Annotated in this window: 48 protein-coding genes and 1 pseudogene (2 of these 49 only partly in view); 15 read left to right on the top strand and 34 right to left on the bottom strand. The window is 70.6% G+C overall.

Annotation, left to right across the window (positions count from 1 at the left end; all coding sequences use genetic code 11):
* The 4 genes from ACFKCF_RS33945 to ACFKCF_RS33930 all read right to left on the bottom strand — a co-directional run.
* Positions 1-4,738, bottom strand: partial view of an NAD-glutamate dehydrogenase gene (locus tag ACFKCF_RS33945; RefSeq protein ID WP_394499366.1) — the 5' portion only. The gene continues 137 nt to the left of window position 1, outside the view; 4,738 of the gene's 4,875 nt are visible here — the first part of the coding sequence; it begins with the start codon at positions 4,736-4,738; the stop codon falls past the left edge of the window.
* A gap of 38 nt (positions 4,739-4,776) precedes the next feature.
* Positions 4,777-5,580 (bottom strand): tryptophan 2,3-dioxygenase, encoded by an 804-nt coding sequence (locus ACFKCF_RS33940; RefSeq protein WP_394499365.1) that lies wholly within the window; start codon positions 5,578-5,580, stop codon positions 4,777-4,779.
* An 85-nt stretch (positions 5,581-5,665) separates the two neighbouring features.
* The gene (locus tag ACFKCF_RS33935) at positions 5,666-5,878 is read right to left on the bottom strand and encodes an anti-sigma factor family protein (RefSeq protein ID WP_394499364.1); all 213 of its coding nucleotides are present in this window, start codon (positions 5,876-5,878) and stop codon (positions 5,666-5,668) included.
* Entirely contained in the window at positions 5,878-6,432 is a 555-nt protein-coding gene (locus ACFKCF_RS33930) for a sigma-70 family RNA polymerase sigma factor (RefSeq protein WP_394499363.1), read from the bottom strand. The genes ACFKCF_RS33935 and ACFKCF_RS33930 overlap by 1 nt, the downstream gene beginning before the upstream one ends.
* A 109-nt stretch (positions 6,433-6,541) precedes the next feature.
* On the opposite strand from ACFKCF_RS33930, the gene ACFKCF_RS33925 reads away from it, so the two are divergent.
* The 5 genes from ACFKCF_RS33925 (at position 6,542) to ACFKCF_RS33905 (ending at position 12,860) form a co-directional block, all read left to right on the top strand.
* The gene (locus tag ACFKCF_RS33925) at positions 6,542-7,189 is read left to right on the top strand and encodes a DUF4142 domain-containing protein (RefSeq protein WP_394499362.1); all 648 of its coding nucleotides are present in this window, start codon (positions 6,542-6,544) and stop codon (positions 7,187-7,189) included.
* Positions 7,186-8,724 carry a DUF1996 domain-containing protein gene (locus tag ACFKCF_RS33920; protein ID WP_394499361.1) on the top strand — a complete coding sequence of 513 codons (1,539 nt, stop codon included), beginning with the start codon at positions 7,186-7,188 and terminating at the stop codon, positions 8,722-8,724. Before ACFKCF_RS33925 ends, ACFKCF_RS33920 begins: the two co-directional genes overlap by 4 nt.
* Before the next feature lie 108 nt (positions 8,725-8,832).
* Positions 8,833-9,660, top strand: coding sequence for a hypothetical protein (locus ACFKCF_RS33915; RefSeq protein ID WP_394499360.1), 828 nt, complete (start codon positions 8,833-8,835; stop codon positions 9,658-9,660).
* A gap of 49 nt (positions 9,661-9,709) precedes the next feature.
* On the top strand, positions 9,710-11,353 hold the full coding sequence (locus tag ACFKCF_RS33910) for an NADH-ubiquinone oxidoreductase-F iron-sulfur binding region domain-containing protein (protein ID WP_394499359.1): 1,644 nt from the start codon (positions 9,710-9,712) through the stop codon (positions 11,351-11,353).
* A gap of 88 nt (positions 11,354-11,441) precedes the next feature.
* A complete protein-coding gene (locus ACFKCF_RS33905; protein WP_394499358.1) occupies positions 11,442-12,860 on the top strand; it encodes an FAD-binding oxidoreductase in 1,419 nt (472 codons plus the stop codon).
* Here ACFKCF_RS33905 and ACFKCF_RS33900 read toward each other — a convergent pair.
* From ACFKCF_RS33900 to ACFKCF_RS33885, 4 genes are all read right to left on the bottom strand, one after another.
* The gene (locus tag ACFKCF_RS33900) at positions 12,857-13,684 is read right to left on the bottom strand and encodes a L,D-transpeptidase family protein (protein ID WP_394499357.1); all 828 of its coding nucleotides are present in this window, start codon (positions 13,682-13,684) and stop codon (positions 12,857-12,859) included. The two genes, ACFKCF_RS33905 and ACFKCF_RS33900, sit on opposite strands and share 4 nt — an antisense overlap.
* A gap of 134 nt (positions 13,685-13,818) precedes the next feature.
* Entirely contained in the window at positions 13,819-14,595 is a 777-nt protein-coding gene (locus tag ACFKCF_RS33895) for an ABC transporter permease (RefSeq protein ID WP_394499356.1), read from the bottom strand.
* Positions 14,592-16,145, bottom strand: coding sequence for an ABC transporter permease subunit (locus ACFKCF_RS33890; RefSeq protein ID WP_394499355.1), 1,554 nt, complete (start codon positions 16,143-16,145; stop codon positions 14,592-14,594). Before ACFKCF_RS33890 ends, ACFKCF_RS33895 begins: the two co-directional genes overlap by 4 nt.
* On the bottom strand, positions 16,142-17,059 hold the full coding sequence (locus ACFKCF_RS33885; RefSeq protein WP_394499354.1) for an ATP-binding cassette domain-containing protein: 918 nt from the start codon (positions 17,057-17,059) through the stop codon (positions 16,142-16,144). Before ACFKCF_RS33885 ends, ACFKCF_RS33890 begins: the two co-directional genes overlap by 4 nt.
* 133 nt (positions 17,060-17,192) lie before the next feature.
* On the opposite strand from ACFKCF_RS33885, the gene ACFKCF_RS33880 reads away from it, so the two are divergent.
* Both ACFKCF_RS33880 and ACFKCF_RS33875 read left to right on the top strand, forming a co-directional pair.
* A complete protein-coding gene (locus ACFKCF_RS33880) occupies positions 17,193-18,515 on the top strand; it encodes a sensor histidine kinase (protein ID WP_394499353.1) in 1,323 nt (440 codons plus the stop codon).
* Positions 18,512-19,180 carry a response regulator gene (locus ACFKCF_RS33875; RefSeq protein WP_394499352.1) on the top strand — a complete coding sequence of 223 codons (669 nt, stop codon included), beginning with the start codon at positions 18,512-18,514 and terminating at the stop codon, positions 19,178-19,180. Before ACFKCF_RS33880 ends, ACFKCF_RS33875 begins: the two co-directional genes overlap by 4 nt.
* A gap of 3 nt (positions 19,181-19,183) precedes the next feature.
* Here the strand turns inward: ACFKCF_RS33875 and rhaS are convergent, their stop codons facing one another.
* The 5 genes from rhaS to ACFKCF_RS33850 all read right to left on the bottom strand — a co-directional run bounded on the left by rhaS (position 19,184) and on the right by ACFKCF_RS33850 (position 24,980).
* Positions 19,184-20,269: a rhamnose ABC transporter substrate-binding protein gene (rhaS, locus tag ACFKCF_RS33870; RefSeq protein ID WP_394499351.1), complete on the bottom strand. Its 1,086-nt coding sequence runs from the start codon at positions 20,267-20,269 to the stop codon at positions 19,184-19,186.
* Complete coding sequence (locus ACFKCF_RS33865) at positions 20,266-21,249, bottom strand: ABC transporter permease (RefSeq protein ID WP_394499350.1); 984 nt, start codon at positions 21,247-21,249, stop codon at positions 20,266-20,268. Before ACFKCF_RS33865 ends, rhaS begins: the two co-directional genes overlap by 4 nt.
* Positions 21,239-22,393, bottom strand: coding sequence for an ABC transporter permease (locus ACFKCF_RS33860; RefSeq protein ID WP_394499349.1), 1,155 nt, complete (start codon positions 22,391-22,393; stop codon positions 21,239-21,241). Before ACFKCF_RS33860 ends, ACFKCF_RS33865 begins: the two co-directional genes overlap by 11 nt.
* Positions 22,390-23,886, bottom strand: a complete 1,497-nt coding sequence (locus ACFKCF_RS33855) for a sugar ABC transporter ATP-binding protein (RefSeq protein WP_394499348.1) — start codon at positions 23,884-23,886, stop codon at positions 22,390-22,392. Before ACFKCF_RS33855 ends, ACFKCF_RS33860 begins: the two co-directional genes overlap by 4 nt.
* A gap of 125 nt (positions 23,887-24,011) precedes the next feature.
* Complete coding sequence (locus ACFKCF_RS33850; RefSeq protein ID WP_394499347.1) at positions 24,012-24,980, bottom strand: AraC family transcriptional regulator; 969 nt, start codon at positions 24,978-24,980, stop codon at positions 24,012-24,014.
* Positions 24,981-25,068: 88 nt separating this feature from the next.
* Between ACFKCF_RS33850 and ACFKCF_RS33845 the strand changes: the two genes are divergently transcribed.
* A complete protein-coding gene (locus ACFKCF_RS33845; protein ID WP_394499346.1) occupies positions 25,069-26,733 on the top strand; it encodes an alcohol dehydrogenase catalytic domain-containing protein in 1,665 nt (554 codons plus the stop codon).
* Here ACFKCF_RS33845 and ACFKCF_RS33840 read toward each other — a convergent pair.
* The 3 genes from ACFKCF_RS33840 to ACFKCF_RS33830 are packed head-to-tail and all read right to left on the bottom strand — an operon-like array spanning position 26,714 to position 30,526.
* Entirely contained in the window at positions 26,714-28,681 is a 1,968-nt protein-coding gene (locus ACFKCF_RS33840; RefSeq protein WP_394499345.1) for an acetoacetate--CoA ligase, read from the bottom strand. The two genes, ACFKCF_RS33845 and ACFKCF_RS33840, sit on opposite strands and share 20 nt — an antisense overlap.
* Positions 28,682-28,739: 58 nt before the next feature.
* Positions 28,740-29,597: a serine hydrolase gene (locus tag ACFKCF_RS33835; RefSeq protein ID WP_394499344.1), complete on the bottom strand. Its 858-nt coding sequence runs from the start codon at positions 29,595-29,597 to the stop codon at positions 28,740-28,742.
* A complete protein-coding gene (locus ACFKCF_RS33830) occupies positions 29,594-30,526 on the bottom strand; it encodes a LysR family transcriptional regulator (protein WP_394499343.1) in 933 nt (310 codons plus the stop codon). Before ACFKCF_RS33830 ends, ACFKCF_RS33835 begins: the two co-directional genes overlap by 4 nt.
* An 87-nt stretch (positions 30,527-30,613) precedes the next feature.
* Here ACFKCF_RS33830 and ACFKCF_RS33825 point away from each other — a divergent pair, with 87 nt between their 5' ends.
* Entirely contained in the window at positions 30,614-32,200 is a 1,587-nt protein-coding gene (locus ACFKCF_RS33825) for a penicillin-binding transpeptidase domain-containing protein (RefSeq protein WP_394499342.1), read from the top strand.
* 2 nt (positions 32,201-32,202) lie between these two features.
* Here ACFKCF_RS33825 and ACFKCF_RS33820 read toward each other — a convergent pair whose 3' ends face one another.
* The 5 genes from ACFKCF_RS33820 to ACFKCF_RS33800 form a co-directional block, all read right to left on the bottom strand.
* Positions 32,203-32,907, bottom strand: a complete 705-nt coding sequence (locus ACFKCF_RS33820) for an HAD family hydrolase (protein ID WP_394499341.1) — start codon at positions 32,905-32,907, stop codon at positions 32,203-32,205.
* Positions 32,908-33,039: 132 nt separating this feature from the next.
* Positions 33,040-33,666, bottom strand: a complete 627-nt coding sequence (locus ACFKCF_RS33815; RefSeq protein WP_394499340.1) for an HAD family hydrolase — start codon at positions 33,664-33,666, stop codon at positions 33,040-33,042.
* Between the two features lie 89 nt (positions 33,667-33,755).
* A complete protein-coding gene (locus ACFKCF_RS33810) occupies positions 33,756-34,202 on the bottom strand; it encodes a DUF2690 domain-containing protein (RefSeq protein WP_394499339.1) in 447 nt (148 codons plus the stop codon).
* A gap of 100 nt (positions 34,203-34,302) precedes the next feature.
* The gene (locus ACFKCF_RS33805; protein WP_394499338.1) at positions 34,303-34,812 is read right to left on the bottom strand and encodes a DUF6912 family protein; all 510 of its coding nucleotides are present in this window, start codon (positions 34,810-34,812) and stop codon (positions 34,303-34,305) included.
* A gap of 100 nt (positions 34,813-34,912) precedes the next feature.
* On the bottom strand, positions 34,913-35,548 hold the full coding sequence (locus ACFKCF_RS33800; protein WP_394499337.1) for an HAD family hydrolase: 636 nt from the start codon (positions 35,546-35,548) through the stop codon (positions 34,913-34,915).
* Between the two features lie 130 nt (positions 35,549-35,678).
* On the opposite strand from ACFKCF_RS33800, the gene ACFKCF_RS33795 reads away from it, so the two are divergent.
* Positions 35,679-36,473, top strand: coding sequence for a F0F1 ATP synthase subunit A (locus ACFKCF_RS33795; RefSeq protein ID WP_394499336.1), 795 nt, complete (start codon positions 35,679-35,681; stop codon positions 36,471-36,473).
* On the opposite strand, the gene nagZ is transcribed toward ACFKCF_RS33795, so the two are convergent.
* The 6 genes and pseudogenes from nagZ to ACFKCF_RS33765 form a co-directional block, all read right to left on the bottom strand.
* A complete protein-coding gene (gene nagZ, locus ACFKCF_RS33790; protein WP_394499335.1) occupies positions 36,474-37,796 on the bottom strand; it encodes a beta-N-acetylhexosaminidase in 1,323 nt (440 codons plus the stop codon).
* 72 nt (positions 37,797-37,868) lie between these two features.
* Positions 37,869-39,536 carry a phosphoenolpyruvate--protein phosphotransferase gene (ptsP, locus tag ACFKCF_RS33785; protein WP_394499334.1) on the bottom strand — a complete coding sequence of 556 codons (1,668 nt, stop codon included), beginning with the start codon at positions 39,534-39,536 and terminating at the stop codon, positions 37,869-37,871.
* Positions 39,533-39,793: an HPr family phosphocarrier protein gene (locus ACFKCF_RS33780; protein ID WP_394499333.1), complete on the bottom strand. Its 261-nt coding sequence runs from the start codon at positions 39,791-39,793 to the stop codon at positions 39,533-39,535. Before ACFKCF_RS33780 ends, ptsP begins: the two co-directional genes overlap by 4 nt.
* Positions 39,794-39,886: 93 nt before the next feature.
* A complete protein-coding gene (locus ACFKCF_RS33775; RefSeq protein ID WP_364835556.1) occupies positions 39,887-40,333 on the bottom strand; it encodes a PTS glucose transporter subunit IIA in 447 nt (148 codons plus the stop codon).
* Between the two features lie 10 nt (positions 40,334-40,343).
* Positions 40,344-40,583 (bottom strand): annotated as a pseudogene (locus tag ACFKCF_RS33770) (glucose PTS transporter subunit EIIB); the annotation flags it as partial.
* A gap of 32 nt (positions 40,584-40,615) precedes the next feature.
* Complete coding sequence (locus ACFKCF_RS33765; RefSeq protein WP_394499332.1) at positions 40,616-41,650, bottom strand: SIS domain-containing protein; 1,035 nt, start codon at positions 41,648-41,650, stop codon at positions 40,616-40,618.
* Positions 41,651-41,775: 125 nt separating this feature from the next.
* On the opposite strand from ACFKCF_RS33765, the gene ACFKCF_RS33760 reads away from it, so the two are divergent.
* Entirely contained in the window at positions 41,776-42,516 is a 741-nt protein-coding gene (locus ACFKCF_RS33760; RefSeq protein ID WP_394499331.1) for a GntR family transcriptional regulator, read from the top strand.
* 28 nt (positions 42,517-42,544) lie between these two features.
* Positions 42,545-43,858: a PTS transporter subunit EIIC gene (locus ACFKCF_RS33755; protein ID WP_394499330.1), complete on the top strand. Its 1,314-nt coding sequence runs from the start codon at positions 42,545-42,547 to the stop codon at positions 43,856-43,858.
* On the opposite strand, the gene ACFKCF_RS33750 is transcribed toward ACFKCF_RS33755, so the two are convergent.
* Complete coding sequence (locus tag ACFKCF_RS33750) at positions 43,855-43,986, bottom strand: hypothetical protein (RefSeq protein WP_394499329.1); 132 nt, start codon at positions 43,984-43,986, stop codon at positions 43,855-43,857. The genes ACFKCF_RS33755 and ACFKCF_RS33750 overlap by 4 nt on opposite strands.
* Positions 43,987-44,601: 615 nt before the next feature.
* Between ACFKCF_RS33750 and ACFKCF_RS33745 the strand changes: the two genes are divergently transcribed.
* On the top strand, positions 44,602-45,054 hold the full coding sequence (locus tag ACFKCF_RS33745) for an Rv3235 family protein (protein WP_394499328.1): 453 nt from the start codon (positions 44,602-44,604) through the stop codon (positions 45,052-45,054).
* 90 nt (positions 45,055-45,144) lie between these two features.
* On the opposite strand, the gene secA is transcribed toward ACFKCF_RS33745, so the two are convergent.
* Entirely contained in the window at positions 45,145-47,934 is a 2,790-nt protein-coding gene (secA, locus tag ACFKCF_RS33740; protein ID WP_394499327.1) for a preprotein translocase subunit SecA, read from the bottom strand.
* 223 nt (positions 47,935-48,157) lie between these two features.
* On the opposite strand from secA, the gene ACFKCF_RS33735 reads away from it, so the two are divergent.
* Entirely contained in the window at positions 48,158-48,418 is a 261-nt protein-coding gene (locus ACFKCF_RS33735) for an HGxxPAAW family protein (protein WP_394499326.1), read from the top strand.
* A gap of 742 nt (positions 48,419-49,160) precedes the next feature.
* On the top strand, positions 49,161-50,360 hold the full coding sequence (locus ACFKCF_RS33730; RefSeq protein WP_394499325.1) for a winged helix-turn-helix domain-containing protein: 1,200 nt from the start codon (positions 49,161-49,163) through the stop codon (positions 50,358-50,360).
* An 845-nt stretch (positions 50,361-51,205) separates the two neighbouring features.
* On the opposite strand, the gene ACFKCF_RS33725 is transcribed toward ACFKCF_RS33730, so the two are convergent.
* The 5 genes from ACFKCF_RS33725 to mtrB all read right to left on the bottom strand — a co-directional run.
* Positions 51,206-51,904 carry a response regulator gene (locus ACFKCF_RS33725; RefSeq protein WP_192790224.1) on the bottom strand — a complete coding sequence of 233 codons (699 nt, stop codon included), beginning with the start codon at positions 51,902-51,904 and terminating at the stop codon, positions 51,206-51,208.
* A 172-nt stretch (positions 51,905-52,076) separates the two neighbouring features.
* Positions 52,077-52,733 carry a ribosome hibernation-promoting factor, HPF/YfiA family gene (hpf, locus tag ACFKCF_RS33720; protein ID WP_394499324.1) on the bottom strand — a complete coding sequence of 219 codons (657 nt, stop codon included), beginning with the start codon at positions 52,731-52,733 and terminating at the stop codon, positions 52,077-52,079.
* Between the two features lie 628 nt (positions 52,734-53,361).
* Positions 53,362-54,045: a ComF family protein gene (locus ACFKCF_RS33715; RefSeq protein ID WP_394499323.1), complete on the bottom strand. Its 684-nt coding sequence runs from the start codon at positions 54,043-54,045 to the stop codon at positions 53,362-53,364.
* A 210-nt stretch (positions 54,046-54,255) separates the two neighbouring features.
* On the bottom strand, positions 54,256-55,998 hold the full coding sequence (locus ACFKCF_RS33710; RefSeq protein ID WP_394499322.1) for an LpqB family beta-propeller domain-containing protein: 1,743 nt from the start codon (positions 55,996-55,998) through the stop codon (positions 54,256-54,258).
* Positions 55,985-56,607, bottom strand: the 3' end of a protein-coding gene (gene mtrB, locus ACFKCF_RS33705) for an MtrAB system histidine kinase MtrB (protein WP_394499321.1). The gene runs 1,099 nt beyond the window's last position; 623 of the gene's 1,722 nt are visible here — the last part of the coding sequence; its start codon lies beyond the right edge, outside the window; the stop codon is at positions 55,985-55,987. Before mtrB ends, ACFKCF_RS33710 begins: the two co-directional genes overlap by 14 nt.

Genomic DNA, 56,607 nt, shown 5'->3' with positions numbered 1-56,607 from the left:
CCGAGTTGGCCTCCGACCACCGGGCCAGCCGCTCCTCCGGCGGCAGCCCCGGCGTGCTGTGGGCCAGCACGTCGCGGGTCAGCGAGGCGTGCGCGGCGTAGAGGTCGTCGCGCAGGGCGGAGCGGGCCATCGAGTTCCAGCGGTTGTCCCGGGGCAGCGCGATGATGCGCTCCCGCAGGCGGGCCAGCTGGAGCCGGTCGGCCAGGTCGAAGTAGACCTCCGCCACCTCGGCCACCGGGCGGCCCGTCAGCGAGGCCACCTCCACCAGGTCCAGCATGGAGTACGCGGGCACCATGGCGGCCGCCCGCTCGGCCAGCTCCAGCGGCACCCCCCTGGCCGCGAAGGAGTCGCGGCGCTCCTCGTAGGCGGCCAGGTCGGGCCCGGTCAGCAGCTTGGGGATGTGGGACAGCAGGCCGTTGACGCCCTTCACGAAGAAGGCGACCGACCCGGCCAGGTCCAGCGGCGGCCGGCGGTTGACCAGCAGCCAGCGGGTGCCGCGCTCGGCCAGCTTGCGGGCCTCCAGCAGCATGGCGATCTGGGTGGCCGTGTCGACCTTGTTGTCCAGCGCCTCCACGGCCCGGTGGAAGCTGGGCAGGTCGAACACCTCGCGCGCCACGAGGTAGGCACGCACGATGTCGGGGGTGGAGGCCCCGGTCTCCTCCCCGAAGCGGTACATGAACGTGGTGCCCATGGAGTTGACCAGCTCGTTCACCACGCAGGTGGTGATGATCTCGCGCCGCAGCGGGTGGGCGTCCATGTAGGGGCGGAAGCGCTCGCGCAGCGCGGACGGGAAGTACGACACCAGCCACGAGGCCAGGTAGGGGTCGTCGGGCAGGTCGGAGCCCAGCAGCTCGGCGTCGGCGACCAGTTTGGTGTAGGCCAGCAGGACGGAGAACTCGGGCGCGCTCAGGCCCAGCCTGGCCTGGCGGCGCTCGGCCAGCGTCTTGTCCGAAGGCAGGAACTCCAGCTCCCGGTTGACCAGGCCGTCCCGTTCGAGGCGGCGCAGGTAGCGGGAGTGGATGTGGAGCATCTCGACGGCCTGGGTGCGGGCCGCGGCGAGGACCACGTTCTGCGCGTAGTTGTCCCGCAGCACCAGGTCGGCGACCTCGTCGGTCATCGAGGTGAAGACCTGGTTGCGCTGCTTGTCGGTCAGCTCGCCGTCGCGGACGACCTGGTCGAGCAGGATCTTGATGTTCACCTCGTGGTCGGAGGTGTCGACCCCGGCCGAGTTGTCGATGAAGTCGGTGTTGACCAGCCCGCCGTTCAGCGCGAACTCGATGCGGGCGAGCTGGGTGAATCCGAGGTTGCCGCCCTCGCCGATGACCTTGCAGCGCAGGTCCGCGGCGTTGACCCGCAGCCCGTCGTTGGCCTTGTCGCCCACGTCCGCGTTGGACTCGGAGCCGGCCTTGACGTACGTGCCGATGCCGCCGTTCCACAGCAGGTCGACGGGGGCCCGCAGGATGGCACTGATCAGGTCGTTGGGGGCCAGGGAGGTGACACCGGCGGGGATGCCGAGCGCCTCGCGCATCTGCGGCGTGATGTGGACGGACTTGGCCGTACGGGGGAAGACGCCGCCGCCGGCCGAGATCAGCTTGGCGTCGTAGTCCTCCCACGAGCTGCGCGGCAGCTCGAACAGGCGCTGCCGCTCCCTGTACGAGGCGGTCGCGTCGGGCGAGGGGTCGACGAAGATGTGCCGGTGGTCGAAGGCGGCCACCAGCCGGATGTGCCGGGACAGCAGCATGCCGTTGCCGAACACGTCACCGGACATGTCGCCGATCCCGGCCACCGTGAAGTCGGTGCTCTGCACGTCCAGGCCCATGGTCCGGAAGTGGTACTTGACCGACTCCCAGGCGCCGCGGGCGGTGATGCCCATGGCCTTGTGGTCGTAGCCGATCGAGCCGCCGGAGGCGAACGCGTCGCCCAGCCAGAAGCCGTACTCCTTGGCCACGCTGTTGGCGATGTCGGAGAAGGTCGCGGTGCCCTTGTCGGCGGCGACCACGAGGTAGGTGTCGTCACCGTCGTGCCTGACCACGTCGAGCGGCGGCACGACCTTGCCGTCCACGAGGTTGTCGGTCACGTCGAGCAGGCCGGAGATGAACGTCCGGTAGCAGGCGACGCCTTCGACGAGCATCTCCTCCCGCGTTCCGGACACGGGCGGCCGTTTCACAACAAATCCGCCTTTAGACCCAGTGGGGACGATGACGGTGTTTTTCACCATCTGCGCCTTTACCAGGCCGAGAATCTCCGTACGGAAGTCCTCCATCCGGTCCGACCACCGCAGCCCGCCCCGCGCCACTTTCCCGAAGCGCAGATGCACGCCCTCGACCCGCGGCGAATACACGAATATCTCGTACTTCGGCCGCGGGAGCGGCAGGACGCTGATCGCCTGCGGGTCAAATTTGAGCGATATGTACGGTTTGCGGTGCCCATCGACCGTTTGGAAGTAATTCGTGCGCAATGTCGCCTGAATCATCTCCAGATACGCCCGCAGGATCCGGTCCTCGTCGAGAGAGGCCACCTCGTCGAGCGCGCCCAGGATCTCCTCGTTGAGCGCTTCGGCGAGATCGAGCCGCACGTCCTCGCCGCGCCGCGGATCGAGCTTGGCCTCGAAGAGGCTCACCAGCAGCCGCGCCAGCCGCACGTTCCCGGCCAGCACCCGCTCCATGTACGTCTGCGAGAAGGTGCCCCCGGCCTGGCGCAGGTACTTGGCGTACACCCGCAGGATCTCGACCTGCTCCCAGGTCAGCCCGGCGCTCAGGATGAGCGAGTTGAAGTCGTCGGCCTCGACCTGCCCCTTCCAGAGGGCGCTGAGCCCGTCCTGGAACAGCCGCTTGAAGTCGTCCCTGCCGACCTCCTCCGTCGGCGTGTACCGCAGGCCGAAGTCGTAGATCCAGGCGTTCTTGGTGTTGGGGTCGTTGTCGCGGTCGATCTCGTACGGCCGCTCGTCCACGACCTCGACGCCGAGCCGCTGGATCAGCGGCAGCGCCTCCGAGAGCGAGATGGGCGAGCCGACCTTGTAGATCTTGAGCCGCCGCTCCCCCTCGACCGCGTCGTACGGCTCGTAGAGGTTGATGTCCACCTCCGCGCCGTCGCCCACGGCCACGAGGTCCTCCAGGCGGCGCAGGTCCACCACGGCCACCTTGGGCGGGAAGTCCGCCTTGTAACCCTCGGGGAAGGCGGAGGCGTACCGCTTGATGAGCGTGGGCGCCTCGTCCTCGGAGGTCATCCGCCCCAGCTCGGTGGCCAGGTCGTCCTCCCAGGAGCGGGTCAGGGCGGCCAGCCGCGCCTCCAGCTCCTCCACGTCCACGCTCGGCGGCGGGAGCTGCCTGCCCCGCTCGCCCCGCACCACCACGTGCAGCCGGGCCAGCACCGACTCGCCGATCATCGCGCTGTAGTCGAGCGACTTGCCGCCCAGGGCCTTCAGCAGCACCTCCTGCATCTTCAGCCGCACCTTGGTGGTGTAGCGGTCGCGCGGCAGGTAGATCAGGCAGGAGATGTAGCGGCCGTAGTCGTCGCGGCGCAGGAACAGCTTGACCTGCTTGCGCTCGCGCAGCCGCAGCACGCCCAGCGCGATCGGCAGCAGCTGGTCGACCGAGGTCTGGAAGAGCTCGTCGCGCGGGAACGTCTCGAGGATCTCGATCAGGTCCTTGCCGTCGTGGCTGTCGGGCGCCAACCCGGCCTTGTCCAGCACGGCCGCCAGCTTCCGGCGGAGCACGGGGATCCTGGAGATCGACTCGTTGTAGGCCACGTGCGTGAACAGGCCGAGGAAGCGCCGCTCGCCGACCACCTCGCCCTCGGGCGTGAAGATCTTGACCCCGATGTAGTCGAGGTAGGCCGCCCGATGGACGGTGGCCCGCGAGTTGGCCTTGGTGGTGATCATGAGCTGCTTCTCGCGCGCCTTGGCCCGCACCTCGGCGGGCAGCGCGGAGAAGCTGTCCGAGCCGACCTTGTCGTCACGCAGGATGCCCAGCGCCGCGCCCGGCAGCGCCCGCAGCGCCTCGCCCTCGTCGGTGTGCTCGAGCCGGTACTCGCGGTAGCCCAGGAAGGTGAAGTGCCCGTCGGCGAGCCAGCGCAGCAGGTCGATGCTGTCCTCGACCTCCGCGGGCTCCAGCGGCGGCGGGCTCATGCCCAGGTCCTCGGCGGTCTGTACGGCCAGCGCGCGCATCTTCCTGAAGTCCTCGACCGCGTGGCGCACGTCGGTGAGCACCCGCTGCAGGTCGGCTTCGAGCGCCTTGAGCGCCTCGGGGTCGGTCTGCCGGTCGACCTCGATGTGCATCCACGACTCGACCAGCATCTGGCCGGTGACGTCCTCCTGGCCGCGCCCGAGCATCCGGCCGGTCATGTCGCGGCGCACCCGCATCTGGGGATGGACCAGCAGGTGGATGCCCAGGTCGTGGCGGTCGAGCTCCATCGTCACGGAGTCGACGAGGAACGGCATGTCGTCCGTGACCACCTCGACGACCGAGTGGCCCGGGTCCCAGCCGTTCGCGTCCAGCGTGGGGGTGTAGGCGCGGACGACCGCGCGGCCCTGGGGGCGGACCTCGGCCAGCTGCCGCTGCGACATCGCGGGGCCGTACACGTCAACGGGGTTGCGGTCGAGCAGGTCCTCCGGCGCGACGTGCCGGTAGTAGAACCGGAGGAAGGACAGGGCCTCCTCGGGGCCCACATGTTCGCTGCTCGCCGCGCAACTCTCCGCGGCTCGCTGGAGCAGCTCGTCCTTGGCCTCGTCGAGGGGCATTTCGGTCTCACTCCTTTGTGAGGGTTTGCCAAAGCTGTTCATAGCCAGGCCCTTAGTTCCCACAGCAGCGGGAAGTAGTGCAAACGCGTTCTGCCGCGCAGATAGGGGGCGCCCGTCGAGCCGCCAGTGCCCGACTTGGTGCCGATTTGACGTTCGACCATCTGGACATGACGCATCCGCCACTGCGCGGCGGTCGCGTCGTGCGTCAGCAGGTCTTCGGCCAGTTGCCACAGGTCGTCGTACGACCCGCGGTCCCTCGCCACGGCCAGCAGCGAGCCCATGATCTCGTCGTCGGAGACCGGCAGGCCACGCTGGGAGAGGGCGGTGAGGTAAGCATCCCACAGCGTGGGCTCCTCCAGCCTGCGGCGCAGCCGTGCGAGCTCCGTGTCGCTGGCATGCCTGAAGCTGCCGAGATAGCGCTCGTCCTTGAGCCCGGACAGGAACTCCAGCTCCCGGAACTGCACCGACTGGAAGCCGCTGGCGGGCGCCAGCTTCTCCCGGAACATGAGGAAGTCCTGGGGCGTCATCGTCTCCAGAACGTCCACCTGCTCGATCAGCACCTTCTCGACCGCGTGCACCCGGCGGAACAGGTGCCTGGCCCGCCAGAGCTCGCCGGCGAACATGGCCTCGCGGGCGTTCTCCAGCTCGTGGAGCAGCAGCTTGAACCACAGCTCGTAGACCTGGTGGATGGTGATGAAGAGCAGCTCGTCAGGCGCTTCGGACTGCGGCCGCTGCTGTGCGAGAAGTTCGGGCAGGCGAAGATAGCCGCCGTACGACAGCCGGCCGCCTTCCTCGCCGAACCGCCGATGCGGGGGAACGGGCGCATCTCCGTCGATGCCCACCGAACACCTCCCCCTGATCGTCCGGTCACGCTACACCGGACGCAATGCCTCGCCGTACCGATACCACCCGAAAAGGGCACAGACGTCAACGTACAGACGTCAGCGTGACATCGACCTCGGGGGGGTCGTCGTCGGAGGCTGCGGGAGCGTTCTTGAGCTCGTCAAGCTCTTCCGGGAGCTCGGCAAGCTCAATCAGCTCCGCCTGGCATCTCTCGCACGTATCGAGGTGGCGCTCGAAGGCCTCGTGCTCGTCCTCATCGAGGACTCCGAGGACATAGGCAGCCACCTCGTCATGCATCAGCCGGCTACCCCCTTGTCCCGCAGCAGTTCGCGAAGAGCCCGGATCCCGTAATAGAGCCGGGACTTCACCGTGCCCGGCGGTATCCCCAGTATCTCCGCCGCTTCACTAATCGTACGGTCTCGGAGGTAGGTCTGCTCTATGACTTCGCGGTGTTCTTCAGAGAGGCTGCGAAGGGCGTCGGCGACGACCATCCGCGACAGGGCTCGCTCGGAGCCGTCGGGTACGGCCATCATGTCGACTTCGGGCGGCTCGACCTCTTGAGGCCGGGCGCTCTTCCGTCGACGTCCATCGATAACGATGCGGCGGGCTACCGTCAGTAGCCACGCCCATAAAAGGCTTGGTTCCCACTGCAGTCTTGCCGAGTTTTTCCAGGCTCGGACGAGCGTCTCCTGCACCACGTCTTCGGCCCATTGAAGGTCGTTACCTGTCGATTTGCGTACGTGGCGCAGCAGAGGGCCGCCGAACTCCTGGTAAAGCACCGCGATGCGATGCTCCGCCTCGGCATCCGCACTCTCGAACCTGCCGTCGAGGTGACCTAGCACGGGGCACATCTTTACACCTTCGTTATCTCGGCGGTAGCCACTCCGATAACTCCAGTCATTTCTAACTATCTCCGGCCATGTGCTGAACCAAGCCCGAGAGGCCCGCGTACCTCCGACCATGCACAGGCTTTTGCGCGGTGGCGAGCTCTTCATGCTCGGTGGCTTCGTCGTGGCGGCCGCGGTGACGATCGTGCTGGTCATGCCACCTTCGATCGATCCCGCCGCCACAGCGGCGACCCAGACATCATCGGGGCCCGTCACGGCCGCCGACCGTGACCTGCTCATCAAGGTGCGACAGGCCGGCCTCTGGGAGATGCCCGCGGGCGAGTATGCCCAGACCCGCGCCGAGTCCCAACGCGTCAAGGAAGTCGGCAGGCTGATCATGCAGGACCACCAGAGGCTGGACCTGCTGACCCGTCAAACCGCCAAGAAGCTCGGGGTGGCGATCCCCAGCGAGCCCAATGCCGACCAGCAGAGCTGGATGGCCCAGCTGGCCGCGGAGCGCGGACCCGCCTTCGACAAGGACTACGCGAACCTGTTGCGGGCCGCGCACGGCAAGGTCTTCACCGTCGTGGCTGCCGTACGGGCTGGTACGCGCAACGCGGAGATCAGGAAGTTCGCCGAGGCAGGCATCAACTTCGTCATGCGCCACATGGCACTCCTGGAGTCCACCGGCCTGGTCGATCACACCCAGTTGCCCGAGCCCCCGACGCCTTCACCAGCTCCACCCGTCGCGATGGCGGTCGAAAAGAGGAGAGACGCATGACGAGATCAAGACGCATGGCCGCGACCATGTCCGCATTGGCCGTGGTGGCTAGCGGATTGGTGTCCGCGGCCGTCATCGGCGTCGGCCCGGCGCGCGCCGACCACTGCGACCCGGCCCAGGCCTCCCAGGAGCAGCAGCAGGGCCAGCGGAACCGGAACAACAACCGGAACCAGGATCAGGGCCAGCAACAAGATCAAGATCAGCAGGGACAGGATCAGAACCAGCAGCAGCAGGATCAGAACCAGAACCAGGATCAGAACGGCCAGAACCAAGACCAGAACAACGACCAGAACCAGAACCAGAACCAGAACCAGAACCAGGATCAGGGCCGGCAGGACCAGAACAACAACCAGCAGCAGAACAACAACCAGCAGAACGGCCAGCAGCAGGACCAGAACGGCGACCAGCAGCAGAACGCCGACCAGCAGGGCCAGGGCGGCGGGCGCGCCGTGCTCGACCCGGCCCAGGACCCGAACCCGGAGCAGACCGCCGAGACCTTCGGCCGCCGCAACCGCCCGACCAGGAACCCGGACCAGGGCAACAACGGCAACAACGGTAATAACGGTAATAACGGTAATAACGGGAACAATGGCAACAACGGCAACAACGGCAACGGAAACGCCTCCCCCAGCCCGTCCCCCACAGCGTCCGAGGACCACAACGAATGCGCCGACCTGGGCCCGTTCGTCGAGGACTTCGTCGACATCCGCCGGGTAGCGCCGCGTCAGCTTGACGCCCGCATCGGCAGGGGCGGCTCGCGCGGCTCCTTCATCTCCCAGTGCGGGACGAACCGCAACGGCCACAACAACCCGGACAACTTCATCGTCGCCCCCGGCGTGAGCAACGGAGCCCACCACCTCCACGACTACGTGGGCAACCTGTCAACGGACGGCTTCTCCACGGACCAGAGCCTCGCCGCCGCGGGCACCACGTGCCGATTGGGCGATAAATCCACCTACTTCTGGCCGGTCCTTCGAGACCGCAAGGTGGACGCGAACACCGAGGACCCGGACGGCAACGTCGGCCAGGTGCTGCGTGCCCGCTCCGTGACGCTGCAGTTCCGCGGCAACGCCACCTCCCAGGTCGTCGCGATGCCGAGGTTCCTCAGGCTGATCACCGGCGACGCCAAGGCCGCCACCAACGGCGCCGGCAACGCCAGGGCCGCCTGGTCCTGCACGGGATTCCAAAATCGCATAAGTCCCGACAAATATCCGCTTTGCCCGCGCGGCAGCCAAGTCGTTCGTATTCTGGACTTCCCTAGCTGCTGGGACGGCCAGAACACTGACAGCGCCAATCACCGAACGCACGTGGTCTTCCCCGGACAGGGTGGCGCCTGCCCGCAAGGGACCAAGGCGGTGCCGGCACTGCGCATGACCCTCACGTACTCCGTGCCGCAGGGCCCGTCATTCGCCGTGGACGCCTTCCCTGAACAGAAGCACAACCCGATCACCGACCACGCTGACTTCGCGAACGTGATGCCCGATCGGCTGATGCAGTTCGTCGTCTCTTGCATCAACCGGGGTCGCCGATGCTGATCTGAGAGCCCTCACGGGCTACCCAGCCTTCCGAGTCGCACCCTCACCCGACCTTGGAGGGAACCTTAGATGCTCCACAGACGACACCCCCGGCACACTCCCACCAAGTTGGACACGCGCAGTGTCCGGCTGGGAGCCAGCGCCATGGTCATGGCCGTCGTGCTGTCGGCGTTCGCGCTGACCAGGACGGACCGCGGCATCGCGATCCTCGGCCGGGTGGTCGCCTTCCTCGAGTTCTACGTGGGCGTGATGGCCCTGGTGACGTTCACCGCGACCGTCGCCCTCGGGATCATCACCACCGAGCGGGTCTTCCTGTCGCCGGTCAACCGGGTCAGGTCGCAGCTCGCCCACAAGGCCTTCGGCCTTCTCGGGATGATCTTCCTGATCACGCACATCTCACTCATGATCAGCCTGGGGCACGTGCCGCCGGGCGCGGCGGTCGTCCCCATCGCGGGGATCAACAAGGGTCTCGGCATCCTGGCCTTCGACATGATGATCGTGGCTGTGGTCACGGGGCTGCTCAGGAGGCGCTGGGCGGCGAAGGCCAGGCCATGGATGTGGCGAGTGATGCACTCGGTCGCGTACCTGGGCTGGCCCGTCGCCATCATGCATGGGTTGACGGCCGGCCGCCCGCCGGCCGGCTGGGTGGCCTGGTCCTACGTGGCCAGCATCGCGGCGGTCGGCGGAGCGCTGGTCATCCGCGTGCTGGCCGCGGCCTTCCGGCCGCCGATCACACTCGAGAAGATCCAGGGGCCGGCGGTGACCAACCCCGCCGCCATGGGCGTGCCCGCCGAGCAGCCGCAGAAGGTCGCCTCGGGGAACGCCGCCGCTGCGGCAGCCGCAGCCGCCGGCGCGGGCCCGGCCGCGGCCGCGGCCCAGAGAAGGAACGCACCGGTGAGCCTCGCCGAGCGGCGCAGGTATCGGGAGGCCGGATGAGACCGCCTCAGGACACCCGGTTGACCCCCGCAACCCGACAGGAGCGATCGTGATTCCGGCCCGAGTGCCGCGGGTCTTACGGATGGGTCCGGCCCGGCTGACCGCCGGGCTGGACCAGACCCGCCGACTGGATCTTCCCGCCCACCGCACCCTCCATGGTTCCCCCAAACCGCGCGACCTGGACCAGCTCATCTCGATGGCCAACGAGGTGGACATGCGCGGCCGTGGCGGGGCGGCGTTCCCGTTCGCGCGCAAGCTGCGGGCCGTCGCCGACGCGGTGGGCTCGAGCGGCGAGTGCGTCGTCCTCATCAACGGCGCCGAGGGCGAGCCGGCCAGCTCCAAGGACGCCATGCTGCTCACCCGCAACCCCCACCTGGTCCTCGACGGCGCCGTACTGGCCGCCGAGGCGCTGGGCGCCCGCGAGGTGGTTCTCGCCACGGCCGGCGGCGAGGTCGCCGAGGCGTCCGTCAACGCCGCCGTGGACGAGCGCCGGGCCGCGAACGTCGCCGGCGGCGCCGAGAGCCGCATCCCGATCCGGGTGGTCGGGATCAAGGAGCGGTTCATCTCCGGGGAGGGCGGCGCGCTCGTCAACGCCGTCAACGGCGAGATCGGCATCCCGCCCGGGCGCAAGAGGCGGGCCGCGATCAGCGGCGTGGACGGGCTGCCGACCCTGCTGTCCAACACGGAGACCTACGCGCAGCTGGCGCTGCTGGCCGAGCTCGGCCCGGAGAGGTACGCCGAGGTCGGCACCCCCAAGGAGCCCGGCACCATCCTGCTCACCGTCAGCGGCGGCGCGGCCAACGGCGCGGTCATCGAGGCGCCGACGGGCACGTACCTGGCGGACGTGCTCGCGCTCACCGAGGCCGACGTCGGCGACGGGGTGCTCATCGGGGGCTACCACGGCGCCTGGCTGTCGGCCGAGGTGGCCCAGACGGCCGTGATCTCGCGCGAGGGCATGAAGCTCGCCGGCGCGACCCTGGGGGCCGGGATCATCGTCCCGCTCGGCGAGTCGACGTGCTCGCTGGGCGAGGCCGCCCGGGTCACCTCCTACCTGGCGGGCGAGTCGGCCGGCCAGTGCGGCCCGTGCCGGCTCGGCCTGCCGGACCTGGCCTGGGCCATGAACTCGCTGGTCGAGGGCAGCGGCTCCGTGGACGCCGTACGGCGCTGCGTGCGCGGCGTCGAGCGGCGCGGGGCCTGCTTCCACCCGGACGGCACGGCCAAGTTCGTGCTGTCGGCGCTGGACGCGTTCGAGAGCGAGATCGCGCTGCACCTGGAGCACGGTTCGTGCGGCCGGCCGGTCCGCGGCGTGCTGCCGATGCCCGAGCCCGAGAACGACTACGTCGAATACCGGCTGGAGGTCGACTGGTCCCGCTGCGCGGGGCACGGGCTCTGCGCCCATCTGCTGCCGGAGTTCGTGGAGCTGGACGACTACGGGTTCCCGTCGTTCAGGACCGTACCGGGCTGGATGGCCAAGGAGGCGCGGCGCACGGTCGAGATGTGCCCCGCGCTGGCCCTGCGGATGGTCCAGACCACGGGAGACGGTCATGGTGGCCCGGCTCCGAAGCCCACCGGCTCGCCGCTGCGGCTCGTCAAGGACGGAGTCCTCAAGAAGGCCGAGAAGAGCGGCCCGCCACGGCTCACCCGGGTGGGCTCCGCCACCCCCAGGAACGCGTTCGGAGGGAGCGCCGGGTAAGCCCGAAGTGATGGAGATGTGACCAAACCTGGCGGGTCATCCGGACGTCTCACCGATCGGCTCAACACCGATCACCACGGAGGCGTCCATGGACCGCCGGGACTTTCTGCATGTCGCCGCGCTCGCCCCACTGGCCGCCACCGCGCGGCCCACTGGCACGTCCGGGCTCTCCGCGCCGCCGCCCAACTGGGCGAGGCTGCGCAGACAGCTGAAGGGCACGCTCGTGCTGCCGGGCGACGCCGGATACGACACCGCGCGCCGCCTGTACAACCCCGCCTACGACCGGATCCGGCCGGGCGGGGTCGCTTACTGCGCGAACGCGGCCGACGTGTCGGCGTGCCTGACGTTCGCGCGCACGAGCGATGTGCCGGTCACCACCCGTTCCGGGGGTCACTCCTACGCGGGCTGGTCCACGGGCACCGGGCTGGTGATCGACGTCTCCAGGATGAGCTCGGTCGCCTATGCGGGCGGCCGGGCCACGATCGGCGCGGGCGCGAAGCTGATCGACGTCTACGACCGGCTCGCCCGCCACGGCGTGAGCATCCCCGCGGGCTCCTGCCCCACGGTCGGGGTCGGCGGTCTCACGCTGGGCGGCGGCATCGGCGTGGTGTCGCGGAAGTACGGGCTCACGTGCGACAACCTCCAGTCGGTACGCGTCGTCACGGCCGACGGCCGGACGCTGGACTGCGACGCCACCCGCAACGCCGGCCTCTACTGGGCCTGCAGGGGCGGTGGCGGCGGGAACTTCGGCGTGGCGGTGTCCTTCACGTTCAGGACGTTCGCGGCCCGCGACGTCACCGTGTTCTTCCTGCACTGGCCCTGGGCCAAGGCGGGGGCCGCGGTCAAGGCGTGGCAGTCGTGGGGGCCCTCGGCGCCGGACGAGCTGTGGTCCTCGCTGCACCTGGGCCGCTCAGGCGGCCTGGACGTCGCGATCGTCGGCACGTACGTGGGCGGCAAGCCCGCACTCGACCGGCTGCTGGCCCCGCTCGTCGCCAAGATCGGGCAGCCCTCCTCCCGCTCGGCCCGGACGGTCCCCTATCTGGACGGCATGAAGATCATGGGCGGCTGCGCGGCCATGTCGATCGCCGAGTGCCGGCGGATGCCGCGGGAGGCGTTCGCGGCGAAGTCGCACATGGCCTACCGGAAGCTGCCGGCGAACGGCGTGCGGGCGCTGGTGGACGGGGTGGGCCGCGGCGGGCGGCACTCGGTGCTGCTGGACGCCATGGGAGGGGCCATCGGCCGGGTCGGCCCCGCGGACACGGCCTTCCCGCATCGGGCGGCGCTTTTCAGCGTGCAGTATTACGCGGAGGGGACGGATCGGCGGTGGCTGCGCGGGCTACATTCCGACATGTCCCCATTTTTCGGCGATCATGCTTATGTTAATTACATCGACCCCGATTTGAGTAATTGGCGAAATGCGTACTACGGGCCCAATGCGGCCCGGCTGGCCGAGGTGAAATCCACGTACGACCCCGGCCGGCTGTTCCGGCTGCCCCAGGGCATCTAGATCTGTCCGCGTACGTACACCGGCTCCCCCTCCTTCACCATGTTGTACACGCGCACGGACGTCGACAGCGGCATGCGTACGCAGCCGTGCGAGGCGGGCCTGAGCGGCACCTCCGTCGAGCCGTGCATGGCGATGCCGCCGACGAAGTAGAGCGAGTTGAACATCGAGCCCAGCCGGCTCGTCGTCCAGCCGGGCGCCTTCCTGGTCACGCGGAAGTCGCCCACCGGCGTGACCGCGTTGCCGCAGTGGCCCTTCTCGCAGTAGTGCACCTCGGCCCCGGTGGAGATGTGGGTGACCAGCACCGGGCGGTAGTCGCGGTAGATGGTGAGCAGCTGGTGGGTCAGGCTGATCTCGACCCGGTCCGCGCCGCCCTGGGGCACCAGCGGGCGCAGGCCCTTGCTCCGCTTGAGCGCCGCCCACGTCTTCGGCCCCACTTCGCCCCTCGGCACCATCCCCCTGCTCTTGTGGAATCCCCAGACCGCGTACCTCGTCTGCTCGTCGTAGATCCCGTGCGCCTGGCCGAAGTAGAAGCCGCCGTCGTGCAGGCGCCGCTGGAGCTGCCTGACCGTCTCGCCCCGGTCGCCCACCCTCAGCACGCCGATCTTCCCGGCGTGGGAGCGCTTGACGCCCTTGACCGCCGGGACCGGCTTCACCACCTCCGGCACCGCTTCCACCTCCGGGACCGGCACCACGTCCGGCACCGCCTGCACCGCCGGGACGCCCATGTCGGTCTGGACGCCCGTGTCCCCCTGTGAGGGCTCGTCCGCCAGAGCGGGCGCCGCGGCCAGCAGCGGCAGAAAACATCCCGCGGCCAACGCCGCCATTCCCCTTATGCTCATAAATCGACGCGTACCCAGATCGCCGATAATTCACATCCAACGGGAGGTTTTGTCAAGCAAAGTCCGCCGGAATATCAATCCCGGTAAATACCGGCATTTCCCCTCTATTCGCCGTCCAGTCACGCGTCGCGATACCGGAGGAGCAGACCGCCGCCCACGAGGGAGGCGGCGGACCACGTGGCCAGGACGCCGAGGCCCGCCCACGGACCGATGGGGAGGGACGCGAGATCCACGGTCGTCTGGACGGCCAGCCCGGCGTTCGTCGGGGACAACGTCCACAGCAGCCGCTGCAGCTCGGGGTCCGACACCATGAGGATCGCGACCGGGAACACGTACAGGAGCCCGATCACGACCCCGGCGGCCGCGGCCGAGTCGCGTACGGCGGTGGCCAGGCCCAGGCTGAGCAATGAGATCAGCACCAGGTACAGGACCGAGCCCACGGCGGCGCGCAGGATCGGCCCGTCGGCCAGGGACAGCGGCGGATAGCCGTGCGCGGCCGTGAAGCCGCTGCCCGGCAGCAGGAGCCGCCCCGCCAGCACGGACCCGAGCACGGCGAGGGTCCCCGCGCCCAGCGTGAGCCCGCCGACCACCACCGCCTTGGCGGCCAGGGCGGTGGCCCGGCGCGGCATCGCGGCGAGGCTGGTGCGGATCATGCCGGTGCTGTACTCACCGCAGACCGCCACCACGGCCAGCAGGGCCACCATCGCCTGGCCCAGCTGGACCCCGACGAGGCTTATCCTGGCGGCGTCCTGCCCGCAGCCCGCCGCCGCGCAGGGCACGACGGCCGCCGCGAGGGCGCTCAGGGCCACGGTCAGCACGACGGCCCCGGCCAGCAGCCACCCGGGCCCGGCCACCGTCCGCAGCTTGGTCCACTCGGCGTGCACCTCGCGTCTCATACGTCCCTCCGGCGCAGCCGGTGGGCGGCCAGGGCCAGGGCGAGGGCGGCGTAGCCGCACAGGACCGCGAAGCCCACCCAGGGCGGCAGCGGGAAGAAGCCCTCCGCCGGGGCGAAGCGGGCGGTCACCTGCTCGTACGTGACCGTGCTCTGCTGGATCGCGAAGCCCGCGGCCGGAGTGATCCGCAGCAGCCACCGCGCCGCCTCGTCGGGCAGCAGGGACGTGGCCGCCAGCAGGTACGGGACGACGATCGCCACGATGGCCGCGATGACGGCCACGGCGCTGCGCCGGAACAGCGACCCGAGGGCGAGCGCGAAGACCGCCGCCACGGCGAGCAGCGCGGCGGTCCCGATGATCAACCGCAGCCCGGTGAGCGGCGTCAAGGGCGCCAGGACGTTGCCGTTGCCCGCCAGGAGAGCCCGTCCGACCGGCACCGTGACGGCGGCCGCGACCAGCCCGAAGGCGAAGGCGGCCACGGAGATCACGACGGCCTTGGCCGCCAGCGCCCGGCCGCGCCGCGGGCTGGCCAGCAGGGTGGTGCGGATGAGCCCGCGCCGGTACTCGGCGGTGACGAACGCCACCGCGACCACGATGACCACGACCAGCGCCGCCAGCACCCCGGTCAGGACGCGTTCGGCGGGCATGCCCTCCATGGTCGGCGCGATGTCGCCGACTCCCGTGATCCGGAACGTGTCACCGGACCGCACGAGCCCGCCCGGATGGTGCGGGGTGCCGTCGGCCTCGAGCGAGACGCCGATGTCGTCGCGGGTCCACGTGCCCCCGGCCGCCACTCCCCGCACGCTGACCTGGTCCATGTCGGCGGTGACCTCGGCGAAGCGGGAGGCCGTCGCGGCCCCGCCGATCGCGTTGGAGGTCACGGTCAGGTCGCCGGGAGAGGCCGCGAACAGCCCGATGCGGACCCTCCCGGTGGCCATCCGGGCGGTGCCCACCCTGGTCCACCGCGAGCCGTCGGCCGACTCCTCGCCGACGACCGTCTCGCCGGTACGGGTCAGCCGCACCCAGCGCGGGGCCCCGCCGGGCCGCCCCGCCACGTCCTCGGTGAAGTCGTGCTGCATCCGCACCCCGTGGCTCCCGGTGACCATCATCGCCGCGTACGAGGCTCCCTGGCGGACGCTCTGCTTGATCATGACCCCGGCCTTGGCCCACGGCGTGACGCCGGGGACGACGTTGCGGACGCCGGGCGTCACGTCGGGCTTGCGGAGCTGCCCGGTCATGGAGTTCACGCGTACGGTGATGCTGCCGTCGCCGTCGAGCTGCTGGTGCACGAAGTAGAACCGGTCCTCCACGGCCTCGCCGCCGGGCCCGGTCGGCGGCGGCGGGCAGGGCACCTCGATCGGCCCGTTCATGCAGGAGGAGCGGCTGCCGGTCGCGAAGAGCGCCCCGAGCAGGACGATGAGCAGGGTCGTCAGCGTCAGGCCCGCCATCCAGCCGCGCACCGTGCGGAGCTTGGTCCATTCGGCCCGCAGCAGCTGCGCGAAGCCGTCGTGCCCGGCCCGCAGGCCCGAGCGGTAGGGGGTCACGGTGGTCATCGCGCCGCCCCCTTGAACTCGACCGCGTCTCTGGTGAGGTCCAGGTACGCCTCCTCCAGCGACGCCCGGTGGGCCGCCACCTCGGAGAACGGCACCGCCCGCGAGGCGAGCAGCCGCACGATGTGCTCGGCCGCCAGCCCGGAGACCACCAGCGTGTCGCGGTCGGTGACGGTCACGGTGCCCCCGGCCGCGGCCAGCACCTCCATCGCCTCCGGACGCGCCTGCGTGCGCAGCGTGACCCGGTCCTGTGAGGCGGTCGCGATCAGGTCGGCCACGCTGGTGTCCGCGACGACCCGGCCCCTGCCCACCACCACGAGATGGCCGGCGGTGTCCTGGAGCTCGCTCATCAGGTGACTGGACACCAGCACGGCACGCCCCTCCGCGGCCAGCGACCGCAGGAAGCCGCGGATCCACACGATGCCCTCGGGGTCGAGGCCGTTGAACGGTTCGTCCAGCATGAGCACCGGCGGGTCGCCGAGCAGCGCCGCGGCGATGCCGAGGCGCTGGCGCATGCCCAGCGAGTAGCCGCCCGCCCGGCGCCGGGCCGCGGGGGTCAGGCCGACCTGCTCGATCACCTCGTCCACCCGCCCGGCGCCCAGGCCCTGGGAATGGGCCAGCCACAGGAGGTGGTTGCGCGCGGTGCGGCCCGGCTGCAGCGCGGCCGCGTCCAGCAACGCGCCGACGTGGCTCAGCGGGCTGCGCAGGCTCGCGTACGGGCGCCCGCCGACCAGGGCGTGGCCCTCGTCGGCCGCGTCCAGGCCGAGCACCACCCGCATGGTGGTGGACTTGCCCGCGCCGTTCGGCCCGACGAACCCGGTGACCTGGCCGGGCAGCACGGTGAACGTCATCCCGTCCAGTGCCCGGGTCTGGCCGAACCGCTTGCGCAGGCCGCTGACTTCGATGGTTGCTTCCACGGCACGCAGACTAGGCAGCGCCCCCGCCTGGGTCGTCACGCGGCGGAGCGATCTGCGGCGTCGCTGGCGCCAGCTACGCCTCGTCCCTCTTACGAGGGATGCCACAATTGCCCGCGCCCGGGACAATGACCTGGTGGAACGAGTGCAGGGCCGGAGTTGGAGCCGCGTCGCCGGGGCGCCGGTCGCGTGGGTGCGCCGGTTCGGGGCGGCCGTGCCGTACGGTCCCGCCCTGGCCCGGCACCTGCCGGTCGTGCTCGGGGTGGCTCTGGCGGTGCTCGCCGTGGCCGAGTCGATCATGCAGGCCGGGAGCGCGTCCCCGCTCTCGGAGACCATGAGCGTGCCGGTGGGCAGCCGGCCCGTGAGCCCCGGCGCGCTGCCGCCGGCCGCTGACGACACGGCCCCGCTGCTCCTCATGGTGTTCCCCCTGCTCGCGCTGGCCACCACGCTGCCGCTCCCCCTGCTGTGGTCCCAGCCGTCCGCGGCGGCGCTCCTGGCGACCGGGGCGGGCGCGCTGTCGGTCCTGGCCTTCCACACGCTGACCGTGGCCGGCGCGGTGGCGCAGCTGATCGCCGGCTACCGCGCCGGCCGGCACGGCGCGACGGTGGCGGCCGTGCTGGTCGCGGTGCCGTACCCGGTGCTGGCGGTGGCGATCGGGCCGGGCGAGCGCGTGCGGGCGCTCGCGCTACTGCTCGCCTGCCTGGCCCCGGCGGTGGCGCTGGCCGGGATCGCCGTACGGGCCCGCCGCAGGGCCCGTGCCGACACCGCCGCCCGGCAGGTCATGGCCGACAGCCTGGTCGAGCACACCGCCCGCGGCGAGCGCGCCCGCATCGCCCGCGAGCTGCACGACGTGGTCGCCCACCACATCTCCATGGTCGCCGTCCAGGCGGAGACCGCCCGGCTGGCCGTCCCGGGCATGCCGGAGGCGGGTGCGGAGCGGCTGCTGGCCATCGGCGACACCGCCAGGGCGGCGCTGACGGAGATGCGGCGGCTGCTCGGCGTGCTGCGCGAGGACGCCGAGGCCGAGTCGATCTGGCGTCCCCAGCCCGGGCTGCGCCTGCACGAGCTCAACGAGCTGCTCGACGAGTCGCGCGAGGCGTCGGGCACGACCACCCGGCTCGTCCTGCGGGGCTCGCCGGTGGAGCTCGATCCCGGCGTGGAGCTGGCCGCGTACCGGATCATCCAGGAGGCGCTCACCAACGCGCGCCGCCACGCGCCCGGGGCCGCCGTGGACGTGGAGCTCGACTACACCGGCCCCGACCTGCGCCTGCTCGTCCGCGACAACGGCCCGGGGCCGTTGTACGCAGAAGCGGGCGGGCCCGGTGGTGGGCACGGCCTGTCCGGGATGCGCGAGCGGGCCGCGGCCGTCGGCGGCGAGCTGCGCACGGGCCCCGCCCAGGGCGGCGGGTTCCTCGTGGAGGCCCGCCTGCCCGGGCGGGACGAGGAGGGCGGAGGATGAGCGGCGAGCCCGCCAGGCTCAGGATCGTGATCGCCGACGACCATCTGGTGGTGCGGACGGGGTTCGCCGAGCTGCTCGACACCCAGCCGGACTTCGAGGTCGCGGGCACCGCCGCCGACGGCGCCGAGGCGGTGCGGGTCTGCCGCGAGCTGTCCCCCGACGTGGTGCTCATGGACGTGCGCATGCCCGTCATGGACGGCATCGAGGCCACCAGGCGCCTCAGCGGCGGGCCGAGGGTGCTCATCCTGACCACGTTCGACCTGGACGAGTACGTCTACGACGCCCTGCGCGCCGGAGCCAGCGGCTTCCTGCTCAAGGACGTCACCGCCGAGCGCCTCTTCGACGCCGTACGCGTGATCGCCGCCGGCGAGGCGCTGCTGGCCCCGGCCGTCACCCGCCGCCTCATCAGCGAGTTCGCCCGCATGGGCGGCCCGAGACCGGAGGCGCCGGCGCTGTCGGCGCTGACCCCGCGCGAGACGCAGGTCCTGCGCCTGGTCGCCGAGGGCCTGTCCAACCCCGAGATCGCGGCCAGGCTGGTGGTCACCGAAGAGACGGTCAAGACCCACGTGAGCCGGGTGCTGAACAAGCTCGGCCTGCGCGACAGGACCCAGGCCGTCGTCATGGCGTACGAGACGGGCCTGGTCGTGCCGCGCGGCCGGGCGTGAGCGTCAGAAGTCGAACTTGTCGATGTTGTCCTTGTTGAACACGGTCGGCTTGCCCAGCAGCACCTCGCCCTTGGCCCCGATCGTGTACTCGCCGAGCTTGCCCGCCTTGAACTTCTCTCCTTCGGCCCCGGTGATCTGCCCGGACGCCAGCGCCGCCGCCGCGTACGAGGCCAGGTAGCCCAGGTCGGCCGGGTTCCACAGCTCGAACGCCTCGATGGTGCCGTCCTTGACGAACTTCCTGAGCTGGTTGGGGGTGCCGAGCCCGGTCAGCTTGACCTTGCCCTTGGACGGCGAGTCCGACAGGTAGCGGGCCGCCGCGGCGATCCCCACGGTCGTGGGCGAGATGATGCCCGCCAGGTCCGGATAGGAGCGCAGCAGGCCCTGCGTCTCGGCGAACGACTTGTCGTCGTCGTCGTTGCCGTAGGCGACCTTGACCAGCTCCATGTCCTTGTACTCGGGCTTCTTGAGCTCGTCCTTCATGAAGTCGATCCAGGTGTTCTGGTTCGTCGCGTTGGGGGTGGCGGAGAGCACGGCGATCTTGCCCTTGTGCCCGATCTGCTCGGCCAGCAGCTGCACCTCGGTCCGGCCCAGGTCTTCCGGGCTGGCCTGGTTGACGAACACGTTGCGGCCCTCGGGGGCGGTGTCGGAGTCGTAGCTGACGACCTTGACCCCGGCGGCCATGGCCTGCTTGAGCGCGGGCACGACGGCGTTGGGGTCGTTCGCGGAGATGACGATGGCGTCCTGCTTCTGCTGCATCAGCGTGTTGATGTAGGAGACCTGCGAGGAGGCGCTGGCGTCGGACGGCCCGACCTCCTTGCCCTCGCCGCCGAACTCCTTGGCGGCCTCGATCCCGCCGCCGTCGGCGATCGTGAAGTACGGGTTGTTGACCTGCTTGGGCAGGAACGCGATCTTCAGTCCCTGCTTGAGCGGGGCGTTCGGATCGGCGGCCGGGGCCGACGAGGCGGCGGCCGTGGCGGAGGCGGAGGACTGCTGTGCCACGTCGCTCTTGGTGGTGCCGCCGCAGGCGGCCGTCAGCAGGACGATTCCGGCAAGGAACGCCGTTGACCGCCAAGGGGTGCGCGTTGTCATGAAACGGACTTCCCTTCCACTTGTGGTGATGTGCGCCGCCGCCATACCGCCCCCAAGTTCGGCGCCAGCACGGATGCGACGAGCAGCAGGCCCGTCACGAAGTTCAGGACCTCGTTGGCCACGTCGGCGAGGATGAGCGCGTTGCGCACCACGCCGAGCAGCAACACAGCCATGAGGACCCCGGGCAGGGTGCCGCGCCCGCCGAAGATCGACACGCCGCCGAGCAGCACGGCGGCCACCACGGCGAGTTCGAGCCCGACGCCGTTGTCCGCCCTGGCGCTGGCGTAGCGGAACGTGTAGACGAGGGAGGCCAGCGACGCCATCACCCCGGAGGCCACGAACAGCCAGAACTTGATCCGCTTGACCCGGACACCCGCGAAGTAGGCGGCCTCCACGTTCGAGCCGAGCGCGACGATCGAGCGGCCCAGCCCGGTCGCGTGCAGCAGCGTGGCCGCCACCACCGCCAGCACCGCGACCAGCACGGACGCCAGCGGGATCGGGCCGATGGACGCGGTGGCCAGGCTCGTGTACGCGGGCGGCAGGTCGGCCACCGCCTGGTCGCCCAGCATGACGTACGCCAGGCCGCGGAACAGCGCGAACGTCCCGATGGTGACCGCCAGCGAGGGCAGGCCGAGCCGGGTGACGAGCAGCCCGTTGAACGCGCCGCACAGGCCGCCCACCAGCAGGCAGATGGGCATGATCGCCTCGATCGGCAGGCCCGCGTTCCACAACCAGCCGAGCACCGCGCACGACAGGCCCAGCGTGGAGGCCACCGACAGGTCGATCTCGGCCGCCACGATGACCAGCGTCATGGTCAGGGCCATGAGGGCGATCTCGGTGGTGTCGAGGAGCAGGAAGGAGACGTTGGACCCGTTCGCGAAGCCGTCCACGCCGAGCGAGGCCCACAGGCACACGCCGACGAGCAGCACGAGGATGAGCCCCTCCCACCGGCGCGCCATCCGAGCGAGATCAGCGGCCATCGGCGGTCCTCCCGGAGGCGGGGTCGGCACGGAATGCGGGGTCTGCGGGGTCGGCACGGGCGGCGGGGTCTACGCGGCCTGCTGGGGCGGCGGGGTCCGCAGGGCCGGAGGGATCGTGGAATCTGCGGCGGCGCAGGGCCGCGGCGACGCGGAGCGCGAGCACGCGGTCGAGGACGATGGCGGCCAGCAGCAGGGCGCCGTTGATGGCGGTCTGGGCGAGCGCGTCCACCCGGAGCACGGCCAGCGCGCTCGTGATGCCGGTCAGCAGCAGCGCCCCGAGCGCCGCCCCGTACACCGTGCCGCTGCCGCCGAAGATGGCCACCCCGCCCACCACGACGGCCGCGACCACGTCGAGCTCCTTGCCGGTCGCCACGGTGGCGTCCACGGTGCCGAACCGGGCCGCCCACATGACCCCGGCCAGCCCCGCCAGCGCCCCGTTGGCCACGAACGCCGCGACGATCCTGCGCCGCACCCGGATCCCGGCCAGCACCGCCGCCTCGGGGTTGGAGCCGATGGCGTACAGCTCGCGGCCGGCGCGCAGGTTGCCCAGCATCCACCCGACCACCAGCAGCACGACCAGGGCGACCAGCGCGAGCAGCGGCACGCCGAGCACCGAGCGCGTCCCCAGGGACAGGAAGCCTTCGGGCATGTCGGCCGCGTTCACCTGGCGTCCGCCGGCCCAGGCGAAGTCGATGCCGCGGAAGGCGTACAGGGTGCCGAGGGTGGCCACCAGCGCGGGCACCTTGGCCGCCCCGACGAGCAGCCCGTTGACCGCCCCGCACAGGGCGCCGAGCACCACGCACCCCGCGATCACGACCGGGACCGGCACGCCCGGGTGGTCGGCCAGGACCAGCGCGCCCCCGAACGCCGTCAGCCCCACCACGGAGCTGACGGACAGGTCCACGTTCCTGGTGACGACCACGAGCGTCTGGCCGACGGCGAGCATGGCGACGATGGCGGAGTTCAGCAGGATGTCGCGCAGGCTGGCGTAGGTGAGGAAGGACGGGTTGACGGCGCCGGTGACGCCGAAGAGCAGGCCCAGCGCGACCACGATGCCCAGCTCGCGCACCCGCGCGACCCGATCCACGAGCCGCCGCCCGCCGTTGCGGCGCCCTGCCTCGGTCCTGGTGGCGGTGGCGGTCACGCGGGGCTCCTTCCGGTGGCGGCGGCCATCACGCTCTCCTCGGTGGCGTCCGCGCGCGGGATCTCCGCGGCCAGCCGCCCCTCGTGCATGACCAGCACCCTGTCGGCCATCCCCAGCACCTCGGGCAGCTCGGACGAGATCATCAGCACCGCCACCCCGCTCCCGGCCAGCTCCGACAGCAGCCGGTGCACCTCGGCCTTGGTGGCCACGTCGATCCCGCGGGTCGGCTCGTCCACGATGAGCACCGACGGCCTGCGCGCCAGCCACTTGGCCAGCACGACCTTCTGCTGGTTGCCGCCGGACAGCACGTTCACGGCGTCCGTCAGCCGCGCGAACTTCAGCCGCAGCCGCACCGCCCAGTCCCGGGCCCGCTCCCGCTCGGCCGCCCGGGAGACCAGCGGCCCCCGGCGCACGTCGGCCAGGCCGGCGAGCCCGATGTTGCGCTCGATGGACAGGTCCATGACGAGCCCCTGCTGCCGGCGGTCCTCGGGCACGAGGGCCAGCCCCGCCGCCATGGCCGCCGTGGGGCTGGCGGGCCGCAGCCGCCTGCCGGCCACCTCGACGCTCCCCGCGTCCCAGCGGTCGATGCCGAACACGGCCCTGGCCACCTCGCTGCGCCCGGCCCCGACGAGCCCGGCCAGCGCGACGATCTCGCCCCGCCGCACCTCGAAGGACACGTCGGTGAAGACGCCCTCGCGGGTGAGCCGGCGCACCTTGAGCGCGACCTCGCCGGCCTCCGTCTCCTGCTTGGGGAACAGGGCCTCCAGCTCCCTGCCGACCATGCGGCGTACCAGGTCGTCGGGGGTGATGCCGGCGATCAGGTCCTCGGCCACGTACGCCCCGTCGCGCAGGGTGGTGACCCGCTGGCACAGCTCGAAGATCTCCTCCAGCCGGTGCGAGATGAACAGCAGCGCGCAGCCCTGCGAGCGCAGTGCCTTGGCCACGCCGAACAGCCGGGCGACCTCCGTGCCCGACAGGGCGGCGGTGGGCTCGTCCATGACGAGCACCCGCGCCTGCCGCGACAGCGCCTTGGCGATCTCCACGAGCTGCTGGTCGGCGATCGACAGGCCGCGGGCCGGCTGGTCGGGGTCGAGGTGCACGCCGAGCCGCCCGAACAGCTCGGCGGCGCCGGCGCGCATGGCCCGCCGGTCGATGCCGAGGCGGCCTCGGGGCTGGCGGCCCATGAAGATGTTCTCCATGACCGACAGGTCGGGGAAGAGGGTCGGCTCCTGGTAGATGACCGCCACCCCGGCCCGCTGCGCGTCCGCGGGCCCGCCGAACTCGACCGGCTCGCCGTCCAGCAGGATCCGGCCCGAGTCCGGCCGGTGCACGCCGGAAAGGATCTTCACGATCGTCGACTTGCCCGCGCCGTTCTCCCCCGCCAGCGCGTGGACCTCGCCGGGGAAGAGCTCAAGAGAGACCTCGCGTACGGCGCGCACCGCACCGAACGCCTTGCTGACCTGCGAAAGGGATAGAACGGGAGTTTCATTCATTGCCGCACTCCCGGCAAAATCGTTTTAAGCGGTGGGAGGACGGTAAATCAGCGAGTGGCGAAGCGTCAATGCCTGGCCAATACAAGATTCCCAAGCACCCGAAGTCGTGCGGAAATTGTTACGTTTTAACCTATTTGCGCGGGGGCAAGAAATCCGGCCGGGCAGACCTCGCGGCGATATCGGCCGGGCGCCACGCCGTACTCCCGCTTGAAGGCGTTGGCGAAGGCGAACTCCGAGGTGTAGCCGACCTTCGCGGCGACCTGGCTCAGGGGGGCGTCGGACGCACGCATGAGATGGGCCGCCGTGGCCAGCCGCCACCAGGTGAGGTAGGCCAGCGGCGGCCGGCCGATCAGCTCGCTGAAGCGGCGCGAGAAGGCCGACCTCGACAGCCCCGCCCGCGCGCCCAGCTCCTGGACCGTCCACGGGTGGGCGGGATCCCGGTGGACGGCGTCCAGCGCGGCGCTGATGCCGGGATCCGCCAGCGCCTGCGCCCACCCGCCGACCGAGCAGTGGCCGTGCTCCCCCTCGAACCAGGCCCGCAGGATGTAGAGCAGCAGCAGGTCCAGGAGGGACGACACCACCGTGTCGGCGCCCAGCCGCGGGCGCTGGATCTCCGCGCCCAGGGCTTCGACGGCGGCGCGCAGCTCGGTGTGGAGGCCGAGGCCGGCCGGGAGGTGGATCAGGTCGGGCAGTTCGCGCAGGATCGGGTGGGCCCGGCCCGGATCGAGTCGATAACCGCCGCACAGCAGCACGGTCGACGCGGGCCCGTCGCCGAGCCCGTCGACGGTGGCGGAGGCGAACAGGCCGAGACCGTCGTCCAGCGGGTCGCAGTCGGGCTCGGCCAGCGGGGTGGACGGCGAGTCCGCCATGGCGTAGCCGTGGCCGTGGGGGAAGAAGACCACGTCACCCACCGACAGCGCGATCGGGTCGCCGTCCGGCTGGATCAACCAGCCCGACCCCCGCAGGACCACCTGGAATCCGGCGGAGCCGGGCACGGACGGGAACCGCTGGCCCCAGGGCGCGCGCCATTCGACGCGGGCCGATCGGGGGCTGCCGGTGCGCATGAGGGCGATCACGTCGCTGAGCACGTCCACGGCGGAAGCTTACGGCAGGACGATCGCGTATGAAATCCGGGTCGATGACGCATTGGTTGTCTCGCCACTGACCTCTACGGTGGCCTGCATGAGAACAGTGTTGGTGACGGGCGCGACCGGCACGGTCGGCAGGCTGGTGGCGGCTGAGTTGACGGAGGCGGGGGCCGAGGTCAGGCCCTTCGGCAGGGCCCAGGGCGACCTGGCGGACCCCGGTTCGCTGCCGCTCGACGGGGTGGAGTCGGTGTTCCTGGTATGGCCGTTCGCCACGGCGGAAGGGGCGGGGGCGGTGATCGACGCGATCGCGCGCCGGGCGCGGCGGGTGGTCTACCTCTCCTCCGCCGCGGTACGCGACCACGAACGCGAGGTCGAGCGGCTGATCGAGAAGTCGGGGCTGGAGTGGACGATCCTGCGTCCGCACGCCTTCGCGGCCAACGCGCTGCGCTGGGCGGCGCGGGTGCGGGCGGGTGTGGTGCGCGGCTCCTACGGCCAGGCCGCCATGCCCGTGCTGGACGAGCGCGACCTCGCGGCGGTGGCCGCACGGGCGCTGCTGGAGGAGGGGCACCACGGCGCCGTCCATGACCTGACCGGCCCGGAGTCGATCACCCAGGCCGATCAGGTCCGCATTCTCTCCCAGGTCACGAAATTTCCGGCGAGCTGGGAGGAGGTTCCGCCCGACCGGACCCGCACGGAGCTCCTGGCCATGGGCTGGCCTCCACAAGCTGTGGACGGCGTGCTCCAGGCCCAGGCGGACCTCGTCCGCCACCCGGCCCCCGCCACGCCGACGGTCGAGGAGGTCACGAAGGCCGCACCCCGCACGTTCAGCGCCTGGGCGGCCGACCACGCCGAGGAGTTCCGCCTCCCCGGCGAACCGCCCGAGAGCATGACTGCCGCCCGCATCCACGAATACGGGGGCGAGATCCGCTTCGACCGGATCCCCACGCCGCGCCCGGGCCCGGGACAGGTCCTGCTCGAAGTGGCCGCCACCTCCTTCAACCCGTCGGAGATCGGCCTGCGCATGGGCCTGCTGCGGGAGGTGCTCCCGGTGAGCCTGCCGTACACGCTCGGCGCGGACGTCTCGGGCACGGTCGTCGCGCTCGGCGCGGGCGTGACGGACCTGGCCCCGGGCGACCGCGTGTTCGGCCTGGTGGACGGCGCCGCCGCCGAATACGCGGCCGTGCCCGCGAGCATCCTGGCCAGAGCGCCGCGGAGCGTCCCGCTCGCCCACGCGGCCGCCGTCCCGGTGGCCGGGCTCACGGCCTGGCAGGCGATCCACGAGCACGCCCGGATCACCCGCGGCGAGCGGGTGCTGATCAACGGGGCGGGCGGCGGGGTCGGCATGTTCGCCGTCCAGCTCGCCAAGCTCGCGGGCGCCACCGTGTTCGCCACGGCGAGCCCGCGCAGCGCGGCCGCGGTCGAGCGGTACGGCGCCGACGAGGTGATCGACTACACCACCGCCCCGCTCCCCGGCGGCATGGACGTGGTGCTGAACCTGGCCGCGCTCCCCGAGGAGGACGCCGCCGCCCTGGCCGGGCTCGGGCGGCGAACGGTCACGATCGCCACCCCGATCGAGGGCGGCACCCACTTCGTGGCCCGCAACGACCCGGCTCAGCTGGCCGAGCTGGCCGCGCTCATCGACCGGGGCGAGCTCACGGTCGAGGCGGCCGGGTATCGCCCCCTGACCGAGCTGGAGGAGGTCCACCGCGCTGCCGGGCAGGGCCGGACGCGCGGCAAGATCATTCTGCTGCCGGCCTGAAGTGGCGCAGCACCTCGGGGTTGGCCATGGCGTCGGGATTGGCCGCCTGCTCGACGGGCGTGCCCAGCAGGATCTTGCGTACGGGCACCTCCAGCTTCTTGCCGGAGAGCGTACGCGGGATGCCGGGGACGGCGTGGATCTCGTTGGGCACGTGACGGGGTGACAGCTCCTTGCGCAGGGCGTCGCAGAGGGTCCGCTGGAGCGACTCGCTCAGGGTCGCGCCCTCGGCGAGCGTCACGTACAGCAGCAGCCGCCCCTCCTGCCCGAGCTGCCCGGTGTCGATCACGAGGCTGTCGGCGATCTCGTCGAACCGCTCGACGACCCGGTAGAACTCGCTGGTGCCCATCCGGACGCCGCCCCGGTTGAGGGTCGAGTCGGACCGGCCGTAGATCACGCAGCTGCCGTCCTCGTTGATCTTGATCCAGTCGCCGTGCCGCCACACCCCGGGGTAGACGTCGAAGTAGCTCTCGAAGTAGCGCCGGCCGTCGGGGTCGTTCCAGAACATCACCGGCATCGACGGCATCGGCGCGGTCAGCACCAGCTCGCCCACCTCGCCGACGACCGGCTTGCCCGCGGAGTCGTACGACTCGACCTTCGCCCCCAGCGCCCGGCACGGGATGATCCCCGCCCTGATCGGGTGGAGCATGGTCGCCCCGACGAACCCCGTGCACACGTCCGTGCCCCCGGAGAACGACCCCAGCGGGACCCCGGGCAGCTCCGCGGCCACCCACGCGAACCCCTCCGGCGGCAACGGCGACCCGGTCGAGCCGATGCCGCGCAGCCGCTCCAGCCCCTCGGGATGGATCCCGGCCTTCAGCGAAGCCATGATGTACGGCGCTCCCACCCCGAAGTAAGTCACGTCCTCGGAGTCGGCGATCCGCCACAGCGCGGCGGGCGACGGATAGGTGGCCGCGCCGTCGTACAGCACCGGCGTGGCCCCGACCAGCAGGGCGCCGATGAGGTAGTTCCACATCATCCAGCCCGTGGTGGTGTACCAGAAGAACACATCGCCTTCGCCGACGTCCTGCTGGAAGGCGAGGGACTTGAGGTGCTCCAGCACCACGCCGCCGTGACCGTGCACGATCGGCTTGGGCAGCCCGGTCGTGCCGCTGGAGTAGAGGATCCACAGCGGGTGGCCGAACGGCACCCGCTCGAACTCCAGCGGCCCCTCCTCGGCCCGCAGCCCCTCCCAGCCGATCACCTCGCCGTGCGGCAGCTCGCGGGTGTGCGCCTCGGCGGGCCCGGCCTGCTGGGGCGCGCTGCCCTCGTCGAGCGCCGCCAGGTAGGGGATCCACACGGTCGCGCGCAGCGTGGGCAGCTGGGCGGCGATCTCGTTGACGGCGTCGGAGCGGTCGTAGGTCTTGCCGTTGTAGTGGTAGCCGTCGACCGCGATGAGCACCTTGGGCTCGATCTGCTTGAACCGGTCGACGATGCTCGGCACCCCGAAGTCGGGCGAGCCGGCCGACCAGATCGCGCCCAGGGAGGCGGTCGCCAGGAAGGCGATCAGGGCCTGCGGGATGCTCGGCAGGTAGGCGGCCACCCGGTCGCCGCGCCGCACGCCGAGGCGGACCAGCCCCGCACGGACGCGGGCGACCTCCTCGCGCAGCTCCTCCCGGGTCAGCTCCTGCCGGGCCCCGTCCTCGGACACGAACACCACGCCGGTGCCCTCGGTGCGGCGCAGCGCGTTCTCGGCGTAGTTGAGCGTGCTGCCCTCGAACCACGTGACGTCCGGCATCGTCCCGGAGAGCACCGGCCCGTCCCCCCGGTCGCCGACCACGCCGAAGTAGTCCCAGATCGACGTCCAGAACTCGCCCGGGTGCTCGACGGACCACCGCCACACGTCCTCATAGGGTCCCGGCCGTCCCAGCCACTCCAGGTAGCGGGTCAGCCCGGCCTTCGCGACGACCTCTTCGCTCGGCTCCCAGAGAAGCGCGCCCTCAGCAACCATGTGCCCCATCCTGTCGCCCGTCCGGGGGAAAGTCATACCCGGACTTCCACATAACTTGCTATCTCCGTAGGTGGTCCACCGCCATACGCGCCGCCGTGCCGATCACCGCGTCGGCGCGCGGCTGGTTGAGCGCGGTGCTGAACGAACGGGTGCACACGGTCACGGCGTAGCGCCGGCCGTCGGGGTACTCGACGACCCCCGACTCGCTGCGCAGCGTGGGCAGCGTGCCGGTCTTGCCGCTGACCGCGACGTCGTCGTACGGGAAGCCGGAGGCCAGCCGGTGCGGCCACACCTGCATGTTGAGCACGCCGCGCATCCAGGCGCACGACTCCTTCGAGGCCGCCTCGTCCCGCCAGATCATCCCGAACAGCGCCGCCAGCTCGCGCGGGGTGGACCGGTTCGTCCGCGCGGGGTCGAGCGCGCTCAGCCGCGCGATGTCCTCCGGATCGACGAACGGCCACGCGTGCCCGGCGTCGACGGCCATGCTGCCGAGGAGCTCCCGGGCGCTCTGCGTCACCCGCGTCCCGTCGAGCCCGAACCCGGCCAGCATGGTGTTGACCGCCTCGAACCCGACCCGGCCCAGCAGCACGTCGGCCGAGGTGTTGTCGCTCACCGCGATCATCAGGTACGCCAGGTCGCGCAGCGAGATCGTCACGTCGTCGAGCATCGCCGCGAGCCCGGTCGACCCCGAGACCCTGTCCCGGGCCGTCACGGTCACGCGTTCGGAGAGGTCCAGGAGCTGCGCGTCGGCCTGCCGGCAGAGCGCCACCAGCACCGGCACCTTGAACATCGACGCCGTCGGCACCGGCTCGTCGGGCCAGTGCCCCATCTCGCGCCCCGAGTCGATGTCGGCCGCGTACAGCCAGCCCCGCACCCCCGCCGTGCGGAACAGCGCCTCGAAGTCCGGTCCGCTCATGCCAGCATCCCCGGCCTGCGGCTGACCCGCCGCACGGACACCGCGCCCTCGTCCGTCATCCCGGCGCTCTCCTTCAGCGTGCGTACGGCGACGGCCGAGAAGTCGTCGACCAGTTCGTCGATCGGGGCGGCCACCGCCTGGCGCCAGGCGGTGGAGACCCGGCACGTGATCGGCGAGCCTAGCAGCGGCCGCCAGACCAGCCCCGGGAGCTCCACCTTCGGCCCGAACGCCACCGCCGCGCCCGCCAGCACCAGCCCGAGCCCGGCGCCCTCGTGCACCTGTACGGGGACGTAGCCGTGGCGGCGGCACTCCGACAGCATCTCCGCGTACAGCCCGGGCTCGCCCTCCTGGGGCGGCATCAGCAGCTCCCGGCCCGCCAGGTCGGCCAGGTGCACCTCGCCCACGCCGGTGAGCGGGTCGCCCTCGGCCAGCAGGACGCCCTGCGGCTGCGCGAGCACCCGGCCGAACCGCAGGCCGGGCGCGGCGACCGGATGGCGCACGAGGCCGACGTCGATCGTCCCCTCGGCCAGCGCCGTCACCTGGTCGGCGGTCCAGATCTCGGCGGGCGCGAGGCGTACCGTGGGATTGGTCTCGCGGAAGCCCGCGACCAGGGCGGCGATGGCGGCGGCGGCCAGGTCGGGCGGGAGGCCGACCTTGAGCACCGTGCCCTCGCCCTGTCTGGCCAGCTCGTGCAGCCGGTCCACCCGGGCCACGATCTCGCGGGCCTCGCCCAGGAGCAGCCGGCCCGCCTCGGTGAGCCGCACCTGGCGGGCCGAGCGGTCGAACAGCCGCACGCCGAGCTCCTCCTCCAGGCGCTTGATGCGCTGGCTGAGCGGCGGCTGGGCCATGCCGAGCCGGATCGCGGCGTTGCCGAAGTGGAGTTCCTCCGCGACGACGGTGAAGTAGCGAAGGTGCCGGACGAGGTCCACGACCAGCCACTATATCCAGATTTATATCTTCAAAGAGCCCATATCAGTATTGGACACGCTTGCCATCCCTCTGGTGTCCTCTGCTCCATGGCACCGCAAACGGGGACAATATACGCACGGCGCCGCCGCTGGCCGTGGATCGTTCCGGGGCTCCTGATCCCGGTCGTGGCGGCGGGAGGCGTCATCTGGGCGCTGCGCACGGAGGGCTCGCCGGAGGAGACGGCCGACAAGTATCTTTCGGCCTGGTCCGCGCAGGACTATGCGGGGATGCGTGCTCTGGTGGCCGACCCGCCCGCCGACTTCGAGACCTGGCACCGCCGCTTCCGCACCGACCTCAAGCTCACCGAGGCTTCCTTCCACCGCCCCAGGCCGACGGGGGTCTTCGCCTCCTCCGGGGACGAGGTCGGCTTCCGGGCCAAGCTGCTCGGCCGGCAGGACTGGACCTACAGCGGCGAGCTCAAGCTCGTGGAGCGCGACCGCAGGTGGAAGGTCGCCTGGACGCCGGCCTCCATCCACCCGCTGCTCAGGGAGGGCCGCTCGCTGCGGGTCGTCTCCCAGCAGGGCGACCCGCTGCGCGTCCTGGCCGCCGACGGCACCGCGATCAACACGCCGTCGGCGCCCGGCTCGGTGCAGCAGCTCGTGGAGGGCATCAAGCAGACGTTCCCCGACCGGTTCAAGAAGCCGGCCCGCTCCCGGATCGACCTGTACGAGGGGGACAAACCCATCCAGACGGTCGTCCGCGCCGACGGCTATCGCCCGCTCCAGACCACCATCGACCTGAAGGTCCACCGCGCCGGGGCCAAGGCCCTGGAGGACGTGTCGCAACCGGCTTCCCTGGTGGCGATGCGCGCCTCGACCGGCGAGATCCTCTCGGTGGTGAACAAGCCGGGGGGCTTCAACCGGGCCCTGCTCGGCAAGTATCCGCCCGGCTCGACGTTCAAGGTCGTGACGGCCTCCGCGCTGGTGGCGGACGGGGTCGAGCCGTCCCGCCAGGTCACCTGCCCAGCCGAGAAGAACATCGGCGGCTTCCCGTTCCACAATGCCGGCTTCGAGGACTTCGGCACGCTGTCGTTCCAGGACGCGTTCGCGCATTCGTGCAACACGACGTTCGGGGAGATGAGTGTGGGCCGGTTGAACGGCGGCCGGCTGGCGCAGGTCGCCCGCAGCTTCGGCTTCGGCAGCCCGATCACCCCCGGCGTGCCCGCCGTCCGCGCCGAGTTCCCGGACCCGAAGGACGACACGGACCTCGCCTCCGCCGCCATCGGCCAGGGCCGCGTCCTGGCCAGCCCGCTCAACATGGCCTCGGTCGCCGCCGCCATCGCCTCCGGCGCCTGGATCTCCCCCACCCTCGTCAAGGAGGAGCTGATCCCGGACGCCCAGCCCACCAACCCCCGGCCGCTGGAGGAAGGCGTGGTGGCGGCCCTGCGCAAGCTGATGCCGGCCGTGGTGACGGACGGCACCGCCCACGCCGTCCGGTTCCCCAAGGGCACGGCCGGCAAGACGGGCACCGCGGAGTTCGGGTCCGGCGAGGAGCCGCCGACCCACTCGTGGTTCATCGGCTACCGCGGTGACCTGGCCTTCGCGGTCATCGCCGAGGGCGCGGGCACCGGCGCCGACGTGGCCGCCCCGGCCGCCGCCCGCTTCCTCGACGCCGTCGGCGGCAGCGGCGCGTGATGCTACGCGGTGCGGCCGACCGGGGAGGTGAGGCCCGCCACGGCGGCGACGACTTCGGAGGCGTTGGACAGGTCGGGCAGCACCACGTCGGCCCCCGCCTCGCGCAGCTCGGCCGCCATGGACCGCCCCGAGGCGACCCCGATCATCGCCGCGCCGCCGATCTTGGCCGCCTGGACGTCCCGCGTGGAGTCTCCGATCACCACGGTGTTCGCCGCGGTGAACGGCGTGCCCAGGCGCTCCTTGGCCCGCGACTGCGCCACCTGCAGCAGCGTGGCCTTGGGGTAGACCTCCTCGCCGTACCCGCCCAGCGTGAAGTCGACGTGCTTGTCCAGCCCGAACGCCTTGAGCTTGTGCTCGGCGTTGCTCCTGATGGTCCCGGTCAGCACCGTCTGGATCACGCCGTCGAGCCTGGACACCGACTTCAGCGCGTCCTTGGCCCCCGGCATCATCCGCCCCTCCTTGGCCAGCCGCCCGCGCCGGTCGGCGAAGGCCACGGCGAGCGCCGACAGGAACTTGGGCAGATGCTCGTCCTCGGCCCGGATGCCGTTGACGGCGAGCGTCTCGAAGACGATCTCGGAGTCCGGGCGCCCCAGCGGGGGCACGAGTTTGACCAGTGGCCGCCCGGTGACGAAGCGGAACGCCTCCGCGTAGGCGTCTCTGGTCACGATGGCGACGTCGACCAGCGTGAGGTCGATGTTCCACAGCACAAGGCGGTTGATGGCAGCCTCCTGGGGGGTGACCCTGCATAGGGTACGGCGGGCGCCGCCGTTCGTGTTCAGATACGGTACGGCCTGCGCGATGCGCGGAGTCGACGCCCTGGCGATTTGGGCATGAAGGCTTTACGCGAAATTCAGCGCGTCCGCCAGCGTGTCGACCACGGGGAAGCCGATGCTCTCCAGCTCGGCGCGGGGCGTCATCCCGCCCGTGTACAGCACCGCCCTGGCCCCCACGTGCCGCGCGGCGAGCCCGTCGTCCACGCTGTCGCCGATCACCAGGATCTCGCCGGGATCCACGCCGAGGGCCTTGAGGTGCGCCGTCATGTGCGCGGCCTTCTCGCCGCCGGTGGTGCCCAGCAGCCCGTCGATCCGGGTGAAGTGCCGGGTGATGCCGAACGAGTCGACCTTGGGGACGAGGTGCGCGTGCGGCGCCATCGAGCAGAGCGACTGGGTGCCCGTCCAGCTCGTGAGGACCAGCTCGGCGTCGGCGGCCAGCGCGCAGGCGTCGCTCAGCCGGAAGTAGTGCTCGTGGAACCCGTCGTCGAGCAGCTCCCACTCCCCCTCGGTCAGGGGGCGGCCGAGCATGCGTTCGTAGGCGACCCAGATGGGCCGGGTGTAGACCGCGCGGAAGCCGTCGACGGTCATCTCAGGAAGCTCGTACGGCTTGAAGACCTCGTTGGTGGCCCCCACCACGGCGTCGATGTCGTGGAAGAGCGTGCCGTTCCAATCCCAGATGATGTGCTTTGTCATGTTGCGACAAGCTTAGACGGCACGTGTGACGTTTCGATGAACGCCCAGCGCAGGGGCCGCGACCATCCGGCCACGGCCCCCGGGCAGAGCTAGCCGCAGGCCTTCGCGGTGGTGCCGGCGCCGTTCTGGCCGCCCCGGCCGCCGTTCCACTGGATCGAGGCACTGCCCCAGGCGCACATGTTGTTGGCCCAGATCATGTTGCCCCAGTGACGGCCCTTGTTGCCCGCCTTGAAACGGAACTGGTCGTAACGGCCGTCCTTGGCGTACACGCTGATGGTGCCGGTCGCCGAGGCGGCCGTACGGATCTCGACCCAGTTGGTCTTGCACTTGCCGGACCACCAGAGCTTGATCGTCCCGACGTTGCCGTCGATGCGGCTCTTGATGGGGGCGGTCTTGACCACCTTGGCCGCGTTCCAGCAGCCCGACTTGGCCGGGTCCTTGTGGTCGCCCGGCTTGGCCTGGGCGTGCGCGGGCGCACCCGCCAGGAGGACCGCCGCGACGGCGCCCAGGACGGTGGCGGCAACTCGAAGCTTCACTTGGACCGACTCCTTGCGTAAAACAACACTTGCTAGATCGCGACCCTAGCGAGGCCCGGCTCCGAACGGTCAAGGAAGTGTGATCGATGTAACGCCTCCGTTATGAGCCCAGGAGGTCGGGGATCTCCTGTGTGGCGTACCACATGAGCTCGTGCGCCTCGGCCCCGTCCACGGTGAATCTCGCGTCGTCGTCGCCCTCGTCGGCGGCCGGCAGCGCGGCGACGGCGGCCTCGATGTCGGGGACCGCCTCGTGGTCGTCGATGTGCACCGCGGCCACCTTGGCCAGCGGGATCGGGTCGGCGAGGCGCACTCTCGCCCGTTCCTCCAGATCGACTCCGGCGGAGATCGAGCGCTCCGGCACCTCGGCGGCGACCACCACGCGCCGGAACGCGGTCTCGGCGCCGTCGGCGCGGTCGGCGGCCAGCATCCGCAGCGAGGCGCGGGCCGCCTCGGTGAGCGCCACGTATTCGAGCTCCTCGGTGTCGCCCGAGGCGTACCACTCGGTCAGCGCGGGGGTCACCGCGTAGCCGGTCAGCGGGGCCGGGCCCAGCTCCCCCGCCTCGACCGCCTGGGCCAGGGCCGGGAGAGTGCACGGCAGATAGACGCGCATGACGAACCTTTCGTGCTTCTTTCTGGCCGAGCTCAGCTCGGCGTGCCGAGATGGAGGTCCGCGCTCGGCGGCGGACCCGACTCAGCGTGCAAGGGCTCTATCATGCCCGTCTCAGCGTGAGACGGAGGAGAGACTCGAGTTCCTCGATGGTCGAGTTGGCATCTTTGTGATGAATGCCGGCGATGCCGAGCGCGCGGGCGGCCAGGATGTTGGCCTCGATGTCGTCGATGAACACGCACTCCTCGCAGGCCAGACCGATCAGCTCGACCGCGTGGCGGTAGATGCGCGGCTCGGGCTTGCGCATGCCGACCTCGCCGGAGATCACGATCGCGTCGAAGAACTCGTCCCAGTCGGCACGGGGATACTCATTCGACCAGGAGTTAGATACCAAACACGTTTTGACACCATTTTTCCGTACGTCGCGGAGCATGTCGTACATTGCGTCAACGCGTTCGAATCCCGCGAACATCCGCTCCAGCAGCCCCTCGGCCACAGGCGGCACGCCGTCGAGGGTGAGCAGCCGGGCGGCGAGGTCGCGCTCGAAGGAGGTGCCGTCGATCTCGCCCCTTTCCAGCGCGTGGACGACGCTCTCGCCGGCGCCGTCGCCGTAAGCGTGGTCGATCATCTGCCGCATCACCTGGCGGTAGTGGTCGCCGTCGATCCTGTCCGCCGCGATCCAGCGCGCGATGGAGTCAGAGAGGCTGGTCGTCAGGACCCCGCCCCAGTCGATGAGCACACCCGTAAGCACCGTTCCAGAGTAGAACGTCGCCGACCCTTATAAGCCGATAAAACCCCATAAAAAGGTCGCCCGATATGTCCGGTTAAAGTGTGCTTCCAGCGATAGTCGCTACCCAGAAAGGACCGCCGTGCGGACGACGATCCTGATCACCTCCCCTGACCGGTGGACCGCCCCGGGCCTGGAACTCTTCGAGTTCGCGCCCATCTTCCCCGGCGGCCCGGAATGGCTCACCAAACCCGTGCTCATCGCCCTGCTCAGCTCGGCCATCGCCATCGCCCTGTGCTGGGCCGCGTTCGCCAAGCCGAAACTCGTCCCCCGCGGCTGGCAGAGCATCGGCGAGTACGCGTACACGTTCGTACGCGACCAGATCGCCAGGCCCAGCCTCGGCGCCGACTCCGACCGATGGATGGGCTTCCTCCTCACGACCTTCCTGACCGTGCTCATCTGGAACCTGATGGGCATCATCCCGCTCGTCCAGTTCCCTCTCGCCGCGCACATCGCCTTCCCCCTGGTGCTGGCGCTCATCGTGTACGGCATCAAGGTCTACCTCGGCGTCCGGCACCACGGCGTGCGCGGCTACCTGAGGGGCATCGTGCACCTCCCCGGCCTGCCCGGCTGGGCGTACGGGATCTACGCCCCGATGATCCTGGCCGAGGTGTTCATCACGTCGCTGTTCACTCACTTCGTACGGTTGTTCGCGAACATGTTCGCCGGCCACATCCTCGTGGCCTTCTTCAGCTCGGTGGGCTTCTGGTTCCTGTTCGAGCGGCTCACCCCGCTGGGCGCGGGGCTCGGCGTCCTCGGCGTGCTGATGACGATCGTGATGACCGCGTTCGAGATGTTCATCCAGTTCCTGCAGGCGTTCCTGTTCGCCATGCTGGCCGCAATGTTCATCGCCGGCGGCCTGCGCGGCGCGCACTAGCTAGCGCGTGGCCTGGGCGGCCAGCTTGCGGTGCGCCGCGGAGCGCAGCACGCCGGCCGCCCTCTTCGCGTCGGCGGCGGGGGCCTCAGGCAGATAGCCCTTGGCCTGCTTGAGCGTCAGCAGCCTGGTGACGGACTGGTCGAGCCGCTCCTTCGAGATCCGGCCCGACCGCACCGCCGCCACCACCGCCTGGTACGCCTTCGGCAGGTCGTTCGGCATGAGCAGCAGGTCGGCCCCGGCCAGCACGGCCCGCACCGCGATCTCCCCGTCGTTGTACTTCTTGCGCACGCCCTCCATGTTGAGCGCGTCGGTGGAGATCACGCCCTTGAAGCCGAGCTTCTGCCGCAGCAGGCCGGTCAGGATGGGCTTGGACAGCGTGGCGGGGTCGCCCGACGGGTCGAGCTTGGGGAAGACGAGGTGGGCGCTCATCACGGCGTCCACGCCGGCCTCGATCGCCGCCCTGAACGGCGGCGCGTCGATCTTCTCCCACTGCGCCTTCGTGTGCTTGATCACCGGCAGCCCGGTGTGGCTGTCGACGTCGGTGTCGCCGTGGCCGGGGAAGTGCTTGGCGGTGGCGGCCACCTTCGCCTCGTCGAACCCCTTGACCGCCGCCGCGACCATCTTCGCCACCCGCGCCGGGTCGTTGCCGTAGGCCCGGCGGCCGATGACGGGGTTCTTGGGGTTCACGTTCACGTCGGCGACCGGGGCGAAGTCGAGGTTGACGCCGAGCGCGCGCAGCTCCTCGCCGGTGGCCCTGGCCACGGCCCGCGCCCGGTCCGGGTTCTTGGTGGCGCCGATCTCGGCGGCTCCGGGGAAGTCGGTCATGAGCGCGGACATCCTGGCGACCAGGCCGTTCTCCTGGTCGGTGCCGATCAGGAGCGGCACATCCTTGGACGCCCGCTGCAGGCCGTTGGTGAGGCCGACGACCTGGCCGACGCCCTTGATGTTGTGCGGGAAGAGGATCACGCCGCCGAGGTGGTATTTCGCGATCACCTTGGCCGGGGTCTGGGCGCCGTACCTGGCCTGGTTCTCGCCCGACACCGTGTCGGCGGCGGTGCCGTACAGGACGGGCATGAAGAGCTGGCCGACCTTCTCCTCGACGCTCATCCTCGCCAGGGCGCGCTCGACGGCGCCCTGCCGCGCCTGCGGCGGGCTCTGCGGCGGGCTCTGCGGCGGCGCGGTCTGCGGCACCGACGGCGTGCTCTGCGCGGGCGGTGCGGCCTTGCCTCCTCCGGTCGGGGTCGCACCCGCCGGGCTGGCGCCTGAGCCACAGGCTGTCAGAGCGATCGCGAGGAGGGCTGCCGTACCGATCCGTTGAAGCATGCCTCCAAAGGTATCCATGTGACGACCCACACCAGACCGTCCCTTTACCAAGACGGCCGGATGTGGACCCGGTCACAGCCCCAGCCGGGTGAGCCCGGACAGGTGCACGCGGGCCGCCGCACGCGCCTGAGCCGCCGTCGTCTGCGCCCGCGCGGCCTCGGCGGCCCGCTGGCACTGCTCCAGCGTGTGCGCGGCCAGCCCAGCCCGTACGGCGGGCAGCGCCGCGGCGCCCATCGACAGCGAGGAGGCCCCGAGCCCGACGAGCACGCAGGCCAGCGCCGGATCGGCGGCCGACTCGCCGCAGACGCCGCACGGCTTGCCCGCCCGCGCGGCGGCGGTCGCGGTCATGGCGACCAGGTCCAGCAGCGCGGGCAGCCACGGGTCGTGCAGCGCGCTCACGGCGCCGACCTGGCGGTCCGCGGCGTAGGCGTACTGGGCGAGGTCGTTTGTGCCGATCGAGACGAAGTCCACCCGGGTGAGCAGCTCGCGGGCGCGCAGCGCGGCCGACGGGATCTCGACCATCACGCCGACGTTCGTCAGGCCCCTGGCCCGGCACTCCTGCGCGAACCACGCGGCCTCCTCGGCCGTGGCCACCATCGGCGCCATCACCTGGAGCCGCTCGGAGCCGACGGCCGCGAGCGCGCCGAGCTGCGCCCCCATGACGTCGGGGAACCTTTTGAACCTGCGCAGCCCCCGCTCCCCGAGCGCCGGGTTCGGCTCGGCGGGCGCGGGCAGGAACGCCAGCGGCTTGTCCGCGCCCACGTCCAGGGTCCGCACGACCACCTTGCCGCCGGGGAACGCCTCCAGCGCCGCCCGGTAGGCCCGCCGCTGCTCCTGCGCGGAGGGCGGCCCGGTCCTGCCGAGGAAGAGGAACTCGGTCCGGTAGAGCCCGATCCCCTCGGCTCCGGCGCCGAGGGCGTCCTCGAGGTCCGCGGGGCCGCCGATGTTGGCGAGCAGCGGAACCGGGTGCCCGTCGGCGGTCCTGCCCGGCCCCTTCGCCGCGGCGATCGCCGCCTGCCGCGCGGCGTCCGCGCCGACCGCCTCGGCCACGTCGGACTCGGCCGGCTCGACGCGTACGTCTCCCGACGTGCCGTCGGCCATCACCCGGACGCCCGACGGGATGTCCAGCGCGCCCGGGCAGGCCACGACGGCGGGCACGCCCATCGCCCTGGCCATGATCGCGGTGTGGCTGGTGGGGCCGCCCTCCTGGGTGACGAACGCGGCGACGTGCTCCTTGCGCAGCAGCGCCGTGTCGGCGGGCGCGAGGTCCCTGGCGACCAGCACGTACGGCTCCTCGGGGGCGATCGGGAGCCCCTGCATGGCGTGCCCGTAGAGCAGCGCGATCACGCGGTCCCTGATGTCGTCGAGGTCGGCGGCCCGCTCGCCCAGGTAGCCCCCGGACCCGGCCAGGACGTCCCGATATTTAGTGAAAGCTTCAAAAACCGCCCTCGGGGCGGCCAGGCCGCGGTCGATCAGCGTACGCACCTTGACGACCACCCCGGGGTCCTCGGCCATCAGCGCCTGGGCCTTGAGTATCTCCTCGGCCTCGCCGCCCGCCTGGTTTCCCCTGGCCTCCAGCTCTCCCGCGACCTGCGTGAGCGCGGCCATCGCGCGCTCCTTCTCCTGATCCGCCTCACCGGTGTAGGTGGCGCCCTCGGGGGGTTCGGGCACGGAGACGGTCAGAACGTACGCGGGGCCGTGCCCGATGCCCGGGCTGACCCCGACCCCCCGCAGGTTCATGGCGCCGCGGCGATCGCGGCCAGCTCGTCGAGGACCTCTTCCGATCCCTCGCCCTCCGCGGCGATCACGACGGTCTCGCCCTGCCTGACGTCCAGGGCCATGATCGCGAGAATGCTCTTGCCGTTGACCTTCTCGCTGCCGTGGGACTTCGTCACCGTGATGTCCATGGGGGCCTTCTTCGCCCGCTGGACGAACGTCGCGGCGGGCCGGGCGTGCAGCCCCACTTCCGCCGCCACGGTGACCTTGCGCTCACCCATTACTCCTCCTTCGGTGCCGGTCCAGACCAGCCGGACCCTCGTGCGATAGCGCGTGTACATTCTGCCGTCTCGGCGAACACGCTCGTTCCGGAGCTATTCCCATCGGAAGAGCTCGTCCCCCGCGTGAACCGCCCCCTCGGCGACCTCGGTCACGGATCCGGAGAGGGCGTCGAGCGCGACGACCGGGCAGACCGGCGAGCGGCCGCCCGCCTCGACGACCGCCGGGTCCCAGGCCACGACGGGCTGCCCGGCGCTCACGCGGTCTCCCTCGGCGGCCAGGAGCTCGAACCCCTGGCCCTTGAGCTGGACCGTGTCGATGCCCAGGTGCACCAGGACGCCTTTGCCGTCGTCTCCGACGATGACGTACGCATGCGGATGCAGTTTCATGATTTTTCCAGCTATGGGGGCTACGGCCTTTCCCGGCCCGCGCAACGGGTCGATGGCGGCCCCCGGCCCGACCAGCCCGGCGGAGAACACCGGATCGGGCACGGCGGCCAACCCCACAGCTGCCCCCTCAACCGGGGCGAGAACAGTCGTCATGGTCTCGCCCTTAGCCGATGATGTCCTCGATGTCGCTGGCGATGGTGTCCGCCTCCGGCCCGACGACGACCTGGACCACGTTTCCCGCGGCCATCACGCCATGCGCGCCCGCCGCCCTGAGGGCGGCCTGATCGACCTTGGACGCGTCGTGCACCTCCGTGCGCAACCGGGTGATGCAGGGCTCGATCTCGATGATGTTGTCGGCCCCGCCCAAACCGGCGATGATCGCGTTCGCGTCAGCCGCCATCCGGCCCTCCCTAGAGCTCTTGTGACCAGGCTATTTCAGTCGGTCTGGGTGACCTTGTTCAGCCCGCGCGGCGCGTCGGGGTCGATGCCGAGCCTGCGGGCCAGCGCCTCGGTGAGCAGCTGACCGGGCACGATCAACCCCATCGGCGCCACCCATTCGGGCAGGTCGGGGCCGTTCAGCGCGGCGGTGCCCGCCCGCGCGAGCGCGTCACCCCCACCGATCGTGTACGCCGCCGCGCCCGCGGCCACGACGCGCTCGGCCAGCGCGACCGTACCGGACAGGGTCGGGCTGTTCTCGGCGGCGACCAGCAGCGCGGGCGTGTCGGCGTCGACCACGGCGATGGGGCCGTGCAGCAGGTCGGCGTAGGACAGGCCCATGGCGTGCAGGTAGCAGGCCTCCTTGAGCTTCAGCGCCGTCTCCAGGGCCGTCGAGAACGCCAGCCCGCGCCCGGACACGACCACGCCCGGCTTGTCCAGCAGGCCCTCGACCACGGCCTCCAGGTCACCCGGATCGGTGATCAGCTTCTCCACCGCCTCGGGCACCCGCCGCAGGTCCTCCGCGTCCACGTCGGCGCCCAGCCCCAGCGCGAGCACGGCCAGCGCCGCCAGCTGCGTCGTGTACGTCTTGGTGGCCGGAACGGCCTTCTCCTCGCCGGCGACCGTGCACAGGGCCACGTCGGCGGCCTGCGCGAGTGGGCTCTGCTCGCCCCCGTTCGTGATGCCGACGGTCCTGGCCCCGCAGTCCTTGGCCCAGGCCAGCGTCTCGACGATCTCCTCGGTGCGCCCCGACTGCGAGATCGCGACCGCCAGCACCCCGTCCAGGTCCAGCTTGCGCTTGTACGTCGTGGCGATCGAGGGCGCGGCCAGCGCGGCCAGCCGACCCGCGTGTGATTCGACCAGGTACCGCCCATAAACTGCAGCGTTGTCAGAGGTGCCGCGCGCGATGAACAGCAGCTGGCGGGTCTGCTCGCCCACTGCTCTCACCTCGCCGACCCTCGGCAGCAGGGAGTCCAGGGTGGCCCGCAGCGCGGCCGGCTGCTCGGCGATCTCGCTGCGCATCTTCGTGGTCATCTGGGGCTCTTTCCTTGATCGACTGCGACGCGGACTTGACCGTCTTTCGCGGCATGTGGTCTAGTCCGGACTAGACCAGTACGAACCATAACTCATTGCCAAGGTTGCGATCGAGGGGAGGATCCGTGGCGCACATCGATCCGGACAGCCCGGTGCCCAAGTATTTCCAGCTTCGCGAGATCCTGTTGGACCTCATCGACAGCGACGAGCTCAGCATCGGGGCGGCCATCCCGTCCGAGCGCGAGCTCTGCCAGCGCTTCGGCCTGTCCAGGATGACCGTACGGCAGGCCGTGGACCACCTCGTGTCCGAGGGCCGCCTGCACCGGGTGCCCGGCAAGGGGACGTTCGTCGCCCGGCCCAAGATCGAGCTGGCGCTGCAGCTGACGTCGTTCACCGACGACATGAGGGCACGGGGCATGATCCCGGGCTCGCGCGACCTCGATCGCCGGATCGTGCGGGCCAGCGCGCACCTCGCCAAGGAGTTGGGGATCCAGCCGGGCGAGGAGGTGCACTTCATCGAGCGGCTGCGGACCGCCGACGGGGAGCCGCTGTCCATCGAACGGGCGCACATCCCGGTCAAGCTCGCCCCCGACCTGGGCACCCACGACTTGTCGGATAAATCACTTTATGAGCTGTTGGAGAGCCGCTACGGCCTGGTCATGGACGCCGGCGAGCTCACCATCGACGGCGGCATCGCCGACCCGAGCGACGCCGACCTGCTGAAGCTCCCGCGCGGCGGCGCCGTGCTGCTGCTGCAACGCAGGTCGTTCGCGGGCGGCGTCTGTGCGGAACTGGGCGTGTCCACGTATCGTGCGGACCGCTACCAGTTGCGCACCATCCTGGAAATGCCCGTAAGACGGGGCTGAGGCCTCACCCGGCTCGGAGGAACGCCCGGTGAACGAGACCACCGCCGCCCGGCCTTCGCCGTTCGCTCGCGTGATGACCGTGCTCCAGCGGCTGGGCCGCTCCCTCATGCTGCCCATCGCCGCCCTGCCCGCCGCCGCCCTGCTGCTGCGCTTCGGCCAGCCCGACATGCTCGGCTCCAACGGCGCCGAGCCGGGCGGCCTGGCGGACGTGGCCGGGTTCGCCTGGATGAACCAGGTCGCCGAGGTGCTGGCCGCGGCCGGTGCCGCGCTGTTCGAGAATCTGCCGTTGCTGTTCGCCGTGGGCGTGGCGATCGGCTTCGCCCGCAAGGCCGACGGCTCCACGGCCCTGGCCGCCGTGGTCGGCTACCTGGTCTTCGACCGGGTGACCAAGGTGATGTTCTTCGGCTCCGACATCCGGGACACCGTCCTCATCAAGGAGGCCCAGGCCCAGGGCATCAAGGAGATCATCAACTACGGCATGCAGAACCCGACCAAGGTCCTCGGCGGCATCGTCATGGGCCTGGTCGCCGCCGTCCTCTGGCAGCGCTTCCACCGCATCAAGCTGCCGTCCTGGCTGGCCTTCTTCGGCGGTCGCCGGTTCGTCCCCATCATCACCTCCATCGTGGCCCTGCTCATCGGCGTGGTGTTCGGCTGGCTCTGGCCGGTGATCGGCGAGTGGATCCGCCACGCCGGCGAGGCCCTGGCCGCCATCGGCCCGATAGGCACCGGCATCTACGGCCTCGTCAACCGCCTCCTCATCCCCCTCGGCCTGCACCACTTCGTCAACTCCGTCGTCTGGTACGTCGTGCCGCAGTGCGAGGTGGGGGGCCGGGTGCTGGGCGGGGACTGGAACTGCTACTTCGGCGGCGCCCCGCACTCCGGCCAGTTCATGGCCGGCTTCTTCCCCATCATGATGTTCGCCCTGCCCGCCGCCGCCCTCGCCATGTGGCGCGCCGCCCCACCCCACCGCCGCGCCACGGTGGGCGGCATCATGCTCTCGGCCGCCCTGGCGTCCTTCGTCACGGGGATCACGGAGCCGATCGAGTTCGCCTTCATCTTCGTGGCCCCCCTGCTCCTGGTCGTCCACGCCATCCTGACCGGCCTGGCCATGGCCCTGACCACCCTGATCGGCGGCCAACTGGGCTTCGGCTTCTCGGCGGGCCTGCTCGACATGCTCCTGAACGCCAGCAAGTCGAACACCGAGAACTTGCCCGGGATCCTGATACTGGGAGCGGTTTACGGCGTCGTCTACTACGCCGTCTTCACCTTCCTCATCCGCAAACTCAACATCCTCACGCCGGGCCGCGAACCAGAACCAGACGTCGACTCAGGCGAAACCTAACCACCCCAGCGCCACACCCCGCTCACCGCCGCGCTCGCCACACCCGCCGCCGCGCTCGCCCCGCTCGCTGTCCCGCTCGCCACCGCCACGCTCGCCACGCTCTCCACGCTCGCCGTCGCGCTGCCCACCCACGCTCGCCTCGCCCCGCCACCTCGCCCCGCCACCTCGCCCCGCCACCTCGCCCCGCTCGCCACTCCCCGCTCGCCACTCCCCGCTCGCCACGCCCCGCCTCGCCACGCTGCGCCGCCATGCCACGCTGGTCACGCCGCCCTCGCCGCTCCGCCCTCGCCGCTCCGCCCTCGCCGCGTCACGCTCGCCCCTTCAGAGCGCCACGTCAGCGAAAGCTACGTTCGAGCCCACGACGCCCGATCGCCCCACACACCTGCGAGCCCGAGGCCTTCATCCGCCCACGCCCCACCCCAAAGCGCCGCGTCGGCGAGACGCCCCACGGCCGAGCCCGGCGACCAGGCAAAGACGCGAGCCAACCCACCCCAGCAAAAGGGACGACCACCATCCCAGAACACGCCTGACCAAAAGGGTTTGAGACAACCCGCAAAACAGCCGACCGCGTCCGGAACAGCTCCCCACCCCCACCCCAGGGGGATCCAACTTCCAGAAATCTTCTCCATCAAAGACGGACAAACCCAGCCACCCCCAGCAGAAGTTGGCGGCATTTGTATTCCTGAGCCAGACCGAAAACTCCTTATAACGATTCTTTCTTCGTCCAAGAATTTGGAGGATGCGTGTCAACAACCCCCCGCATCGGCGTCACCCCCACCCCAGAACCCCCCTACGACGAAGAGCAGCCGACATCGGAAATCGCACCCCCGGAAACGCACGGCACTCTCGCCCTGGACCCCCACCCCCTCGTATGGGGCCCGCCCGGATCCATCCCCGATGAGCGCAAGTTGCGTCACCTCGGCCAGGCGCTGGCCGAGGTGCTCGCGGGCCGCCGCCCGCCGGAGACCGTGGCCGACAAGCTCACCGCTCGCGCCTACCGAGAGCTGGTCCAGGCAGGACAGATGATCCGGACGAGCCGCCCCCCGTTCGCCGGCAGCGTGCATGTCAAGGAGCCCAGGGACGGCGCGGTGGAGATGTGCATGCTGGTGCACTGCGGTGACCGCAACCGCGTCCTGGCGATACGCCTCGAGCGCAGAGGCGCCCAATGGCTCTGCACCGACTTCGAAACAGCATAGAAAAACGCACTGAAAAGCCCAGAAGAACACCGAAGAAAGGCGGCACAAAAAAGAGACCCCCACACGAGGTGGGGGTCTCAGAAGAGAGCGTCAGGCCGCGTTCTTGGGATCGCCGTGGCAGCGCTTGTACTTCTTGCCCGACCCACACGGGCAGGGCGCGTTGCGCTCCACGTTTCCGTACGCGGCCCGCTCCGCCGAAGTGGTGCGGACGCGGGTGTGCTCGACCTCGCCCTGCTCGCCGGGCGCGGTGTATTCGAGCTCGGCCGGCCGCTCAGGCCCGCGCAGCCCGCGCGCGATGATCGAGCGGGTCTCCGCGAGGACCGCGTCCTCCTCCTCGACGATCGGGTTTTCCTGCACCTCCACCTCGAGGTTGAACAGGAATCCGACCGAGTCCTCCTTGATGCCCTCGAGCATCGCGGCGAACATCTCGAAGCCCTCGCGGGCGTACTCGATCTTGGGGTCCTTCTGCGCGTAGGCCCGCATGCCGATGCCCTCGCGCAGGTAGTCCATCTCGTACAGGTGCTCGCGCCACTTCCGGTCGAGAACCGAGAGGATCACGCGGCGCTCCAGGTCGCGCATGGTCTCGGGGCCGAACTCCTCCTCACGCCTGGCGTACGCCTCGAGCGCGTCGGCCTTGACCTTCTCGGCGATGAACTCGGCAGACAGCTCCTCGCGGCTGCCGGCCTCCTCGACGAGGTCCTCGATCCTGACCGAGATCGGGTAGAGCTCCCCGAACGCCTTCCACAGCTTGTCGAGGTCCCACTCCTCGGCGAAACCCTCGGACGTGGCGCCCTGCACGTAGCCGTCGATCACCTCGCCGACGAAGCCGCGCACCTGCTCGTGCAGGTCGGCGCCCTCCAGCACGCGGTGGCGCTCGGCGTAGATGACCTTGCGCTGGCGGTCCATGACCTCGTCGTACTTCAGAACTTCCTTGCGGATCTCGAAGTTCTGCTGCTCGACCTGGTGCTGGGCGGAGGCGATGGCCTTGGAGACGATGCCCGACTCGATCGGCTGGTCGTCGGGGATCTGCAGCCTGGTCATGATCATCTCGACCCTGGCCGAGTTGAACAGACGCATGAGGTCGTCGCCGAGCGACAGGTAGAACCGCGACTCACCGGGGTCGCCCTGACGGCCGGAGCGGCCGCGGAGCTGGTTGTCGATGCGGCGCGACTCGTGGCGCTCGGTGCCGAGAACGTAGAGGCCGCCGAGCGCGGTGACCTCGTCGTGCTCGGCCTTGACCGCCGCCCTGGCCTTCTCCAGCGCCTCGGGGTAGGCCTTCTCGTACTCCTCCGGCGTCTCGACCGGGTCGAGACCGCGCTGGCGCAGCTCGAGGTCGGCGCGGAACTCGGAGTTGCCGCCGAGCATGATGTCGGTGCCTCGACCGGCCATGTTGGTGGCGACGGTGACCGCGCCCTTGCGCCCGGCCTCGGCGATGATCGACGCCTCACGCGCGTGGTTCTTCGCGTTGAGCACCTCGTGCTGCACCCCGCGGCGCTTGAGCGCCTTGGACAGCCGCTCGGACTTCTCCACCGAGGTCGTGCCGACGAGCACCGGCTGCCCGGCCTCGTAGCGCTCCTTGATGTCCTGGACCACCGCGTCGAACTTGGCGTCCTCGGTCTTGTAGACCACGTCCGCCTGGTCCTTGCGGACCATCGGCCGGTTGGTCGGGATCGGGACGACACCCAGCTTGTACGTCTGGTGGAACTCGTTGGCCTCGGTGGCGGCCGTACCGGTCATTCCGCTCAGCTTGGCGTAGAGGCGGAAGTAGTTCTGCAGGGTGACCGTGGCGAGAGTCTGGTTCTCGTCCTTGATCTTCACACCCTCTTTGGCCTCGATGGCCTGGTGCATGCCCTCGTTGTAGCGGCGCCCGTGCAGGATGCGGCCGGTGAACTCGTCGACGATCAGGACCTCGCCGTCGGCGACGATGTAGTCCTTGTCCTTCTTGAACAGCTCCTTGGCCTTGAGCGCGTTGTTCAGGAAGCCGACGAGGTGGGTGTGCTCGGGCTTGTAGAGGTTGTCGATGCCGAGCCAGTCCTCGACCTTCTCGACACCGGCCTCCAGGATGCCGACCGTGCGCTTCTTCTCGTCGACGATGTAGTCGCCGGTGCTCTCCTCGCCCGGGTTCTTCGCCTCGACGCCCTTGCGCAGGCGGGGCACGATCTTGGCGAACTCCTGGTACCACTTGCCCGACTGCTCGCCGGGGCCGGAGATGATCAGCGGCGTACGGGCCTCGTCGATCAGGATGGAGTCGACCTCGTCGACGATCGCGAAGTTGTGGCCGCGCTGGGCGCACTCCTCGAGCGACCACGCCATGTTGTCGCGCAGGTAGTCGAAGCCGAACTCGTTGTTGGTGCCGTAGGTGATGTCGGCTTCGTACTGCTTGCGGCGCTCGTCGGGCTGCTGGCCTGCGACGATGCAGCCGACCTCGAGGCCGAGGAACCGGTGAACGCGGCCCATGGTCTCGGCGTCACGCTTGGCCAGGTAGTCGTTGACCGTGACGACGTGGACGCCCTTGCCGGAGATCGCGTTGAGGTACGCCGGCAGCGTACAGGTCAGCGTCTTGCCCTCACCGGTCTTCATCTCAGAGATGTTGCCCATGTGGAGGTTGGCGCCGCCCATGATCTGCACGTCGTAGGGCCGCTGGCCGAGCACGCGGCGGGCCGCCTCGCGCACGGTCGCGAACGCCTCGGGAAGCAGATCGTCGAGCGATTCACCGTCTGCATGGCGCTGCTTGAACTCATCCGTCAGCGCACGCAACTCCGCGTCGGACAGGCTCGTGAAGTCGTCCTCGATGGAGTTGACCTGGTCTGCGATCCGCTTGAGCTTGCGCAGGATCTTACCTTCGCCGGCACGTAGGATCTTGTCGAGAATGGCTGCCACTTTATGTAAAGCTCCTCGCAGGTCTTCCCCGGCGGCGCCGCCAGGAGGAGAGGCCGAGACAAACTTCCCCGTTGCCATCGTAGGCGGTTCCGCAACCAGACACAGCCACCGTGACGACGAGGGCGCCACACCCGTCTGGGAGAATGGGGCAAGGCAGAGGGTATGCCGGTTGAGAGCCGGCTCGCACCAATAAGCGCGATAACCGGCAAAGGAAGGATTAGTCATGGTTGAGGGGAAGAAGTCGGAGCATACGGAGAATCTCGGCAGCCACGCCGGGCGCGCGTCCTCGTGGCTCGCGGTGACGGTGATGCTCGTGGGCACGGTCGTGGCCGGCTTCGGTCTCACGGTCGCCAACTGGACGCTCGTCTGGGTCGGCGCCGGAGTGTTCGTCGTGGGCGGCATCCTGGCCCTTGTCTTCGATATCTTCACCGACGTCGTGATCGACGCGCCCCGCGTGGGCATGCGCGCTGAAGATCACCGCTGACGCAGGCTTCACCGGGCGGGCACCCACCCCACGGGTGTCCCGCCAGCTCCCGCCTCCTCCGGCCTTCACGTCGCCGACGACACCTCACCGGGGCCTTTCGTAATAGGCAAGCACAATCCCCGTAACGACGAACCCACCGCGCGTGTCGGGCAGGGACGCGGGGTTGCTCAAGCGGCAGACGAGCCACAGCCGTGCCAGGCGACGCCGACGAGGGCGGGCGGCGTTGACGATGGGCATGCCGGACGCGATTGCGTCGACGGTCGGCGGTGGGGCAAGCCATGCGGCATGAGCCGGTGGCGGGCCCGGCGCGATCGGCGCTGGCGGGGCAGCCAACCGGGCGCGAATGACGTTAGCGGGCACGATCCGGGGCCGGATGGCGTGGGCTTGGTGGCGGGCCTGACGCGAGTGGTGCTAGCAGGAGCGGCGGGCGACCTCTACTGCCGACGGGTGCGAGTCGCCTCAGCAAGCCGGCAGGCGAGGCGCGTGGCGTCGGCGGGTGTGGTCGAGGTTGCCGGGGCGCGTGGCGTAGATCGACCGGACGCGGATCGTGGGGTACCTCGAAGGCGGGGCGGGCCCGTGACGTAGACCAGCCGGGCGCGGATCGTGGAATGCCTCGAAGGCGGGGCGGGCCCGTGACTTAGACCAGCCGGGCGCGATGGTGGGTGCCTCGGGGCGGGCGGGGGTGTTTTGTCGGTGGGCGTCGCTAGATTGCTCGCATGCATCGCCATACGCAATTGCAGACATGACCGGCAGCACCGACCTGACCCTCGACGAGGCGCGCCGGATCATCCTCCGCTCCCAGGGCATGATCGGCGCCGACGCGCGCAAGGGCGGGACGCACGCGATGCTGCGCAGGCTGGGCGCCGTGCAGCTCGACACGATCTCGGTGCTCGCCCGCTCCCACGAGCTGGTCGCCTACGCCCGCCTGGGTGCGGTGGGCCGGGCCGGCATCGAGCGGGCCTACTGGCACAATCCCGCCCAGAGCTTCGAATACTGGTGCCACGCCGCCTGCATCCTGCCCATCGAGCACTGGCCGCTCTACTCGTTCCGGCGGCGGGCGTACCGCAAGCGGCGCTACCGCTGGCACGAGGTCCCCGACGGGGTGGAGAAGCTGCTGGAGCAGGTACGCGAGCAGGGCCCGCTGACGACCTCGGACGTCGGCGGGGCCAAGAACGGCGGGCCGTGGTGGGACTGGTCCGACTCCAAGATCGGCCTGGAGTGGCTGCTCGACATCGGCGAGCTGGTCTGCAGCCGCCGCGTCGGCTGGCGGCGCGTCTATGACCTGGCCGAACGCGTGGTCCCCGCCGAGCTCCTGGCCGATGACCTCTCCGACGAGGAGTGCGTCGTACGCCTGGCCGCCGTGGCGGGCCGGTCCCTTGGCGTGGCCAACAGGACCGACCTCATCGACTTCCTGCGGGTAAAGGGCGAGTACGCCGCCCTGCTCGACGAGGCCCTGCGCAGCGGCGCGGCGGGCCTGGTGCCCGTGACGGTCGCGGGCTGGCCCGGCAAGAAGGGCGCCCCCAACGCCTGGGCGGATCCGGCGGCGCTGGAGTCCGAGCCGCGCGGGCGCCACCGCACGACGCTGCTGTCGCCGTTCGACTCCCTCATCTGGCACCGCGGGCGCACCGAGCGCGTCTTCGGCTTCCAGTACACGCTCGAGCTGTACGTCCCCAAGCACAAGCGGGTCCACGGCTACTTCACGATGCCCGTCCTGGCGGGCGGCCGGCTGATCGGGCGCGTCGATCCGACCCGTGAGGGCAGCACGCTGGTGATCCGGCAGCTCCACCTGGAGCCGGGCCTGTCATCCGCCAAGTGGGCCGACGCCCTGGCGGACGCCCTGAGGTCGGCGGCGGAGTGGGTGGGTTGCGACACCGTACGCGTCGAACGCGCCGATCCGCCCGAGCTCGTCCCCATCCTGAACGCCGCCACCGCCGCCCTCTAACAGCCCCAGCACTGCGGCTCGGCGCTAGGAGGACGGGCTGTGGGGCGGCCGCCTGCCCGCCTGTCCCTGGCCGCCGCCCAGGCTCGGGGGCCCCGGGTGACACGGCCTCGCGGGCGCCCGTGGCTTCCCTGTCCCCTAACCATCCACGTAGGGCCGAGGTGACGGGGACCTGACGGACGTGGATGGCTGCCTGCCGCTTGACCGCCCAGGTCGGCCCGGGGTGACACCGCCTAACGGGCGTGGATGGGGGCCGAGGTGACGGGCCTGGTGGGCAGGGATGGCTGCCTGCCCCATGGCCGTCCAGGTGGCGCCGAGATGATGCGGCTCGGCGGGCATTGGCGGCTGGCCCCTTGATCACCCAGCCGGGAGCCGGAAGCCGGGACGACACAGCCTCGCGGGCGTAGGTGACCGCCTGCGTTATGGCCGTCCGGATGGTGCGGGGGTGACGGAACCTGGTGGGCGCGGGTGGCCGCCTGACCTATGACCGCCCGGGTGGGGGTCGGGGTGACGGAACCTGGGTGGGCGTGGGTGGCCGCCTGCCCATGGCCGTCCGGATGAGGGCCGGGGTGACGGAGCCGGGGTGACGGGGCCGGGGTGACGGAACCTGGGTGGGCGTGGGTGGCTGCCTGGCGCGTGGCCGTCCAGGCGGGGTCGAGATGATGCGGTCTGGCGGGCGTTGGCCGCCAGACCCCCTTGGCCGCCCAGGCGGAGGCCGGGGTGACACGGCCTGGCGGGCGTAGATGACCGCCTGCCCCGTGGCCGTCCGGGTGGGGGGCGAGGTGATGGGGCCTGATGGCCGTGGGTGGCTGCCTGCCCGGTGGGCGCCCGGGGAGGCGGCCTGTGGGCTAGGTGATCTCCAGCATGCGCTCTCGCACCGCGTACACCACGGCCTCCATCCTCGAGTGCAGCTGCAGCTTGTCGAGGATGTTGCGTACGTGGTTCTTCACGGTGTTCTCGGAGATGAACAGCTGCTTGGCGATCTCGCGGTTGTTCATCCCCTTGGCCACCAGCCGCAGGACCTCCATCTCGCGATCGGTCAGGCGGGGGACGGGGAGCTGGGGTGGGCGCTCGGACTCCTTGCGGCTCATGCTCTGGAACTCGGTGATGAGCTTGGCGGCCATCGCCGGGTTGATTAAGGACTGGCCCTCGTGCACGCCGCGCACCGCGGCCGGCACGTCGTTGATCTGGACGTCCTTGAGCAGATAGCCGGTGGCGCCCGCCTTGATGGCCTCGAAGAGGTCCTCTTCCTCGTCGCTCACCGTCAGCATGATGATGCGCGTGCTCGGGACCGAGGCCTTGATGCCCTTCGTGGCCTCGATCCCGTCCTGTCGCGGCATGCGCACGTCCATGAGCGCGATGTCGGGCATGAGGCGGTTGGCCAACTCGACCGCCTCCTGCCCGTCGCTCGCTTCGCCGACCACCTCGATGTCGGGCTCAGCGGCCAGCGCGAGAGCCAGGCTGCGCCGGATCAGCTCGTGATCGTCAACGATCAACACGCGGATCGGCTCGCTCGCTGAGGTACGGACCTCGCCAGACTCGGTCACGAGGCCTCCTTGATCCGCCTCGCGACAGCCTTTGCCTCGCTTCGCTCGCTCACCTGAACCTGACTGAGCTCGCTCACGTCTCCTCCTCGTCGGGGGGCCAGAGCCGTTGAACCGCCATGATGACATGGGAGCCGCGGTTCTCGGGTGGTCGAGAAGATCTTTCAGCGCGCGATCATGGCTCTACGAGCCGCAACACGCCGTAGTTGTAGCCGCGTCTGTTGTAGACGACGCACGGCTGGCCGCTCTCCTTGTCACGGAACAGATAGAAGTCGTGCCCGACCAGCTCCATCTCGAGGAGGGCCTGGTCGATGGTCATGGGTTCCGCTTTGTGGAACTTCTCTCGGACGATGAGCGGCCCTTCGCCGTCCATCTCGATGGGGACGATGTCGTCGTAGCGCTGGTCGCGCTGCACCTGCTCATCCTCTTCGGCCTCGGCGGGGACGGTGGCCGCCCGCGGGGCCAGGTCCGCGACATCGGGGAGCGTCGCGGTGATCTCCGCCACTGAGGGCGGGCAGTGGTTGCCGTGGTGGACTTTGCGCCGGTCGGCCAGCCGCCTGAGGCGGCCTTCCAGCTTGTCGAGGGCCATGTCGAGGGCTGCGAATCGGTCGTCGGCCGAGGCTTCGGCGCGGATGGCCGGTCCTCGAGAGTGAATGGTGAGCTCGACGCGCTCGCGCTGGTCAGCGAGGCGCGGATTGCGTTCTTTCGACACCTCCACATCGACTCGGATGAGTTTGTTGTCCAGACGTTCGATCCTGGCCAGCTTGGTCGTCACGTGGTCACGGAACCGATCACTCACACCTGTGTGCCGGCCCTTGACGATGATGTCCATGCAACAGCCCCCCTTCGGTCTAGCGACTGAGCAAGAGCGCCCGACTACGTGCCTGTCGGACGGGGTCTGCTGTCTGCCTTTCTGTCACCGTTACCCTCTTCCGACTCTGCGTCACCGGGAACTCGGTTGGCACCCGTCCGGCCGACCTGGTCTTCGACCCCACATCCGCCTGCTGAGGGTTTCGCAGCTCTGTTGCCACTACTGCCCTTCTCTTCTGGCGAGGGACATCTGGACCCTCGGGAAGGCAGGACTTACCCCTAAGCCGCACCGTGATCGGTCGACAAAGAGTCGCCTTACGTGGACCGTTTTGCCTGCGGCTGGCATCGGCTAGCAGAGCCGGGGACCCCGACCCTGCGCAACCACGGACCCGAACGGGTGCCATGTCAGAACGCTATCCGCATCCTGCGCGAATGTCAGCCGGAGGATCGGCCAAAGGATCACGTACCGTGATTTTCCCGGGGTCCTCATGCCCTCCCAAATGCCCTATTCAACCGATCGGCAACCCTTATGAGGATGGAGCTCCCGCCCGTTGAGCAGCCCCGCCGCCCCCTTGGGGGAAGTGACATGTGGCCTCCTGGTGAGGATAGCGATTTGGATCTTTCTTTACGCACCGTAACCGTAATCCTTTTCAAGATCTTCGGCGTGTCGCGGCGACAGTCGCTGCCAGCGGCACTCGCACTCCCGCCGAGCTCAGCGCCCTGGCGGCCTCCGCGAGGGTCGCCCCGGTCGTGACGATGTCGTCCAGGAGCACCGCAACGGCCGCTGGAGAGCCTTTCGCCGCTCGCCGCACCTGGAGTGACCCCGCGAGGTTGGAGCTCCTCTCGGCGGAACTCAGCCGCGCCTGGTCGGCCACCCGCCGAGCCTGGCTCAGCGCCGGCCAGACCTCCGCCCGCATGCCCCACGCCCGCAGCCGGCCCGTGGTCAGCACCGCCAGCCGCCCGATCGGGTCGTGGCCCCGGTGCCGGCGCGTCCGCCGCGCGCTCGGCACCGGCACCACCGCGAACCGCCCACCGGCCCAGGGTGCGTTCGCGCCGTTGACCGCCGTCACGACGGTGAACGCCACGGCCTCCGCCAGCACCCCTGCCAACACCACCGCGCCCCGCTCCTTGTACGCCACGACCGCCCTGCGCACCGCGCCCTCGTACGGTGCCGCCGACCAGCAGTCGGGCAGGCCGCCCGGCACGGGCTCGGGCAACCGCCTGGCGGGCGCGCCGACGAGCTCGGCATGACAGCCCGCGCACCATCGCGCCCCTCCGGCGCCGCACCCGGCGCACGACTGCGGCAGGACGAGGTCGAGCACGGCGGTCAGCACGCGTGCCAGGATGCCGCCCGCGACCGACAATTTCCGCCCGGGGCGGGTGAACGGCCAACCCGGGGCGGGTGAACGGCCGACCCAGGCGAACGGCCGACCCGGAGCGAGTGAACGGCCGACCCAGGCGAACGGCCGACCCGGAGCGAGTGAACGGCCGACCCAGGCGAACGGCCGACCCGGAGCGAGTGAACGGCCGACCCAGGCGAACGGCTAACCCAGGGGGAAGAGCGGGGTGCTGGCGCCGGATTCGATCTTGGTGGTCCAGGACTGCCGGTCCTGGCTGAGCTCCATGATCTGGTTGCCCTTGGCCGTCTTGGCCTCCGCCAGCACGCGGTCCTTCACCGCGGCCACCGACTCCAGCGGCTCCTTCAAGGGCACCCCCACGATCTCCCCGTCCCCCACGTTGATCTCGTTGAGCACCTGCCCCGCCTGGCCCTCCACCAGCACCAGCAGGTGCTCGTCATCCTCCCAGGCCACGTCGAGGATCGTGTTTCCCCCCTCGGTGGTGGTCAGCGCCTGGAAGTTGCCCAGCATCGTCCCGGCCGCCCCACCGGTGAGCGCGCCGATCTGGACCGTGTTCTTCCCGGTGGTGACCGCCACCCGCACGCCGTCCCTGGCGATCCTGAGCCGGGTGACGTCCAGCCCGGTCAGCTTGGGCGCGGAGATCCGCTGGGGGCCCTTCCCGCTCATCGGGTCGTACCGGAGCAGGGCGCCGTTCGTCTGGTCGTAGGTCCATAGGGACCCGTCCCGGTGCCACGTGGGCGGGGTCAGCTTGCCCTGTATGACCTCCTGCCAGCGCCCCGACTGCGTCAGCGCCGCCACCGAGATGCCGGTCGAGGTCTGCGCGGCGACGTACCCCCCGTCCTTGGACAGGGCGAAGTCGTGGAAGCCGTCGCGCTGCTGCCCCGCCGGGCCCGGCACGGCGCCCGCGGGCCCGTCCTTGCTCATGTAGTGGACGGCGCCCTTGCTGATGTAGTACGCGGCGTCGCTGGTGGCGTCCAGCCAGTCGTCGTCGGAGTCGGGCCGGTCGATGGAGTAGGACTCCCCGTTCACCTGGATCTCGATGACGCGGCCCTTGGCGATCTCGTTCTTGTTCAGGCTGTACCTGATCTGGGCCCGCAGCGAGTCCTCGGCGCTCAGGTCCAGGGTGTCGAGGGGGCCGGCGAGGTTGATCACCACGCGGTCCTCGCCGGACCTGATCGACTCGATCCTGGTGTCGGGCGGGAAGCTCGTCGTCACCGCCCCCTGCAGGGCCGAGGTGGGGTTCTTGAGCAGGCGCTGCAGGATGGTCTGCGCGTACGTCTCCGTCGGCTTGAGGCGCAGGCGTACGCGGTCCACGACCAGCGTGTTCGGGCTGTTGCCGTTCAGGTAGTAGAGGTTCGTGGCCCGGTACGCGCGCGTCACGTCGGAGTTGGTGAGCAGCAGCCCGTTGGGCAGGCTCTTGACCAGGTAACCGCCGCCCTCCGCCTTCACGAGTTCGAAGGAGTCCTCCCAGGGGCCGGCGGTGGGGGCGTACGAGTCGTCCTCCTTGATGCGCGCCACCCACCGGCCCTTGACCGTGACCTTCTCCACCGGCGCCGTCGCCTCGCGCTCGGCGGGAGGCACGATCTCGAACGCGTCGTCGACGACCGTCACCGGGCCCGCGGCGCTCCACTTCGCCCGCGCCTCCTGGGTCAGGTACTGGGGCAGGATGGTCGGGTCGTCGGCGTAGGCGGCCATGGCCGCCTGCAGACCCCTGATCGTCTGCTCCTCGTTCCAGGTCTTGTCGGGCGGGAAGGCGATCATGCGGTGGAACGGCTTGCTCAGCGGGTCGCCGCTGCCGGCCTCGTTGACGGTGATGGGACCGGTCACGGGGATCACGGTGCAGCCGGAGCTCGCGCAGACCACGGCGACCCCGATCGCGAACACCGCGCCGAGCCGCCAGATCCGCTCACACCGCCTAGTCGTCGTCATGGTCGGCCCCGTCCGCCGAGGCCGGCAGCAGCACCGGCGTCATGGCCGTGCGCCACGTACGTCGCATCTCGATCTCCGGCGGCACCAGCGACAGCGGCGAGCCCTTCAGGTCGGCCCCGGCCGTCCTCGGCAGCGTCAGCCGGAACTGCGAGCCCTCCCCCGGCTGCCCCCATGCCTGCAGCCAGCCGCCGTGCAGCGTGGCGTCCTCGCGCGAGATCGCCAGCCCGAGCCCGGTGCCGCCGATGGTCCGGGCCCGCGACGGGTCGGCCCGCCAGAAGCGGTCGAACACCATCGTGTCCTCGCCGCCCTTCAGCCCGATCCCGTGGTCGCGCACGGCGACCGCGACCGCGTCCCGGTCGGCGCCGACGGTGACCACGATGTCCCTGCCCTCACCGTGCTCGATGGCGTTGAACAGCAGGTTGCGCAGGATCCGCTCGACCCGGCGGTTGTCGATCTCGGCCATGCACGGCTCGTTGGGCAGCCGGAGCTCGAAGCGGGTCGCGTGCCGCTCGGCCAGCGCCTCGGAGTCGGCGATGGCCCGCAGGACCACGTCGCGCACGTCCACGGGGTCGAGGTCGAGCGTGGCGGCGCCGGCGTCGTAGCGGCTGA

It is taken from the genome of Nonomuraea sp. JJY05 (assembly GCF_043496855.1).
Taxonomy (GTDB): Bacteria; Actinomycetota; Actinomycetes; order Streptosporangiales; family Streptosporangiaceae; genus Nonomuraea.
The sequence above is the reverse complement of the archived record's forward strand: the minus strand, read 5'-3'. Positions and strand labels throughout refer to the sequence as shown.

Coding starts and splice junctions, on each gene's coding strand:
- ACFKCF_RS33935 (WP_394499364.1), bottom strand. CDS start 5,878: ATGCATGACGAGGTGGCTGCCTATGTCCTCGGAGTCCTCGATGAGGAC.
- ACFKCF_RS33930 (WP_394499363.1), bottom strand. CDS start 6,432: ATGTGCCCCGTGCTAGGTCACCTCGACGGCAGGTTCGAGAGTGCGGAT.
- ACFKCF_RS33925 (WP_394499362.1), top strand. CDS start 6,542: ATGCACAGGCTTTTGCGCGGTGGCGAGCTCTTCATGCTCGGTGGCTTC.
- ACFKCF_RS33920 (WP_394499361.1), top strand. CDS start 7,186: ATGACGAGATCAAGACGCATGGCCGCGACCATGTCCGCATTGGCCGTG.
- ACFKCF_RS33905 (WP_394499358.1), top strand. CDS start 11,442: ATGGACCGCCGGGACTTTCTGCATGTCGCCGCGCTCGCCCCACTGGCC.
- ACFKCF_RS33900 (WP_394499357.1), bottom strand. CDS start 13,684: ATGGCGGCGTTGGCCGCGGGATGTTTTCTGCCGCTGCTGGCCGCGGCG.
- ACFKCF_RS33895 (WP_394499356.1), bottom strand. CDS start 14,595: ATGAGACGCGAGGTGCACGCCGAGTGGACCAAGCTGCGGACGGTGGCC.
- ACFKCF_RS33890 (WP_394499355.1), bottom strand. CDS start 16,145: ATGACCACCGTGACCCCCTACCGCTCGGGCCTGCGGGCCGGGCACGAC.
- ACFKCF_RS33875 (WP_394499352.1), top strand. CDS start 18,512: ATGAGCGGCGAGCCCGCCAGGCTCAGGATCGTGATCGCCGACGACCAT.
- rhaS (WP_394499351.1), bottom strand. CDS start 20,269: ATGACAACGCGCACCCCTTGGCGGTCAACGGCGTTCCTTGCCGGAATC.
- ACFKCF_RS33865 (WP_394499350.1), bottom strand. CDS start 21,249: ATGGCCGCTGATCTCGCTCGGATGGCGCGCCGGTGGGAGGGGCTCATC.
- ACFKCF_RS33855 (WP_394499348.1), bottom strand. CDS start 23,886: ATGAATGAAACTCCCGTTCTATCCCTTTCGCAGGTCAGCAAGGCGTTC.
- ACFKCF_RS33845 (WP_394499346.1), top strand. CDS start 25,069: ATGAGAACAGTGTTGGTGACGGGCGCGACCGGCACGGTCGGCAGGCTG.
- ACFKCF_RS33840 (WP_394499345.1), bottom strand. CDS start 28,681: ATGGTTGCTGAGGGCGCGCTTCTCTGGGAGCCGAGCGAAGAGGTCGTC.
- ACFKCF_RS33835 (WP_394499344.1), bottom strand. CDS start 29,597: ATGAGCGGACCGGACTTCGAGGCGCTGTTCCGCACGGCGGGGGTGCGG.
- ACFKCF_RS33825 (WP_394499342.1), top strand. CDS start 30,614: ATGGCACCGCAAACGGGGACAATATACGCACGGCGCCGCCGCTGGCCG.
- ACFKCF_RS33815 (WP_394499340.1), bottom strand. CDS start 33,666: ATGACAAAGCACATCATCTGGGATTGGAACGGCACGCTCTTCCACGAC.
- ACFKCF_RS33805 (WP_394499338.1), bottom strand. CDS start 34,812: ATGCGCGTCTATCTGCCGTGCACTCTCCCGGCCCTGGCCCAGGCGGTC.
- nagZ (WP_394499335.1), bottom strand. CDS start 37,796: ATGCTTCAACGGATCGGTACGGCAGCCCTCCTCGCGATCGCTCTGACA.
- ptsP (WP_394499334.1), bottom strand. CDS start 39,536: ATGAACCTGCGGGGGGTCGGGGTCAGCCCGGGCATCGGGCACGGCCCC.
- ACFKCF_RS33780 (WP_394499333.1), bottom strand. CDS start 39,793: ATGGGTGAGCGCAAGGTCACCGTGGCGGCGGAAGTGGGGCTGCACGCC.
- ACFKCF_RS33775 (WP_364835556.1), bottom strand. CDS start 40,333: ATGACGACTGTTCTCGCCCCGGTTGAGGGGGCAGCTGTGGGGTTGGCC.
- ACFKCF_RS33765 (WP_394499332.1), bottom strand. CDS start 41,650: ATGACCACGAAGATGCGCAGCGAGATCGCCGAGCAGCCGGCCGCGCTG.
- ACFKCF_RS33735 (WP_394499326.1), top strand. CDS start 48,158: ATGGTTGAGGGGAAGAAGTCGGAGCATACGGAGAATCTCGGCAGCCAC.
- ACFKCF_RS33730 (WP_394499325.1), top strand. CDS start 49,161: ATGACCGGCAGCACCGACCTGACCCTCGACGAGGCGCGCCGGATCATC.
- hpf (WP_394499324.1), bottom strand. CDS start 52,733: ATGGACATCATCGTCAAGGGCCGGCACACAGGTGTGAGTGATCGGTTC.
- ACFKCF_RS33710 (WP_394499322.1), bottom strand. CDS start 55,998: ATGACGACGACTAGGCGGTGTGAGCGGATCTGGCGGCTCGGCGCGGTG.